The sequence below is a fragment of the Alcanivorax sp. NBRC 102024 genome (genome assembly GCF_001602235.1).
Classification (GTDB): Bacteria; Pseudomonadota; Gammaproteobacteria; order Pseudomonadales; family Alcanivoracaceae; genus Alcanivorax.
On record NZ_BDAS01000001.1, the window covers coordinates 620209 to 677879 of the forward strand.

Annotated in this window: 50 protein-coding genes and 1 other RNA gene (1 of these 51 running past the window's edge); 36 read left to right on the plus strand and 15 right to left on the minus strand. The window is 60.3% G+C overall.

The annotated features are described in order from the left end of the window. Positions 1 to 114: 114 nt before the first annotated feature. Positions 115 to 264: a hypothetical protein gene (locus A0251_RS17340; protein WP_156478221.1), complete on the plus strand. Its 150-nt coding sequence runs from the start codon at positions 115 to 117 to the stop codon at positions 262 to 264. On the opposite strand, the gene A0251_RS02975 is transcribed toward A0251_RS17340, so the two are convergent. The 4 genes from A0251_RS02975 to A0251_RS02990 all read right to left on the minus strand — a co-directional run bounded on the left by A0251_RS02975 (position 245) and on the right by A0251_RS02990 (position 1905). Continuing rightward, positions 245 to 826 carry a 5-formyltetrahydrofolate cyclo-ligase gene (locus A0251_RS02975; protein WP_062815329.1) on the minus strand — a complete coding sequence of 194 codons (582 nt, stop codon included), beginning with the start codon at positions 824 to 826 and terminating at the stop codon, positions 245 to 247. The genes A0251_RS17340 and A0251_RS02975 overlap by 20 nt on opposite strands. Before the next feature lie 59 nt (positions 827 to 885). Next, positions 886 to 1069, minus strand: a non-coding RNA gene (ssrS, locus tag A0251_RS02980) — 6S RNA. A gap of 260 nt (positions 1070 to 1329) precedes the next feature. Continuing rightward, the gene (locus tag A0251_RS02985; protein ID WP_062815330.1) at positions 1330 to 1641 is read right to left on the minus strand and encodes a cell division protein ZapA; all 312 of its coding nucleotides are present in this window, start codon (positions 1639 to 1641) and stop codon (positions 1330 to 1332) included. A gap of 51 nt (positions 1642 to 1692) precedes the next feature. Then, positions 1693 to 1905 carry a TIGR02449 family protein gene (locus A0251_RS02990; RefSeq protein WP_035246082.1) on the minus strand — a complete coding sequence of 71 codons (213 nt, stop codon included), beginning with the start codon at positions 1903 to 1905 and terminating at the stop codon, positions 1693 to 1695. A 249-nt stretch (positions 1906 to 2154) separates the two neighbouring features. Here A0251_RS02990 and A0251_RS02995 point away from each other — a divergent pair, with 249 nt between their 5' ends. The 16 genes from A0251_RS02995 (at position 2155) to gcvPB (ending at position 29071) form a co-directional block, all read left to right on the plus strand. After that, entirely contained in the window at positions 2155 to 2739 is a 585-nt protein-coding gene (locus A0251_RS02995) for a UPF0149 family protein (RefSeq protein WP_062815331.1), read from the plus strand. A gap of 35 nt (positions 2740 to 2774) precedes the next feature. Next, entirely contained in the window at positions 2775 to 4091 is a 1317-nt protein-coding gene (gene pepP, locus A0251_RS03000; protein WP_062815332.1) for a Xaa-Pro aminopeptidase, read from the plus strand. 234 nt (positions 4092 to 4325) lie between these two features. After that, a complete protein-coding gene (locus A0251_RS03005; protein ID WP_062815333.1) occupies positions 4326 to 5498 on the plus strand; it encodes an FAD-dependent monooxygenase in 1173 nt (390 codons plus the stop codon). A 259-nt stretch (positions 5499 to 5757) separates the two neighbouring features. Further along, the gene (locus A0251_RS03010) at positions 5758 to 7011 is read left to right on the plus strand and encodes a UbiH/UbiF/VisC/COQ6 family ubiquinone biosynthesis hydroxylase (RefSeq protein WP_231874141.1); all 1254 of its coding nucleotides are present in this window, start codon (positions 5758 to 5760) and stop codon (positions 7009 to 7011) included. 131 nt (positions 7012 to 7142) lie between these two features. Next, positions 7143 to 8156, plus strand: a complete 1014-nt coding sequence (locus A0251_RS03015; protein WP_197461836.1) for an extracellular solute-binding protein — start codon at positions 7143 to 7145, stop codon at positions 8154 to 8156. A 3-nt stretch (positions 8157 to 8159) separates the two neighbouring features. Next, positions 8160 to 9761 carry an iron ABC transporter permease gene (locus tag A0251_RS03020; protein ID WP_156478222.1) on the plus strand — a complete coding sequence of 534 codons (1602 nt, stop codon included), beginning with the start codon at positions 8160 to 8162 and terminating at the stop codon, positions 9759 to 9761. A gap of 255 nt (positions 9762 to 10016) precedes the next feature. Beyond that, positions 10017 to 11381 (plus strand): OmpP1/FadL family transporter, encoded by a 1365-nt coding sequence (locus tag A0251_RS03025; RefSeq protein WP_062815334.1) that lies wholly within the window; start codon positions 10017 to 10019, stop codon positions 11379 to 11381. A gap of 10 nt (positions 11382 to 11391) precedes the next feature. After that, positions 11392 to 14568 carry an Ig-like domain-containing protein gene (locus tag A0251_RS03030; RefSeq protein ID WP_062815335.1) on the plus strand — a complete coding sequence of 1059 codons (3177 nt, stop codon included), beginning with the start codon at positions 11392 to 11394 and terminating at the stop codon, positions 14566 to 14568. Between the two features lie 318 nt (positions 14569 to 14886). Continuing rightward, entirely contained in the window at positions 14887 to 16242 is a 1356-nt protein-coding gene (locus tag A0251_RS03035) for an outer membrane protein transport protein (protein WP_062815336.1), read from the plus strand. A 12-nt stretch (positions 16243 to 16254) separates the two neighbouring features. Further along, positions 16255 to 19473 carry an Ig-like domain-containing protein gene (locus A0251_RS03040; protein ID WP_062815337.1) on the plus strand — a complete coding sequence of 1073 codons (3219 nt, stop codon included), beginning with the start codon at positions 16255 to 16257 and terminating at the stop codon, positions 19471 to 19473. 345 nt (positions 19474 to 19818) lie between these two features. Continuing rightward, positions 19819 to 21177 (plus strand): OmpP1/FadL family transporter, encoded by a 1359-nt coding sequence (locus A0251_RS03045; RefSeq protein ID WP_062815338.1) that lies wholly within the window; start codon positions 19819 to 19821, stop codon positions 21175 to 21177. A 14-nt stretch (positions 21178 to 21191) separates the two neighbouring features. Beyond that, on the plus strand, positions 21192 to 24143 hold the full coding sequence (locus tag A0251_RS03050) for an Ig-like domain-containing protein (RefSeq protein WP_231866179.1): 2952 nt from the start codon (positions 21192 to 21194) through the stop codon (positions 24141 to 24143). A gap of 210 nt (positions 24144 to 24353) precedes the next feature. Then, positions 24354 to 25433, plus strand: coding sequence for a glycine cleavage system aminomethyltransferase GcvT (gene gcvT, locus A0251_RS03055; RefSeq protein WP_062815339.1), 1080 nt, complete (start codon positions 24354 to 24356; stop codon positions 25431 to 25433). Between the two features lie 250 nt (positions 25434 to 25683). Next, positions 25684 to 26070 carry a glycine cleavage system protein GcvH gene (gene gcvH, locus A0251_RS03060; protein ID WP_062815340.1) on the plus strand — a complete coding sequence of 129 codons (387 nt, stop codon included), beginning with the start codon at positions 25684 to 25686 and terminating at the stop codon, positions 26068 to 26070. 179 nt (positions 26071 to 26249) lie between these two features. After that, on the plus strand, positions 26250 to 27608 hold the full coding sequence (gcvPA, locus tag A0251_RS03065; RefSeq protein WP_062815341.1) for an aminomethyl-transferring glycine dehydrogenase subunit GcvPA: 1359 nt from the start codon (positions 26250 to 26252) through the stop codon (positions 27606 to 27608). Beyond that, on the plus strand, positions 27605 to 29071 hold the full coding sequence (gene gcvPB, locus A0251_RS03070; RefSeq protein ID WP_062815342.1) for an aminomethyl-transferring glycine dehydrogenase subunit GcvPB: 1467 nt from the start codon (positions 27605 to 27607) through the stop codon (positions 29069 to 29071). The genes gcvPA and gcvPB overlap by 4 nt, the downstream gene beginning before the upstream one ends. A gap of 83 nt (positions 29072 to 29154) precedes the next feature. Here the strand turns inward: gcvPB and A0251_RS03075 are convergent, their stop codons facing one another. After that, positions 29155 to 30150, minus strand: a complete 996-nt coding sequence (locus A0251_RS03075) for an integron integrase (protein ID WP_062815343.1) — start codon at positions 30148 to 30150, stop codon at positions 29155 to 29157. Positions 30151 to 30484: 334 nt separating this feature from the next. Here A0251_RS03075 and A0251_RS03080 point away from each other — a divergent pair, with 334 nt between their 5' ends. From A0251_RS03080 to A0251_RS03120, 9 genes are all read left to right on the plus strand, one after another. Next, positions 30485 to 31033, plus strand: a complete 549-nt coding sequence (locus A0251_RS03080; protein WP_062815344.1) for a hypothetical protein — start codon at positions 30485 to 30487, stop codon at positions 31031 to 31033. 12 nt (positions 31034 to 31045) lie between these two features. Beyond that, on the plus strand, positions 31046 to 31411 hold the full coding sequence (locus tag A0251_RS03085; RefSeq protein ID WP_062815345.1) for a hypothetical protein: 366 nt from the start codon (positions 31046 to 31048) through the stop codon (positions 31409 to 31411). A 13-nt stretch (positions 31412 to 31424) separates the two neighbouring features. Then, positions 31425 to 31853 carry a hypothetical protein gene (locus A0251_RS03090; RefSeq protein WP_062815346.1) on the plus strand — a complete coding sequence of 143 codons (429 nt, stop codon included), beginning with the start codon at positions 31425 to 31427 and terminating at the stop codon, positions 31851 to 31853. A 74-nt stretch (positions 31854 to 31927) separates the two neighbouring features. Then, positions 31928 to 32266 (plus strand): hypothetical protein, encoded by a 339-nt coding sequence (locus A0251_RS03095; RefSeq protein WP_156478223.1) that lies wholly within the window; start codon positions 31928 to 31930, stop codon positions 32264 to 32266. 77 nt (positions 32267 to 32343) lie between these two features. Continuing rightward, positions 32344 to 32682 (plus strand): hypothetical protein, encoded by a 339-nt coding sequence (locus A0251_RS03100; RefSeq protein WP_062815348.1) that lies wholly within the window; start codon positions 32344 to 32346, stop codon positions 32680 to 32682. Between the two features lie 450 nt (positions 32683 to 33132). Further along, complete coding sequence (locus tag A0251_RS17345) at positions 33133 to 33456, plus strand: hypothetical protein (RefSeq protein WP_156478224.1); 324 nt, start codon at positions 33133 to 33135, stop codon at positions 33454 to 33456. Between the two features lie 69 nt (positions 33457 to 33525). Then, positions 33526 to 34155 carry a peptidase M15 gene (locus A0251_RS03110; RefSeq protein ID WP_062815350.1) on the plus strand — a complete coding sequence of 210 codons (630 nt, stop codon included), beginning with the start codon at positions 33526 to 33528 and terminating at the stop codon, positions 34153 to 34155. 95 nt (positions 34156 to 34250) lie between these two features. Continuing rightward, positions 34251 to 34688, plus strand: coding sequence for an HIT family protein (locus A0251_RS03115; protein ID WP_062815351.1), 438 nt, complete (start codon positions 34251 to 34253; stop codon positions 34686 to 34688). 441 nt (positions 34689 to 35129) lie between these two features. Continuing rightward, complete coding sequence (locus A0251_RS03120) at positions 35130 to 37184, plus strand: BCCT family transporter (protein ID WP_062815352.1); 2055 nt, start codon at positions 35130 to 35132, stop codon at positions 37182 to 37184. A gap of 72 nt (positions 37185 to 37256) precedes the next feature. Here A0251_RS03120 and A0251_RS03125 read toward each other — a convergent pair whose 3' ends face one another. Genes A0251_RS03125 through A0251_RS03135 form a run of 3 tightly spaced genes read right to left on the minus strand, consistent with a single transcriptional unit; the run spans position 37257 to position 41624 of the window. Continuing rightward, entirely contained in the window at positions 37257 to 37559 is a 303-nt protein-coding gene (locus tag A0251_RS03125; RefSeq protein ID WP_062815353.1) for a hypothetical protein, read from the minus strand. 58 nt (positions 37560 to 37617) lie between these two features. Further along, positions 37618 to 40074 carry a YbcC family protein gene (locus tag A0251_RS03130; RefSeq protein ID WP_062815354.1) on the minus strand — a complete coding sequence of 819 codons (2457 nt, stop codon included), beginning with the start codon at positions 40072 to 40074 and terminating at the stop codon, positions 37618 to 37620. Then, entirely contained in the window at positions 40071 to 41624 is a 1554-nt protein-coding gene (locus A0251_RS03135; protein WP_231874142.1) for an NADH-quinone oxidoreductase subunit L, read from the minus strand. The genes A0251_RS03130 and A0251_RS03135 overlap by 4 nt, the downstream gene beginning before the upstream one ends. Positions 41625 to 41730: 106 nt before the next feature. Between A0251_RS03135 and A0251_RS03140 the strand changes: the two genes are divergently transcribed. Beyond that, on the plus strand, positions 41731 to 42621 hold the full coding sequence (locus A0251_RS03140) for a LysR substrate-binding domain-containing protein (RefSeq protein ID WP_062815355.1): 891 nt from the start codon (positions 41731 to 41733) through the stop codon (positions 42619 to 42621). Between the two features lie 37 nt (positions 42622 to 42658). On the opposite strand, the gene A0251_RS03145 is transcribed toward A0251_RS03140, so the two are convergent. From A0251_RS03145 to A0251_RS03160, 4 genes are read right to left on the minus strand one after another with little or no spacing between them, the layout of a single operon-like run. Further along, entirely contained in the window at positions 42659 to 43393 is a 735-nt protein-coding gene (locus tag A0251_RS03145) for a DUF2894 domain-containing protein (protein ID WP_062815356.1), read from the minus strand. Beyond that, positions 43386 to 44051, minus strand: coding sequence for an OmpA family protein (locus A0251_RS03150; RefSeq protein WP_062815357.1), 666 nt, complete (start codon positions 44049 to 44051; stop codon positions 43386 to 43388). Before A0251_RS03150 ends, A0251_RS03145 begins: the two co-directional genes overlap by 8 nt. Continuing rightward, positions 44051 to 46303, minus strand: a complete 2253-nt coding sequence (locus tag A0251_RS03155; protein ID WP_062815358.1) for a DUF802 domain-containing protein — start codon at positions 46301 to 46303, stop codon at positions 44051 to 44053. Before A0251_RS03155 ends, A0251_RS03150 begins: the two co-directional genes overlap by 1 nt. Further along, complete coding sequence (locus tag A0251_RS03160) at positions 46300 to 47076, minus strand: DUF3348 family protein (protein ID WP_062815359.1); 777 nt, start codon at positions 47074 to 47076, stop codon at positions 46300 to 46302. The genes A0251_RS03155 and A0251_RS03160 overlap by 4 nt, the downstream gene beginning before the upstream one ends. Before the next feature lie 240 nt (positions 47077 to 47316). Between A0251_RS03160 and A0251_RS03165 the strand changes: the two genes are divergently transcribed. The 3 genes from A0251_RS03165 to A0251_RS03175 are packed head-to-tail and all read left to right on the plus strand — an operon-like array spanning position 47317 to position 48439. After that, positions 47317 to 47844, plus strand: coding sequence for a DinB family protein (locus A0251_RS03165; RefSeq protein WP_062815360.1), 528 nt, complete (start codon positions 47317 to 47319; stop codon positions 47842 to 47844). Positions 47845 to 47846: 2 nt separating this feature from the next. Continuing rightward, positions 47847 to 48092, plus strand: a complete 246-nt coding sequence (locus tag A0251_RS03170; protein ID WP_062815361.1) for a Rho-binding antiterminator — start codon at positions 47847 to 47849, stop codon at positions 48090 to 48092. Next, positions 48089 to 48439: a DoxX-like family protein gene (locus A0251_RS03175; protein ID WP_062815362.1), complete on the plus strand. Its 351-nt coding sequence runs from the start codon at positions 48089 to 48091 to the stop codon at positions 48437 to 48439. Before A0251_RS03170 ends, A0251_RS03175 begins: the two co-directional genes overlap by 4 nt. 65 nt (positions 48440 to 48504) lie before the next feature. On the opposite strand, the gene A0251_RS03180 is transcribed toward A0251_RS03175, so the two are convergent. Together A0251_RS03180 and A0251_RS03185 are read right to left on the minus strand one after the other, a co-directional pair. Further along, the gene (locus tag A0251_RS03180) at positions 48505 to 50067 is read right to left on the minus strand and encodes a phospholipase D family protein (protein WP_062815363.1); all 1563 of its coding nucleotides are present in this window, start codon (positions 50065 to 50067) and stop codon (positions 48505 to 48507) included. Between the two features lie 20 nt (positions 50068 to 50087). After that, positions 50088 to 50405 carry a hypothetical protein gene (locus A0251_RS03185; RefSeq protein ID WP_062815364.1) on the minus strand — a complete coding sequence of 106 codons (318 nt, stop codon included), beginning with the start codon at positions 50403 to 50405 and terminating at the stop codon, positions 50088 to 50090. A 201-nt stretch (positions 50406 to 50606) separates the two neighbouring features. Between A0251_RS03185 and A0251_RS03190 the strand changes: the two genes are divergently transcribed. Together A0251_RS03190 and A0251_RS03195 are read left to right on the plus strand one after the other, a co-directional pair. Beyond that, positions 50607 to 50888, plus strand: a complete 282-nt coding sequence (locus A0251_RS03190; RefSeq protein WP_103917106.1) for a hypothetical protein — start codon at positions 50607 to 50609, stop codon at positions 50886 to 50888. A gap of 80 nt (positions 50889 to 50968) precedes the next feature. Beyond that, on the plus strand, positions 50969 to 51472 hold the full coding sequence (locus A0251_RS03195; protein WP_062815366.1) for a GNAT family N-acetyltransferase: 504 nt from the start codon (positions 50969 to 50971) through the stop codon (positions 51470 to 51472). A 10-nt stretch (positions 51473 to 51482) separates the two neighbouring features. Here the strand turns inward: A0251_RS03195 and nhaD are convergent, their stop codons facing one another. Continuing rightward, positions 51483 to 52718 (minus strand): sodium:proton antiporter NhaD, encoded by a 1236-nt coding sequence (gene nhaD, locus A0251_RS03200; RefSeq protein WP_062815367.1) that lies wholly within the window; start codon positions 52716 to 52718, stop codon positions 51483 to 51485. A 255-nt stretch (positions 52719 to 52973) separates the two neighbouring features. Here nhaD and A0251_RS03205 point away from each other — a divergent pair, with 255 nt between their 5' ends. The 4 genes from A0251_RS03205 to A0251_RS03220 all read left to right on the plus strand — a co-directional run. After that, a complete protein-coding gene (locus A0251_RS03205) occupies positions 52974 to 54254 on the plus strand; it encodes an imelysin family protein (protein WP_062815368.1) in 1281 nt (426 codons plus the stop codon). Between the two features lie 120 nt (positions 54255 to 54374). Beyond that, complete coding sequence (locus tag A0251_RS03210; protein WP_062815369.1) at positions 54375 to 55781, plus strand: di-heme oxidoredictase family protein; 1407 nt, start codon at positions 54375 to 54377, stop codon at positions 55779 to 55781. Between the two features lie 28 nt (positions 55782 to 55809). Further along, positions 55810 to 56832 (plus strand): imelysin family protein, encoded by a 1023-nt coding sequence (locus A0251_RS03215; protein WP_062815370.1) that lies wholly within the window; start codon positions 55810 to 55812, stop codon positions 56830 to 56832. A gap of 147 nt (positions 56833 to 56979) precedes the next feature. Then, positions 56980 to 57671: the 5' portion of a DUF1513 domain-containing protein gene (locus A0251_RS03220; protein WP_156478227.1), read on the plus strand. Its footprint extends 415 nt past the window's final position; only the first 692 of its 1107 coding nucleotides appear in the window; it begins with the start codon at positions 56980 to 56982; the stop codon falls past the right edge of the window.

Consider the following 57671-nt stretch of genomic DNA (forward strand, 5'->3'; position numbering starts at 1 on the left):
CAAATTTTGACCCGGTTGGCATTTTACATTTCGTAATAGGTTTAAAGTGACACTCTTGTTACGACTTTTGGGTCACTTTTTATTTTGCTGTACCGTTTTTTGGGGATAGAAACAATGAAAAAGAAGCCGGACGCCCTGGTGCTACTGGCTGTGATATTCGGGTTGGGGGTGCTGATCAGCAGCCTTACCCACGGCGGCAATGAAAACGATTACCAACGTTACGCAGATAGCGCCGGTGTTGTTGTCAGTCACATCCAGCAGTAACCGTCAGATCTACCGGTTGGTCCCACGGGGCCACCGGTAGGGTCCCTTCGCCCACCTTCTGAAAATCATAGCCCACGGCCACCAGCCTGGGTCGCCTCGGTCTGCGTTGCAGATCCGCCAGGGTGCGATCGTAATATCCTCCCCCCATGCCCAGCCGATAGCCGCAAGCGTCAAACGCCACCGCCGGCAACAGAATCACATCCAGTGCCCACAGGGCTCGCCCGCGATAATAGTGTGCCGGTTCAGCGATACCGTAATGGTTGGGGCGCATGGGATGGTGGCGCTGCCAGAGGCGAAACTGCAGATGGCCGTGGCGAATCGGGTCCAGTCGCGGCAGGTAGGTGGTGGCCAGTTGGAAGCGGCTGTGGCCGAGAGCGGGTCGCAGATCCAGTTCGCCGTCGTTGGCCAGATACAGCGCCAGATGGCGGGCGGGACGATGGCCCAATGCCTGATCCAGCCTGGCGCCGAAACGGCGGCTGGCCCGACGGCGTTGCCCCGCAGTCAGAGAGCGGCGTTGTTGTCGATACTGGCGGCGCAGTTGCCGCCGCAAGGCTGCGGTCATGGGCTGGCCGGAATCTGTCCGGAGCGTTGATATCATCGCTCCGGGAGGAAAAAGAAAGGGTGCTTCCCGGTCCGCCGCTGCGGGCTTGACCCTTGAACCGTAGGTTCAAGGTGGAGGCAGCAACCCCACCTTTAGGCTTTCCGCTCAATGGGCGGACATGCACACAGGCAAGGTAATGTTTGCCCCCGGGTATTACATTATCGGCTCGGGGACATGACCCTCTGGCGAACGGGCCAGGAAACACTCGCGTGCAGTATAACAGGGGTGTCGGGGACAGGTCAGGACTTGACAGGAAAGGGATTTCGTAGATTTTTTTGCTTAACGACGAAGCTGCTGTAGGAGCCATGCTTGCATGGCGAACCGAGCCTTGGCGAGGCGATTAATTACCGGCCTGTATTTTCTTTCTGATATTCCTGATCACCCTTCGGGCGATTTCCGCGCAATCGCGGTTCGCCATGCAAGCATGGCTCCTACAGGGGGGTAGAAACGTGGGGGGGAAGAGGCTACAGCTTCCGGCGGGCGTCTTCGAAGGCCTGGATCTCGTCTTCCAGGCGGCTGAGCAGGGCCTGGACCCGGGCTTCGCTCTCGGAGTCCTCGGACACTGCCTTGCGGGCGTTGAGCAGTTCGTGGCTCATGTTCAGCGCCGTCATGATGGCAATGCGTTCCAGGCCGATCACATTGGCGTCACGGACTTCCCGCAATTGCTTGTCCAGATAGCGGGCGGCGGCCAGCAAGTTGTCCTGTTCACCGGACGGGCAGGCGACGCGATACTCCTTGTCCAGTAGATGAATCACCAGGGAGTTTTCGTTAGACATGGCCGAGGGCACCGCATTGGCTGTGGATCAGTGTCAGGCAGGATGCCACGCTCAGGACTCCTGCTCCAGGGATTTCAGACGAGAAATAATGGCTTCGACCTTGTTGCGAGCCACATCGTTTTTTTTCAGCAGCTGTGCCCGTTCCTCCACCAGCTTGGCCTCGCGCTCATGCAAGGACTGGTTTTCCTGACGCAGGCGCGCACTGATGCGCAGCAGGTCATCGACGCGGGCTTCCAGTTGCCGTAGTTGTTGTTCCGTCGTCATGGCAAAATGTACGCTGTTCGCCTAAGGTGTGGGCCTTTCGCGGCCCGGCGTTCCCATGGAGCCAGTGATTGGCCCTCACCCTGCCGGTATTTTCCGGCAATGGCATTCCCACCCGGATTAGAGGTTGTTTCAACTATAGGTGTGGGGTTTGCAAGGGTCAACGAAATTCAATAGTGGTAGCCACTTAGCGCACATTATTCACAGGCTGCCTGAGCATAACCTCCAATTCCCCGAAAAACGGATAGATGCATGTCCAACCTGATCGATTTTGAAGTCCTGGCCCAGGGGCTGGCGGCAGCCGGCGTGGCCCACTCTCCCAGTGAATTGCAAGGCGTGCTGGCGGGGCTGTTGGCCACCGGTCATGGTGGCCAGGACCAGGAAGTGCTTGGTGTGCTGGCGGCCCATGCGGATATTGATGGCGGCTTTGACGGTGCCCTCTCGGCGGCACTGCTTACATTGCGAGATCAGCTTCACGACGGGTTTCAGGGCACTGGGCTGGACCTGGCCCTGTTGCTGCCCGGGGATGAAGAGGAGCTGGGCCTGCGGGTAGCGGCGGTGGCCCAGTGGTGTGAGGGCTTTCTGGTGGGGTTCGGCACCGGGTCTGCCAATACCCACGACAAGGATCTGTCACCGGGCATCCAGGAAGCTCTCTCCGATCTGGCAGCGATCAGCCAGGTGGCGACCCCGGAAAACGACGGCGATGAAGAGGAAGACATGTTCGAGCAGGTGGCCGAGCACTGCCGGATGGCGGCGCTGATGATTTACACTGAGCTGGTCATGCGCCATCAGGGCAAGCCGGCACCGGCACCGCAGACGCCACCGACCCGACACTGATTACGCTGTTCGCGCCGCCATATTAAGGAGAGCTCTTGAGTATCAACCGCCAGGAATTCGCCCGTCGCCGCCAGGAACTGATGGGCATCATGGGGCCCAACAGCATTGCCATCCTGCCGGCGGCCCCGGAACGCACCCGTAACCGGGATGTGGAATACCCCTATCGGCAGAACAGTGACTTCTGGTACCTGACCGGGTTTGGCGAACCGGAGGCGATCATGGTGCTGTTGCCGGGCCGGGAGCACGGCGAGTATGTGCTGTTCTGCCGCGAGCGCGACCGCGCCATGGAAATCTGGAACGGCTACCGGGCCGGCCCCGATGGGGCCGTGACGGATTTTGATGCGGATGATGCGTTCCCCATCGGTGATATCGACGAGATCCTGCCGGGCTTGATCGAGGGCCGTGAGCGGGTCTATTACGACCTGGGTCATGATGCGGAATTCGATCGCCGTCTGATGGGCTGGGTCAACAGTATCCGTGAGCGGGTCCGCTCCGGTGCCCAGCCGCCGGGGGAATTCGTTGCCCTGGCACACCATCTTCACGACATGCGTCTGTTCAAGAGCGCTGCCGAAATCAAGTTGATGCGCCGCGCTGCCAGTATTTCTGCCGGCGCCCATGTGCGCGCCATGCAGACGGTGAAGCCGGGCATGATGGAGTATCAGCTGGAAGCGGAATATATCCACGAATTCATGCGCCACGGCTCGCGTAGCCCGGCTTACCCGAGCATTGTCGGTGGCGGCGCCAACGGTTGCATCCTGCACTACATCGAAAACAGCCAGAAACTGAAAGACGGCGATCTGGTGCTGGTGGATGCCGGTTGCGAGCTGGAACACTATGCCTCGGACATTACCCGTACCTTCCCGGTGAATGGCACATTCAGCAAGCCCCAGCAGGCCCTTTACGAACTGGTTCTGGCCAGTCAGCACGCCGCCATCGCGGCCACCCATCCGGATAATCACTGGAATGTGCCCCACGAAAAAGTGGTGCATATCCTCACCCAGGGGTTGCTGGATCTGGGCCTGCTCAAGGGGGAGTTCAACGAGCTGGTGGAAACCGAAGGCTACCGGCGTTTCTTCATGCATCGCACCGGTCACTGGCTGGGTCTGGATGTGCATGATGTGGGCGACTATCGGGTGCAGGATCAGTGGCGGCAACTGGAGCCGGGAATGGCACTGACCGTGGAACCGGGACTCTATGTGGCGCCGGACGACGACAGCGTGGACGAGCAGTGGCGAGGTATCGGGATCCGCATTGAGGACGATGTGGTGGTAACCCGGGACGGCTGTGATGTGCTGACTCACGAGGTGCCCAAGGAAGTGGCGGATATCGAAGCGGTGATGAAAGGCAGTTAACGGTTAATAGTGAATCGTTAACAGTGAAAACCGGTGCTACGTCGCCGTGTTAGGCCGGATATGGCCGGCAGGCGATCGGCGTTCCAGGGTGGCCTGAAGACAACAATAGCGGGTGGCGAGTCACGAGTTGCGAAAGGCAAAAGCGGTTTTTGGGTTTTCGACACAGGCTTCTCGCAACTCGAGTCTGTTTGGTTCGCGCCTAACGCGGTGTCCTTACACAGAAATGGGGAAACAATGACGCAACAACCTTTGCTGATAGTCGGCGGTGGCATGGCCGGGGCGTTGCTGGCGTTGTTGTTGCGTCATCATGCCGCCGCTGCCGTGACGCTGGTGGAAAATCATCCGTTGACCTTGCCCGATGAACCGCCGCTGACGCCCAGTTTCGATGCCCGCAGCACAGCCCTGTCCGCAGGCACCCTGGAGGTGTTGGATGCGTTGGGATTGGGCGAGGCCATTCGCGAACACGCCGCCCATATCGATACCGTGCATGTCTCGCGCCGCTCCCGGCTCGGCATCACCCGTCTGCGCGCCAGCGAAGAAGGCGTGCCGGCGCTGGGGGCGGTGGTGGAAAACCGCTGGCTGGGGTTTGTGTTGTTGCGGGCCCTGTACGCGGATGCCGCCATTGAGGTGTTGGCCCCGGAACGGCTCAGCGCCATTCGCCGTCTGGACGATGGCTACCAGGCCACCCTGGAAAGCGGTCGCACCCTGACCACGCCGTTATTGATCGCCGCTGATGGTGCCGGGTCACGGACCCGCGAATGGCTGGGGGTCAGTGCCCGGAGCAGCGACACCGGCCACGATGCCATGATTGCCAATCTGTCCCTGGCCAGCGATCACCAGGGCATTGCCTACGAGCGTTTCCTCAACGATGGGCCCTTGGCCCTGTTGCCGCTGCCGGATCGCCGTTTTGCCCTGGTCTGGACCGGCCCCCGTGATCAGGTGGATACCTGGATGGCCATGGAGCCCGAGGCATTGCTTGCCCGGTTGCAGGAGCAATGCCCGGCGGATGCGCCGCGGCTGACCGGTATCGGCGAACGCCAGCGTTACCCGCTGGTGCTGACCCATGCCTGTGCCCAGGCGGTTCCCTATGGGGTGGTGGTGGGCAATGCCGCCCATACCTTGCACCCGGTAGCGGGGCAGGGTTTCAACCTGACCGTGCGCGATCTGGTGCAGTTGGCCAGCACCGTTGGCGCTGCCCCGGCACCGGGTGAATTGTCCCTGTTGCAGCAATACGTGCAACGCCGGGAACAGGACCAGGCCCTGATCAGCCAGGCCTCCCGCTGGGTACCGGAGTTGTTCCGGGTGCAGCAGCCGTTGTTCGCCCACAGCCGGCAGCTGGGGCTGGTGGCCATGGATATCCTGCCCGGTCTGCGCCAGGGTTTTGCGCGCCGCGCCATGGGCTTGTGAAAGCAGTTGAAAGTTCAAAGTTTAAAGTTGAAACGCGAGCGAAACTTGTAGCCACACGATTTGCGTCAACGCCGCGCCGCAAGACCCGTAGAATGCACTGTAACAATGAGGCGCCAAGGTTGGACCTTGCTTTTAATCTTTTCCCTGTCATGTATGGACGCGGGGGAAACGCCGCTCGACTGGCACTAAACGAGCGTCGCGTTTCAACTTTAAACTTTGAACTTTCAACTCAAAGCACCTGAAAACGTGAGGACAAAGCGTGCAACCCAATAGCGTGTCGCCTGCAAGCGAAAAACAACACATCGTCATCGTCGGCGGTGGCATGACCGGGGGCTTGCTGGCGGTGTTGCTGGCGGAGCAGGGGCTGACCGTGACGGTGCTGGATGGTGCGCCGGCGCCAGTGATGCCGACCGGACCGGCCCAGTTGCGGGTGTCCACGCTCACCGAGGCCAGTCACTGGCTGCTGCAGAACAGTGGTGTCTGGGAGTACCTGGACATGAGCCGGGTGCAGCCCTACGACGCCATGCAGGTCTGGGATCAGGATGGCACCGGTGAAGTGTTGTTCCGCGCCCGGGAAGTGGGAGCGCAATCCCTGGGCTGGTTGCTGGAGAACGGCCACCTGGCGGCCGCCCTGTACCGCCGTGCGGCGGACTACCCGAACCTGCATTGGCGCTGTGGGGTGGCCGTTGAAGAGGCGCGCCGTGAAGAGGGGCGCTGGCAGGTCCGTGCGGGCGATGAGCAATGGCAGGCAGACCTGCTGGTGGGTGCCGATGGCGCCCGCTCCCGGGTCCGTGACTGGGCCGGTATCAGTGGTGGCGCCCGTGACAGCGGTCACCATGCGCTGGTGGCGACCATCGCCACTGCCTTGCCCCATAACGCCTGTGCCCGTCAGGTATTCATGGAATCCGGCCCCTTGGCGTTGCTGCCGCTTTACAGTGACCCGCAACAGGGTGAACAGCGGCAGTGTTCCATCGTCTGGTCTGGTTGGCCGGAGCGGATTGCCCGGCTGCGGGAAGCGGCGCCGGCGGATTTTGCGGCCGAACTGCAGGCGGCCACGGGCGAGGCGCTGGGTGAAGTGACCCTGCTCAGCGAGCGGGCGGTGTTTCCCATTCAGGAGCGGCATGCCAGCAGCTATGTGGCAGCCGGGTTGGCACTGGTGGGAGATGCCGCCCATGTAATACATCCGCTGGCCGGCCAGGGCGTGAACCTGGGCCTGCTGGATGCGGCAGTGCTGGCAGAAGAGGTGGAGCGTGCCACACAAAGCGGGCGGTCCTGTGCCGACAGTGCGGCCCTGGCCCGTTACCAGCGTCGTCGCCGTGGCGAGAATCTGCTCATGCAGAACGCCATGCGCGGGTTTCAGCAGTTGTTCGGGCAGCGGGCCCTGCCGGTGCGCTGGTTGCGCAATACCGGCATGCGCTGGGTCAATCAGGCCGGGCCACTCAAGCGTCTGTTTGCCAGCCAGGCCATGGGGCGGGGCGCCGATTTACCGGTTCGGGCGCGGCCCCGGGCTTGAGGGTATTGAACGGTCCGCAGGGGCGCGGCAAATAGTGCCGACAGGCTCTAGAGCTTGGCATAAATTCCTGCCATACTTGCCCTCCCAATTAAGAATCATTCTTGTTTCCTTGTGCATTTATGGAGTCCGCTATGATGCGAGCCATTGCCACTGTGGCTGCCGCCGCTGTCATGCTTACCGGCCTGTGGGCCTGTTCCGAACCCGCCGCTGAAGAAGAGCTGGTGGTCTATACCTCGCGCAATGACCATTTGATCAAGCCGGTATTCGATGCCTACACCGAGGCTACCGGGGTGAAAATCCGCTATATCACTGACAACGCCGCCGCCCTGACCGCCCGTTTGCAGGCGGAGGGTGAGCGTTCCCCCGCGGATATGCTGATCACGGTGGATGCCGGTAACCTGTGGAATGCGGCGGACAAGGGCCTGCTGCAACCCCTGGACTCCCAGGTGCTGGCCGCCAATGTGCCGGCGGAACTGACCGACCCGGAGAACCGCTGGTTCGGTCTGACCGTGCGGGCCCGCACCCTGGTTTATTCCCCCGAGCGCGTTGATCCGTCCGCCCTGTCCAGCTATGAAGCCCTGGCCGACCCGGAGTGGAAGGGGCGTCTTTGTCTGCGCACCTCCAAGAAGGTCTACAACCAGTCCCTGGTAGCAACCATGATCCAGCGTCTGGGCGAGGAAAAAACCGAGGAAATCGTGCGCGGCTGGGTGGCGAATCTGGCCACCGACGTGTTCTCCAACGACACGGCTCTGATGGAAGCCATCGTGGCCGGTCAGTGCGATGTGGGCATAGTAAACACTTACTACTTTGGCCGCATGAAGCAGGATAACCCGCAGCTGCCCCTGTCCCTGTTCTGGGCCAACCAGGATTCCAGCGGCGTGCATGTGAACATCTCCGGCGCGGGCATCACCCGCCATGCGCCGCGGCCGGAAAAGGCCCGCGACCTGCTGGAGTGGATGAGCCAACCGGAAGCCCAGAAACTGCTGGCCGACCGCAATATGGAGTACCCGGTGAATGCGGCCGTGGAGCCCGCCGAAGAGGTGGCTTCCTGGGGGGAATTCCAGTCGGATGATCTCAACGTCAGTGTGGCCGGTGCCTTGCAGGTGGATGCGGTCAAACTGATGGACCGCGCCGGGTACCGCTAACCGGTGCGAACCCGGGGAGCCCTGTCCGCCAGCGGAGCCAGCGTTCTGCTGCTGGCCTTGCTGGTGCTGGTGCCCATTGTGGTCCTGCTGGCCGCCTGGCAGCAGGAGCAGTGGGCCACCTGGCAGCACCTGCTCGACACGGTGCTGTGGCGGCTGGTGGGCAACACCCTGTTCCTGATGGTGGGGGTGTCCGCCGGGGTGCTGCTGCTCGGCGTGTCCCTGGCCTGGTGTGTGGCCACACTGGAATTCCCCGGGCGCCGCTGGCTGCAATGGGCGCTTCTGCTGCCCATGGCCATGCCCGCCTATGTTCTCGCCTTCGTGATGGTGGACTTGCTGGATTACGCCGGCCCCATCCAGACTTTTCTGCGCCAGTGGCTGCCGATGCTGCCCGACTTCAGTGCCCGCCATCCCCTCTGGGTGGTGATCACCCTGTCTCTGGTGCTCTATCCCTATGTCTACATGCTCGCCCGGCTGGCCTTCGAGGCCCAGGGCCGGGCGGTGCTGGAGCAGGCCCGGATCCTGGGGGATACGGCCTCCTCCGCGTTCTTGCGGGTGGCACTGCCCATGGCGCGGCCCGGTATTGCTGCCGGGCTGGCCCTGGCGTTGATGGAAACCCTGGCGGACTTCGGTGCGGTCAGCATCTTCAACTTCGATACATTCACCACGGCCATCTACAAGAGCTGGTACGGCCTGTTCAACCTGCAGGCAGCCGCCCAGCTCGCCTCCCTGCTATTGCTGTTCGTGGTGGTGGCCCTCTGGCTGGAACGGCGCGGCCGCAGCCGTGCCCGCTACAGTGAAATTGGTGGACGGCAGACCCTGCGCAGTCGTCCGCGGCTGGCCTGGGGGGTGACGCTGTTTGCCTTTTCCGTGTTGTTCATGGCCTTCCTGCTGCCGGTCAGCCGCCTGCTCTACTGGGTGATCGACAACGGCCTGATGCAGGTGGATGCCCGTTTCCTCAATCTGATCTGGCGGACCTTCCTGCTCGGGACCATGGCCGCGCTGCTGGTGCTGAGTCTGGCCGGCTGGCTGGCCTGGGTGAAGCGGCATCAGCCATCACGGTCCGTGTCCGTGGCCGTGCGCTTGGCGACGCTGGGCTACGCCTTGCCAGGGTCGGTGCTGGCGGTGGGCATCATGATCAGTTTCAGTGCGGTAGAGGGCTGGCTGGCGGACCTGGGGCTGGGCATCGTGCTGGTCAGTACCCTGGCGGCATTGTTGCTGGCCTATGTGGTACGCTTCATGGCGGTGGGTTTCGGTCCGGTGGAAAACGCCCTCCAGCAGGTGCGTCCCAGCCTGGTGGAGGCGGCCCGTACCCTGGGGGCATCCTCCGCGGAAGTGGGCCGTCGGGTTTATGTGCCGATGATGTTGCCGGGCCTGCTCACCGCGTTGCTGTTGGTGGGCATTGATGTGATGAAGGAAATGCCGGCCACCCTGCTGCTGCGCCCCTTCGGCTGGGACACCCTGGCAGTCCGGATTTACGAGTTGACCGCCGAGGGGGAGTGGCAACGGGCTGCCGCCCCGGCGCTGACCCTGGTGCTGTTGGGGTTGATCCCGGTGATGGTGCTGACCCGTCGACGCGCCGAGCGACTGGATTCCCCCCAGCTCTGATGGTCCTGTCGGCTATTGCATCCTGCAAATGGCCTAACTTCCCCGAAAAAGCTACGAACATCTCCCTAGCTGTTCCGATATCGTAACGTTTCTTTTTGTGTATATATGTAAATTTGGTGACGGTTTAGCCATTTCCCGTGATGTATTCGTGAAGGAAAGTTGGTACGTTAATGCCAACTTTTTGCGCACATAACTGTGTATGCAAATCGAAAATAACAATAGCCCCGGTACGGGCGCGTCTTTTTGGAGAGCTTCATGACAATGCGAAAACTGCTGCCTGCGGTTGTGGCGGGCGTTGGGGTGGTGTGTATCTCGCCGGCCATGGCCAGCATGGGCAACATCGGTACCACCTACGGGGTGTTGCCGTCGGATCTGGCGTCTGCCCAGGCCCTGTCCTTGTTCAACAGCCAGGTCTCCGCCACTTACTACAATCCGGCCTACCTGGCCCAGGATGATCGGGGCGAGCTGACCACCGGGTTATTGCATGCGGACCATGAACTGCGAGCAAGCAGCCTGGGTGGCGCCGCGCCGCTGCCGCGCAGCAGCGATACGCTGCAGGATTCGCCTTCCCAGCACACTCTGCTGGGCATGAAAACCGACCTGTCCTCGCTGACCCGCTTCAATCACCCCCTGTACCTGGGGTTCATGCTGGGAGTGGAGAAGTACGGCGAGGAAATGATGGCGTTCAATTCCCAGACCTCCGTCGAGGGCCAGTACTTCGAATTCGGTCGTCAGCCCCTGTTCCTGAATCTGGGCGGCGGCACGCAGATCTGGCGTGGCCTGGATATGGGCCTGTCCGCCCGCATCACGCTTCACTCGGAAGCGGAGCTGGTGGCCACCTCCACCCTGGGCGGGGTGACCAGCTATGAGACGCTTAACGTGTCAGCCAAACCCTCCATTCGTCCGATCTTCGGCATGAACATGGACTGGGGTGAGAGCTTCTGTGGTGACGGCAACGATTGCTGGTACAGCGGTCTGGAGACTGCCTTCAGTTTCCGGGGTTACTCCAATACCAACACCACGGTGGATTCCACCATCACCATTCCAGGCACTGTGCTGGATCCGGGTATCAATCTGGCCATCAGCACCGTGGATTCCTACCAGCCGAACATCTATGCCGCCGGTCTGGCCTACGGGCGTGATCGTTGGCGGGTGGGCCTGACCGTGGAAATGCAGGAATGGTCTCGGCTGGAAGAAGAGCTGGAAGGCGACACCATCAAGGATCAGGCGGTGCAGTACAAAGGCACCCCCTATGAGCTGAAGTTCAAGGACATCGTGGTGCCCCGGCTGGGTGGCGAATTCCACCTGGATGACACCTACATGGTCACCGGTGGGGTGGCCTTCAGCGAATCGCCGCTGGATTCCGACGGCTCCCTGGAAGTGAACTACCTGGATACCGACAAGTGGATCCTGGGGCTGGGGCTCACTGCCCAGTACAAGTCGGTGCCGGTGCTGGCGTTCCCGGTGCGTCTGGACCTGGCTTACCAGTACCAGAAGCTGGAAACCCGCACCTTTGACCTCTACGACCGCCGCTCGCCGTCCTTCCCGCAACCCTACGAAAGTGTGGACGCAGAAGGGGACGTGCACGTGTTTTCCGGCTCCATCACCCTGAAATTCTAGGAGATCGGTGATGACAACAAGAAATTTATGGCTGGCCGCCGCGGCAGCGACCCTGGCCGCCTGTGGCGGCGATGCCGGAGACACCCCGTCCATTGCCGGTTGGCAGCAGGCGGAAGTGTATTACAGCTATCCCTATGACGGGCAGCAGAACCTGTCACCAAAGACGCCGCTGGTGTTGCGGTTTTCCCACGCCATGGCGGTGGATGCCAGTCACTTTACCCTGCTCGATTGTGGCCAGCTGGGCGACGCCTGTGAGGACACGGGAGATAACCAGGTGGCCCTGGGTGACCCGCAATCGCTGGATGGCGGCATGGGCGTGATGCTGCAGCCGCAGAGCCCGCTTCAGAGCCACAGCCATTATCGCTTGGTGATCGACGGCATCGAAACGGCCCAGGGCAGTCCGGTGTTCCCGGATGGTGGCCTGGATTTCGTCACACGCCTCAGTCATGACGGTCCCCTGTCCACCCGGATGGCCACGCCGGATCTGGCCGTGAGTCAGGTGATCCCGGACGGCAATGCGCTGCCCTTCATGGATTTTTCCACCCTGCGGGTGCGCTTCAATCAGATGCTTGACCCGGGAACCATGCAATATGGCGACACCGACGGTGGAGCTTCCGTGGAACTGGAACACGAGGGTGATACCGTGCCCGCTGCGCTGCTGGTCAAAGGCAATGCGGTGACCATCGATCCTCTGCAGGATCTGACCCCGGGACAGCGGTACACCCTGAAATTCACCCCGTCGGTACGGGGTGTGGATCAGGCCCAGCTCACCGGCGGGTTCGAGCAGAGCTGGACCGCCCGGGATTCCATGCCCCGCGCTACCCTGGTGCAGGAAGCCCTGAGCGCCAGTGAGGACCAGAACGACCCGTGCAATGCTCCGGATGCCCTGGTGGCCAAGCTTACCGGCGCCACCATGAACTGTGTGCCAATCCAGTCCACCCTGCTGGGCGACAAGGATGCGACCATGCAGACCGGCGATGTGTTCGCGGAGCTGGCCTACCTGCCGAATTATCCGCAGGTATCGCCACTGCGGATTCCCCGCAACAGCCTGCTCACCGGCACCAATGTGACCGTCAAGGTGGCGGGGGAAGTGGCGGCGGGCATCGACACCGGCGCCATCGCGGTGACCTTCCTGTCGGATGCGTCCGGTTACCTGTTGCCCAACCCCTACAGTGATGCCCATGAAGCGCCCAAGCAGGTGAAGCTGTACATGGATGTGTCCATGACGGCGGAAAACCCGGAGGCCAACGGCGCCCTCAGCCAGACCCTGCTGCATGTGGAACTCAATGGCATGGCGCTGGTAAAAGAGGGCCGCATGGAAATTGATGCGGTGGGTATCGTGGAGCCGAAAGTCCTGGGCCAGGAAACCGCCTTTGGGCTGCTCAGCTTCCATATGAAGTCCTACGAGGATCAGGAGAACGCGCCGCAACCGGTGCCGGATATGACCGCACCACAATTGCAGTCCATGGTCCCCGCCGTGAACGAGTCGGGCACAGCGCTGAGCGCCCGCCCCGGCGATGCGGTGATCCTCAATTTCGATGAGCCCCTGGATCCGTCCAGCCTCAGCGCCGGCGACACCTTCGGCCTGCAACAGGATGGCAGCCATGTGGCGGTGGACTGGTATCTGGATGGCGCCTCCCTGGTGATGCGTCCGGTTGCTCCGTTGGCATTCGGCGAGAGCTATACCGCCATGGTCAGCTCCCGGGTCACCGACCTGGCCGGCAACCCCGCGGTTCCGGTCAATGCTTCCTTTAATCTGCCTCAGCAAGTGGGGGACCTGGCGCCCCCCATCGTGCTGACCAGCTATCCGGGCTTCCCCTGTGCCGCCGACAAGGCGCACTGGGAAATCGAAGCGGGGAACCATGGTTTCTGCCAGGGCGGCAAGGTGGAAGACGATCGCAATCCGGTGCCCTCGCTGCCGGCAGATCGTGCTATCCGGGTGAATTTCTCCCGGGATATCGACGCGGAATCGGTGGTCTTTGAAAATACCAATGCCTGTGACGTGGGCAGCTTCCGGGTGGAAAAGGTGGAGCTGGACCCGGCCACGGGGCGCCCGCTGCGCTATGACGAAGACGGCAAACGCAAATACCGCTGTGAGGCGGGTGTGACCGGCAAGCTGGAGGTGGGCAATCGTCGCCTGGTCTTTACCCCGTCCCAACCCTGGGAAGAGGGTGCCTATTACCGTTACATCCTGATGAGCGTCAATCAGACATCCGCCCAGCAACCGGATGATTGCCGCAGTGGCGAGGCCATTTGCGCCACCGATGGCAAGCGTCTGCAGACCGCTCTGTTACGGGCCCCGGACAGCGACATGGGTGGACCCGACATGCATCTTCACTTCGTTGCCGGCGCGCCGGTTGCCAGTGTCTTCCAGCCACTCAAGAACCTGCCCACGGCGGACCTGAACGGCAATGGCCATTTTGATGCGGGAGAGCCTGGCTACAACGGCGGTGAGCCCGGTGCCAATACCACGGCACTGATCATTGATGAAAGCAAGGGCGATAACGGCAGCGAAGGAGGCGTCTCCGATCCGGCGCTGGTCTGTGATCTGCCGGAGCAGTGTGGCATTCATGTGGTCGGTGGCCTCAACTCCGAGGTGATCGGCGCCACACAACCCTACGATGATCCGTCGACACCGGACGTTGAAGCCTGGCCGGCTGTCAGGATCGGGCTGTATCCCACCCTGATTCAGGCATCATCGGTGACACTGAAAGTGAAAATCATCGGCCTGTTTGACAGCGACACCCCCACAGAAACCCAGTTCATGCGTATGCGTTACCAGTGTGTGGCCTGGCCGGAAGACGCGGATAATTTCTGTGGTAAAAAGCATCCGGATGGCAGTTTTGTCTATGACGAATGGGAGCGCCAGGGGCTGATCCCCGGCTGGATTGTGCAAACCCCGGAGGGGCCGGAGTTTCGCGCTGATGTGGACCTGTATCTGGACGCGCCCTACATGCACATCCTGCTGGATGGCACCCATAACCAGCACAGCTATCCGCTGACCATGAATCTGGCCGGGCCGGTCACTTTCCTGCCGGACGGGCGCATGGTAATCGAGCAGCTGAACAGCAACGATATCGCTGTAGACGTGAATCTGTCGGTGTTGATCCTTAACCTGAAAATTTATCTGAAAATTCCGGCGGGCGGCGTAAAGCTTCAGTACCTGGGTGAGCCGATCAAGCAGTAACGTCTTCCTTGCCAAGCCATTGCCGGCCTTCGGGCCGGCTTTTTTATGCTCCTCTACCTGTCTGTGACATAGCCGCCCTGGCGACGGCAAACCGAAACCCCCCGGTTACATCGTTTAACAATACCGGTGCTCCCATCAACTTTTCTCAACCATTCCCAACTTTTTGCCAACGGCGCTGGCACTCGCGTTTTGTTTGACTTGTTGCATACACACAGGGGGGAATAGGTGAGAGGCTGCATAGCTTCACGCATTGTTCTCCTGTCGCCTGGGACCTTAACCTGAGGCGAAAACCCTAATAACAAAAGCCGGAGAAGCGCTATGACTACGAAAACCCTCGCCCGTTGGGGAGCTGCTGTCATTGTCAGCACTGCCCTGTCGACCCCTACTTTCGCTGCAATGGGTAACACGGCCAGCACCTATGGTCTGCTACCTGCCGATGTGGGGACCGCCATGGGTCTGTCCATGTTCAATCCCCAGGCATCAGCGCTTTATTACAACCCGGCCTACCTGACCCGCGATCCCCGTGGGGAACTGACGGTGGGTCTGTTGCACGGTGACCAGGAACTGCGTGCCGTCAGCCAGGGCAATCCCAGCGGGGGCGCCCCATCGGTGATTCGTGACGGTGACATACTGAATGACACCCTGTCCCAGCAGCAGGTCATTGCGCTGAAGACCGACCTCACCGATATGACCAAGTTCGAACATCCGATCTACTTCGCGATTATTGCCGGGGTGGAAAAATTCGGTGAGGAAATGCTGGCATTTGACTCCAGCACCAGCATGGAAGGCCAGTTCTTCAATTACGGCCGACAGCCATTATTCCTGAACCTTGGTGGAGGCCTCGAACTGGCCAACGGTATTACCACCGGGGCCTCCGCACACATCTCCCTGCGTTCTGAGGCTACCCTGATCGCCAGCGCCAACCTGGCCGGTGAAACCCAGCGCGAAGAGCTGACCGTGTCTGCCAAGCCGGTGATTCGTCCGGTGCTGTCCATGAATCTGGAATGGGACAAGGTGTTCTGCGGCAAGGAAGACTGCGGCATCTGGACCGGTCTTGAGACCGCTTTTGCTTTCCGCGGGCACACCGAGGCCCGCACCGCGGTGGAATCCAATCTGACCATTCCCGGTACCGTTATTGATCCGGGTATTACTGTGTTGATCGATACCATCGATTCCTATCAGCCGGATATCTTCAGTGCCGGTCTGCTGTATCACTTCACCGACAACTTCCGCGCTGCCGTTACCGTAGAACAGCAGAACTGGAGTGACCTGGAAGATGAGCTGGCCCGCGACACGGTCAAGGACCAGGCCTTCGCCGAGTTCAAGGACATTGTGGTTCCCCGTATCGGTGCCGAGTGGACGGTGAACGATCACCTGATTCTGTCCGGCGGTGTGGCGTATCAGGAAAGCCCGCTGGAAAGCATCCAGACCCCGGACGTGAACTACCTGGACAGTGACAAATTGATTGTCGGCGTGGGCTCATCCCTGATTATCCAGAACCCGCCCGTCCTCGCTTATCCGCTGCGCCTTGATTTCGGTTACCAGTTCCAGAAACTGGAAGAGCGGGATTTCGAGCTGACCACCAACCGTCCCGGTGTGGCGAACCCCTATGAAGTGGTAACCGCTGATGGCGATGTCCATGTGTTTTCCGGCGCTATCACGGTGAAGTTCTAACGGAGGTGTTCCATGAAAAAGAATAATATCGCCCTGACAGCACTGACCGCCCTTGCGGTGGCAGGCTGTGGCGGGGACAAGGACAGGGTGAGTTTCGATACACCCACCTTCAACGCACGCAACCTGCACTACACCTACCCGCTGGATGACCAGAACCAGGTGGCACCGCGTGCCATTGTGGCCTTACAGTTCAGCCATACCGTATCGGCCACGGCAGATAATTTCGTGTTCCAGGATGCGGATGGCGCGGATGTGGCCTTCACCCTGGAATCCGTGGCAGATGGCCGGGGTGTGGTGCTGACGCCTGTGGATGCACTGTCTCCGGCAACGGATTACACGGTGGTCATGAATGGCGTCACCGTGCTCGGTGAAACCACCACTTTCAAGGACGGCGAGCTCAATTTCACTACCCGCGCCGCTCTGGAAGGACCGCTGGATACCCAGCAGACCGCCGCCAGCTTTGAAGTGGAGTCCATCTTCCCGGATGACGACCAGTTCGAAAGCATGGATTTCTCCAGTTTCCGGCTGCGCACCACCAAGCCCATTGATGCGTCCACCGCAGTTTATGGTGACACCGTCAGCCTGATGAGCAACGGCGAACTGGTGCCGGCACAACTGCTGGTTGGCCGTACCGCGATTACCGTGGACCCGCTGGAAGACATGACCCCCGGCCAGACCTATGAGCTGGGTGTCAACGGCGTGCTCAGCCAGTCCGGCGAAACCATTGCCGGCTTTACGCATTCCACCGTGCCCCAGGACACCACCTCTCCCACCACCGGTGAGCGGGCGGTACTGGTGACCAATGCACCGCCGGCGGATGATTCCCTTGGCTGTCTGGATGAAGGGGTGATCACCTCCGAACTGACCGGTCAGCCGATCAACTGCGTGCCGGTGATTGGTACCCTGCTGCAGGACAAGACCGTATCCAAGCAGTCCGGTGACGTGTATGCGGAGCTGGCGTTTACCCCCAACTTCCCGGATGTCACCCCGCTGCGGGTCAGGAAGGGCGGCATTCTTACCGGTGATGCGCTGGAAGTCTTTATTGGCGGTGAAGTGCCGGTGGGCTTTGATTCCGGGGAAGTGACGGTACAGATCATTTCCGATGCTACCGGTTATCTGTTCCCCAACCCCAATGCGGAAAGCGACGATGCACCCAAGCAGCTGCGGTTGATGATGGATGTGGCGACCTCCACCTCCGACGCCCGCGCCAATGGGGCCTTTACGCAGAACCTGATGCATCTGGAACTGGTGGGCACCGGCCTGATTGAAGACGGCCAGCTCAACACCGATGCCATCACTGTGGTGGAGCCGCGGGTACTGGGCGTGGAAAACAGCTACGGCGTTCTCAGCTTCCGCATGGAGTCCTATCTGGATCAGGAAAATGCACCGGTCCAGCCGATTGATTCCGTGAATCCCATCGTTCCCGTTCTGAATGGGGATAACGGTCCGGAATTGTCCTGGCAGCCGGGCAATGTGGCAGATCGCATGGAACCGGGGGAGCCCATTGTCATTCACTTCAGCGAAGCGCTGGAGCCGCAAAGCATTGATGCGGGCACCACATTGATGCTCACCAAAGGTGGTGTTGCCGAGCCGTTCAGCTGGGAACTCAGCGGGAATGCGCTGGTGATTACCCCTGACAGCCCGGTGGAGTACGGGGTCGAATATGTGGTGACCACCACCCCGGAAATCACCGACTTGGCCGGCAACCCGCTGCAGATGCTGGATTCCCTGGAAGGGGATAATTCCCTGGATTTCACCCTGCCGGAATACGTGGTGGATGACGGTGGCGAGGATGTGCGTCGTGGGCCGTTTGCGTCCACCGTTTACCCGGGCTTCCCCTGTGCCAGCAGCACGGCCAGTCAGGCGGAAATTGACGCCGGTACCCAGGGCGTGTGTGTGTCTTCCAGCCCGGAAGCGGATCAGGTGGTGATTGACCAGCTGCCCATCGTGGGGTTGCCTGCGAATCGTCCGATCAAGGTGCGTTTCTCCCAGAACATGGACCCGAGCACCCTGGTGCTGGGCGATACCGTGATGGTGCAAGCGGACGACAACGGTTCCTGGGTTGATGTGGACGGTGAGCTCACCGTGGAAACCCGTGGCTTCACCTTTACCCCGAACCAGCCCTGGGACGAGACCGGTGCGACCCTCTACCGCTACGTGATGGCGGGTAACGGTGGCGGCACCGGCTGTGCCGGTATTTGCTCCGCTGATGGCCTGCCGCTGCAAACGGCTCCCCTGCTCGGTGGCGGACTGAAAGAGGGTGGCCCGGATATGGAAATTCTGTTCCGGGGTGAAGCCGCTGCGGACACCATCTTCCAGGAACTGGCCAACCTGCCCAGCGCGGATGTGAACAACAACTTCCAGATCGACAGCAACGAACCGGTTCTCACCGGCGACACCCTGGATCCGGCAGATACGCCTGCCAATGCCACCTTCATCGTGCCCCGTGGCACTGGTGGTGAAGGGCTGGTGGCCTATGCCAACACAGGCTGTGGTTTTGATAATCCGGCTGACGGCACGCCCACCCAGTGTGACAGCGACAAGATCATGTACGTGACCGGGTTGCTGAATACCGAGATCCTGGATTTCGATGCCGAGAATCAGGGTGTGCCGGTGGTGATCTACCCCACCACGGTGGCGCTCACCAATCTGGATGCCACGGCGGTAATCGGCCTGCGGTTGACCTCGGACGATGAAACAGGCGGCCTGCTTGGCGCGATTCCGGTGCTCGGTGATATTGCCCAGGACATCGTGGATGGTTTGCTGGGTGCCACTGGACTCGGGGATCTGATCGAAGCCGTGGGTCTGGATAACATCGGCCTGGCACCGATTCCCACCTCCACCGGCCCCAACATCATGCGCGTGCGTTACGAGCCGGAGGATCCCAATGATCCCAACAGCCCGCGCACGGTACCGCCGGTAGGCTTTATCGTGGATACACCGGATGGCCCGGTCTTCCGTATCCCGTTCGATCTGCTGTTCGATGCGCCGGCCCTGAGCCTGCCGCTGGGTCTTGAGCACAACGTGAAGAGCCTGCCCATCGACAATGTGCAGCTGGAAGGTCCGCTGGACTTCCTGCCCGATGGCCGCCTGTTCATCGCTCTGCAGAATCAGGAACCGCTGGATGTGGATCTGGAAATCACCCTGGCTGGCTTCGATGGCGGCAAGGTGCTGCTGCAGATTCCGCCGGGTGGCATCAACCTGAGCTACCAGAGTGCGTCCATTCAGTGATCGCTCTGCAAGCGTTCCTGGCAACGTGAAAAACGCCCCGGCTTGTCCGGGGCGTTTTTTTTGTAGTCCCTGAAGCCGATCCCTCGAGCCGTTGGTACCTTGCTGGCAAGGCGAAGTCGGACCCGGAGCGGCGCGGTACCGAACTTTCTGGGACATTCGTGCCTGACGCAACGCTACTTTTCACTGCCAATTGCATCACTTTTTCCAACAATTTTACGAATATGTGTCGCGAATGACGCGGATTACCGCTTTCTTCCTATGTGAATGCCTGTGGACTCCTGATTAGGGTGTGATCCCCCTGTCGCTACCCCCCCGCGACACAGAAAAAGAAATCAGGAGTGCACAATGTCTGTTTCATTCAAGGGACGCGCTGCCGTCGTTGCCGGTGGTCTGCTGATGCAGTCTGTTGCCCTGGGCAGCATGGGTAACATCGGTACCACCTACGGCGTGTTGCCTTTCGATCTGGCCACCGCTCAGGCCCTGAGCCTGTTCAACAGCCAGACCTCAGCCACCTATTACAACCCGGCCTATCTGGCCAAGGATTCGCGCGGCGAACTCACCGCCGGTTTCATGCACGCGGACCATGAGCTGCGCGCCAACAGCCTGGGCGGCGCGGATGCGCCGGTACGGAACGGTGATGTGATTCAGGACTCTCCCTCCCAGCATGTGCTGATCGGCATGAAGACCGATCTCACCTCGCTGACCCAATACGATCATCCGCTCTATCTGGGCCTGATGCTGGGCGTGGAAAAATACGGTGAGGAAATGCTCGCCTTCGAATCCCAGACCTCCCAGCAAGGGCAGTACTTCGAGTATGGCCGTCAGCCCCTGTTTCTGAATCTGGGCGGCGCCACCCAGCTGTGGCGGGGGATCGACGTGGGTGCCACCGCCCGGATTACCCTGCATGCCGAAGCCGACCTGGCCGCCACCACGGACCTGGCCGGTAACACCCGCTACGAAAAACTGGAAGTGTCCGCCAAGCCCGCCATCCGGCCGATCTTCGGCATCAACATGGATTGGGGCGAGACCTTCTGCGCCGAAGGCGACGACTGTTGGTTCAATGGTCTGGAAACCGCGCTGGCCTATCGTGGCTATTCCAATACCAAGACGGAAGTGAACGCCAATGCGGTGATCCCCGGGGTAATTTCCAGCCCGGGCCTGATGCTGGCTATCAACACCCTGGATTCCTACCAGCCCAATATCCTCAGCGGCGGCATGCACTACCAGGCCGGTCGCTGGCGCACCGGCGTCAGTGTGGAATGGCAGGAGTGGTCCGCCCTGGAAGAGGAGTTCGAGCGCGACACCATCAAGGACCAGACCGTTAACGGTGACGTGGGCCAGCTTCGCTTCAAGGATGTGGTGATCCCGCGAGTAGGCACGGAATACCGCCTCAACGATACCTTTACCCTGCGGGGCGGGCTGGCGTTCAGCGAGTCGCCGCTGGATTCCGATGCCTCCGTGGACGTGAACTATCTGGATACCGACAAGTGGATTGTGGGCCTGGGCGCCTCCGCTGAATTCAAGGAGCCCTGGTTGCTGGCCTACCCGGTACGCCTGGATGTGGGCTACCAATACCAGAAGCTGGAAGCCCGGGAGTTCGATATCTATGACACCCAGTCCGCCGCCTTTCCGCAGCCCAGCGAACGGGTGGAAGCGGACGGTGACGTCCATGTCTTCAGTGGTTCCCTGACCCTGAAATTCTGAGTGCGGAGGCAAGCATGATGTTGCGCATATTTTCCCTGATTGCCGCCGCGTCCCTGTTGGCCGCCTGCGGCGGCGGTGGCAGTGAGCAAACGGTGGATTACAGTGCCCGCAAAAAAGGGCAGGTGTACTACAGCTATCCCGCAGACGCACAGACCGGCGTATCGGTCCATGCGCCGGTGGTGGTGCAGTTTTCCGAGCCGCCCGCCCTGGACGATCAGGATGTGAGCCTGATCGGGCCGGACGGTCCGGTGGATGTGGTGCTGTCCCGGGCTGACCAGGAGCGGTCCCTGGTGATTACCCCCCAGGCGCCGTTGGCGTTCAACAGTGACTACCGGCTGGAACTGGCAGGCATGACTCTGGCCGGCTTCAGTGACGGCGAGCTGGCTTTCACCACCGCCAGTGCCGGCAAGGGGCCGGCCAGCGAGCAGCAGCAGGCCCAGGCGTTTACGGTCACGCGGGTTGCGCCATCCGGTGATCAGGCGCAACCGCTGATGGATTTTTCCACCCTGCACCTGCAGTTTAGTCAGCCGCTGGATGCGGCCACCGTGGATTACGGCACCACCGTGAGACTGGAAGCGAGTGGTGGCGCCCTGGTTGAGGCCACGGCCCTGGCCGGCGGTAACCGTCTCAGCGTGGACCCGGCCGCCGACCTGCAACCGGGCCAGCCCTATACACTGGTGCTGGATGCGGCCCTGAGTAGCCGTTTTGGCACTGCCCTGAGCGGCGACACCGAGTTTGCGGTGAACCCGCAGGACTCCGAGCCCCGCGAAACCCTGGCCCTGGAAGCCATGGCGGCCGATCCGGTCAAAGGCTGCAACGAGGATGGTGTGACGCTGTCGCCGCTGTCCGGTGCGCCGATCAACTGTGTCCCGCTGATTGCCCGCCTGCTGGGTAACACCACGGTATCGAAACTGTCCGGTGATGTGTTTGCCGACCTGGCGTTTATCCCCAACTTTCCGGATGCCTCGCCGCTGCGAATTCGCAAGGGATCGCTGCTGTCCGGTGAGCCGCTGGAGGTATTGATCGGCGGCCAGCTGCCCGCCGGGTTTGATTCCGGCGAGGTGACCGTCAGCTTCCTGTCCGATGCCACCGGCTATCTGTTGCCGGCCCCTTACAGCGAACAGCCGGAAGCGCCACGCCGCATCATGCTGACTCTGGACCTGGCTTTTTCCACTGCCGACTCCCGCGCCAATGGCGCCTTTACCCAGAGTCTGGTGCAGGTGGAACTGGTGGGCCGCGCCATCGTGGAAGAAGGGCGCATGATCATCGACGCCCTGGGTGTGGTGGAGCCGGAAGTGCTCGGTATCGAAACCGCCTTTGGCGTGCTCAGCTTTCACATGGAGTCCTACCAGGATCAGGAAAACGCCCCCGAGCCCCCGGTGGATATCACCGGCCCCAGTCTGCAAAGCTGGCAACCCGGTGATTATGCCGACCGTTTCCGTCCCGGCGATCCGATCGTGCTCAACCTGAGCGAGACCCCGGACCAGGACAGCATTGAAGCCGGCGTCAGTGTGATGCTCACCGACCAGGGTGCGCCGGTGCCGTTCCAGTGGGCCCTGGATGGGGCCTCGCTGATTCTCACCCCGGAACAGCCATTGGCATTCGGCACCGAGTATCAGGTCACGCTCACCGACGGCGTGGAAGACCTGTACGGTAACCCGGCCACACCGGAAACCCTGCTGTTCAGCATGCCCGACTACAGCCCGGATGCGCCGCGAACCCCTTATGCCGCCACCGTGTACCCGGGTTTTGCCTGCGCGGTGAACCCGCCGAGCCGGGACCTGGGCAACGGTATCCAGGGTCAGTGCGCCAGCGCTTTCCAGAATCAGGCCGGCGATCTGTTGCCAGTGGTCGAGATGCCCGCCAACCGCCCCATTGAGGTCCAGTTTTCCCAGGATATGGATACCACCAGCATGGTGCTCGGTGAGGCCTGCGGGGAGGGCAGTGTCCGGGTGGAGAAGATTGATGCCGGCGGCAACTGTCTGGAAACGGTGCCGGCCTATCTGTCGCGCAATAGCCGCAGCCTGACGGTGATGCCCGCGCAGCCCTGGGAAGAGGGCGTCTTGTACCAGTACGTCCTCGGCTCCCACGCCAGCACCGGCTGCGGCCAGGGGGTGATCTGCTCATTGGCCGGTATGCCTTTGCAGACCGCCCAGTTGCTGGCCCCGGCCGCCAATGAGGGCGGTCCGGACATGGCCATCGCCTTCACCGGCGCCCCGGCCACGGGCAATGTGTTCCTGCCGCTGCGCAACCTGCCCAAGGCGGATGTGAATGCCAACTTCGAGTTGGACGCGGATGAACAGAAAGCGGTGGAAGACCCGCCGGGCAGCGGCGAGTACCCCACGCCCACCAATGCGGCCTCCCTGTTTGTCACCGACACTGGCGGCCTGGCCACCGGCGCCAACGTGGGCTGCCCACTGAACCAGAGCTGTCCCGAAGAAAAGTTCACCTACCTGAACGGTGGCATCAACGTGGATATCCTCGGCTGGAACGAGGACGAGCAGGCAGTGGAAGTGCTGCTCTACCCGCCGGTGCTGATGACCACCAACAGCAGTGTCTATGCGCAGATTCTCGGCCTGGTGGAGCCGGAAGTGCCCACCGAGCCGCTGGTGATGCGGGCCCGTTATGCGGATGACGGCAATGGTAATCGTACCGAACCGGTGCGCGGCTATATCCGTCACGACGGCAATTCACTGACCTTTGAGACCACCCTGGATCTATTCCTGGATGCCCCGGAAATGGAAGCGCCGCTGGGGCTGCCGCACAACCTGCACAGCCTGGAGCTCAACGATCTGCAGCTGAGAGGTCCGTTGACGTTCCTGCCCGACGGGCGCCTGGTGATTGGCCTGCTCAGCCTCAATGCCCAGAACATTGATGTCAGCATTGGCGGCGGCGCGGCCACCATCGACCTGCAGATTCCTGCTGGCGGTGTCAACCTGACCTACCAGAGCGGGTCCATCAAGTAACCGCCGTCCCCGCAGTCGAATGGCTGCTCCCACATTTCAGCCCGGTGCTGGACTGTGGGAGCGGTCGTCTGCTTGCCCTGCGGGTGCGGCCGCTTTTTCTCTCCGAATCAGATCAGACATCCGGCCAATCCGCCCCTGTCCATGCCGCCAGCCTATGCCCCCCGGCCTCGGGCCGATATAATTGCCCCTCATTTGAATAGTGGTGTTTATATGGGTCATCGCACAGCTCTGTACGACGCGCACCTGGCGGCCGGCGGCAAGATGGTCGACTTTGGCGGCTGGGACATGCCGATCAACTATGGCTCCCAGATCGAGGAGCACCACGCGGTGCGCCAGCACGCCGGCGTATTCGACGTCTCCCATATGACCGTGGTGGATATTGCCGGGGCCGGTGCGCGGGACTTTCTGCGCCACCTGCTGGCCAACGACGTGGACCGCGTCACCCCGGGCCGTGCCCTGTACAGTGCCATGCTCAATGACAGCGGCGGCGTCATCGATGACCTGATCGCCTACAAGCGGGACAATGACTACCGTCTGGTGGTAAATTGCGCCACCCGCGAGACCGACCTGGCGTGGATGGAAAAACACGCGGGCGGATTTGCCGTGGATATCCGCGAGCGGGCCGACCTGGCCATGCTTGCCATCCAGGGCCCCCAGGCCCGCAGCCTGGTGGCCGGTCTGCTCAGCGGTGCCCGTGCCGAGGCCGTGAATACCCTGAAAGTGTTCGGGTTTGCCGAAGACGGCGAGTGGATGATCGCCCGCACCGGCTATACCGGGGAAGACGGCGTGGAAATCATGCTGCCCGGCAATGACGCGGTCACACTGTGGGGGCAGTTGCTGGACGCGGGTGTTGCGCCCATCGGCCTGGGCGCCCGGGATACCCTGCGTCTGGAAGCCGGCATGAACCTGTACGGCAACGACATGGACGAGAGCATCACCCCGTGGGAAGCCAACATGGGGTGGACGCTGGTCCTCAACGACCGGGATTTCGTCGGTCGCCAGCCGCTGCTCAACCAGCAACAAAATGGCCACGGAGAGCTCGTTGGCCTGGTGCTGGAAGGCAAGGGCGTACTGCGTGCCCACCAGCAGGTGTTGTTGCCCAATGGCGAGCAAGGCGAAATTACCAGCGGTACGTTTTCACCCACCCTGGGCAAATCCATCGCCCTGGCCCGGCTGCCCGCTGGCGCCACCGGCAAGGTGGACGTGGAAATCCGCAACAAGCGCCAACCTGCCCAGGTGGTCAAACCGCCTTTCGTGCGCAACGGCCAGGCGGTTTACAAAGCGCTTTAACGTGCACGCTATTCGCTGCCATGCATCACGCGTGCTGCGAAACCGTGTTGCAGCAGCGCGGAAATGCCGAAGGCAACAAGCGGCGGTGCCGCTCAAGATGAAAAGGTGACAAGACAGGCTGTAGGAGCGTCGCTGGCGGTGCGATTCAATGCGTTGACTATCGCGCCGCCAGCGACGCTCCTACGGAACAACTTTCAGCGTGCAGGCGTAAAGCGTGCCGCAAGCAAGCGACTCTCAACAGGAGACAACAATGAGCGAGATTCCAGCCGAGCTGCGTTATGCCGCCAGCCACGAATGGGCCAAGAACGACGACGGCGTGGTCACTGTCGGCATCACCGAGCACGCCCAGGACGCCATGGGCGACCTGGTGTATGTAGAGCTGCCGGAAGTGGGCCAGGTCGTGGCCGCCGGTGACGAAGCCGGTGTGGTGGAGTCCGTGAAGGCCGCCTCCGACATTTACGCGCCCGTGGCCGGTGAGGTCATCGAGATCAACGAGGCACTGGAAGACGAGCCGGAACTGGTCAACAACGCCCCCTATGAAGGTGGCTGGCTGTTCAAGATCCAGATGAGCGAAGAAACCGATCTGGACAACCTGCTCACCGCCGACCAGTACCAGGCGCAGATCGAGAGCGAATAATCGCGTAGCGATTATTCGCAGCGGCAAGCTACAAGCCACAAGCTGCAAGCTGCAAGCTAAACCCCAAAACAGGTTTTCCTTGCAGCTTGAAGCTTGCAGCTTGCAGCTTGTAGCTAGTCTTCACCGCCAGTTAAGCGCTGTGGACTCAAAGCCAACACCCAACCTATCCAGGTACCCCAATGCCGTATATCCCCCATACCCCCGATGACGTGCGCGCCATGCTCGACGCCATCGGCGCCGACAGCATCGAAGACCTGTTCGATGAAATCCCCGCGCACCTGAAAGCCGCCGGCAAGCTCGACGCTCTGCCCGATGGCCTCAGTGAAATGGAAGTGACCCGGCTGATGAACGAGCGCGCGGCCATGGACGCCGGTGCGGTGAGTTTTATCGGTGCCGGTGCCTACCAGCACCACATCCCGGCGGCGGTATGGGAGATTGCTACTCGCGGTGAGTTCTACACCGCCTACACGCCTTACCAGGCGGAAGCGAGCCAGGGCACCCTGCAGGTGATCTATGAATTCCAGACCCTGATGACCCGGCTCACCGCCATGGACGTGAGTAACGCCTCCGTCTACGACGGCGCCTCCGGCCTGGCTGAAGCGGTGCTGATGAGCCTGCGCGCCAACCGCAAGAGCAAGTCCCGCAAGGTGCTGGTGCCGGCGGCCCTGAACCCGCGCTACACCAGCGCCACCAAGGCCATCGTGGAAAACCAGGATGTGGCCCTGGAAACCGTGCCCTTCTGCCAGGAAAAAGGGCAGACCCTGATCGACGCCCTCAAGCCCCACGAAGGCGAAGACTTTGCCGCACTGGTGATCAGTCAGCCCAACTATTTCGGCAGCCTGGAAGAGGTGGATGCACTCACCGACTGGGCCCATGCCAACGGCATGCTGGTGATCGCGGTGGTGAATCCCACTGCCATGGCGTTGATAACTCCGCCCGGCGAATGGGGCGAGCAGGGTGCCGATATCGTGGTTGGCGAAGGCCAGCCCCTGGGCGTGCCGCTGTCCTCCGGTGGTCCCTACTTCGGCTTCATGTGCTGCAAACAGAAGCACGTGCGCCAGATGCCGGGCCGCATCATCGGCCGCACCGTGGACATGGAAGGCAAGCAGGGCTTTACCCTGACCCTGCAGGCCCGCGAACAGCACATCCGCCGTTCCAAGGCCACCAGTAACATCTGTACCAACCAGGGCCTGGCCATGACCGCCGCTACAATCTACACCTCTCTGCTGGGACCGGACGGCCTCACTAACGTGGCCGCCCACTGCCACGCCAATACCCAGGCGCTGGCCGACAAGCTCACCGCCATCGACGGTGTGGAACGCGCCTTTACTGCGCCCACCTTCCACGAAGTGGTGCTCACCCTGCCGAAACCGGCGGACGAAGTGCTGGCGGCCCTGGCCGAGAAGGACGTGCTGGGTGGCGTCAGCCTGGCGAAAGACTATGGCATGAGTAACGCCATCCTGGTGAACGCCACCGAAGTCCATAGTGAAGGCGATCTTGATTTGTTTGCCGTTGCTCTTAAGGAGGTGCTGGCATGAGCGAGACACAACTGATTTTCCAACTGTCTCACCCGGGTCGTAGTGCCACCTCCCAGGCGCCCAAAGCCCTCAGCGACGATAAGCTGTCGGCGATTCCCGCGCACCTGCGTCGCAAGCAGAAGCCGGGCCTGCCGGAAGTGTCGGAAATGCAGGTGGTGCGTCACTACACCAACCTGTCCAGCAAGAACTTCGCCATCGACAAGCAGTTCTATCCGCTGGGCTCCTGCACCATGAAGTACAACCCCCGCGGTGCCAACCGTGCCGCCATGCTGCCGGGCTTCCTCAACCGTCACCCGCTGGCGCCGGAAAGCCACAGCCAGGGTTTCCTCAGCTGCATGTTCGAGCTGCAGAACTTCCTCAAGGAAGTGACCGGCATGAAGGGCGTGTCTCTCGCCCCCATGGCCGGCGCCCAGGGCGAATTCGCCGGCGTGGCCATGATCCGCGCCTACCACGATGCTCGCGGTGATGAAGGCCGTACCGAGATCCTGATCCCGGAAGCCGCCCACGGCACCAACCCGGCCACCGCGGTCATGTGTGGCTACAAGGTGCGCGAAGTGCCCGTCGGCAAAGATGGCGACGTGGACCTGGAAGCGTTGAAAGCCGCCTGCGGTCCGCAGACTGCCGGTCTGATGATGACCAACCCCAGCACCTGCGGCGTATTCGAGCGGCAGATCGAAGCCATCTCCAAAGCCGTCCACGAAGCCGGCGGTCTGCTCTACTACGATGGCGCCAACCTGAACGCCATCCTGGGCAAGGTACGTCCCGGTGACATGGGTTTCGACGTGATCCACATGAACCTGCACAAGACCTTCGCCACTCCCCACGGTGGGGGCGGTCCCGGTGCCGGCCCGGTGGGCGTGTCTGAGCGCCTGCTGCCCTACCTGCCCACCCCCATGGCGGGCCAGCGCGATGACGGCAGCTACCACTGGATCGACACCGATACCCTGGATACCAGCATCGGCCACCTGAGTGCCTTCATGGGCAACGCCGGTGTGCTGCTGCGCGCCTACTTCTACGCCCGCTCCCTGGGTCGCGAAGGCATGATCCGCGTGGGCGAATTCTCCACCCTGGCCGCCAACTACCTGCTCAAGCGACTGGAAGCCGTGGGCTGCACCGCCGCCTACCCGGATCGCCGCGCCAGCCACGAGTTCATTCTCACTTTTGCCAAAGAAGCGAAAGAGCTGGGTGTCACCGCCATGGATATCGCCAAGCGTCTGCTGGACTACAATCAGCACGCGCCGACCACCTACTTCCCGCTGCTGGTGCCGGAGTGCTTCCTGATCGAGCCCACCGAAACCGAAAGCAAGGAAGCCCTGGACGCGTTCGTGGATGCCATGGCCGCCATCCTCGAAGAAGCGCGCACCGAACCGGATAGGGTCAAGGAAGCCCCCTTCACCCAGCCGGTGCGTCGTCTGGATGACGTAAAGGCAGCCAGAGAACTGGACCTGACCTGGACAGACTGATATCGGGTCACAACAACCGTAGGAGCCATGCTCGCATGGCGAACAAGAACCCGGCGAATGCCGGGTTCTTTTTTATTCCCCTCTCACCCCCGATCCAACGGACTGATCACACCCAGCCCACCCCGATTCATCACATGCAGATACCGCTCGGTGGTCGACACATCGCTGTGCCCCAGCAGCTCCTGCACTGTGCAGATGTCATAGCCCTGCTCAAGCATGCGTGTCGCAAAGGAGTGTCGAAACGTATGTGGCCCGGCATGCTTGTGAATCCTGGTCGCCTCCATGGCAGCTCGCACCGCCCGGCGCACGCGATCCGGGTGAATATGGTGACGGCGAATGATGCCGGTCTGCGGATCAATCGCGGGCTTGTCACCAGGAAAGATGAATTGCCACTTTAGGCTGTACCCGGCGTTGGGGAACTTGCGGCCAAGGGCATAGGGCATCCAGACGGGGCCAACACCATTGGCCCGATCCTGATCGTGCAGGCTGGCAGCAAGAGCGATCTGCCGGTTGAGTCTGCCCTCAAGACCACGGGGAAGCACGGTTACCCTGTCGCGCTTGCCTTTCCCTTCCCGAACAATCAGCTGTTGCATGGAAAAATCCAGGTCTTTGACTCTGAGCCGTAATACCTCGCTGATCCGCAAGCCGCTGCCATACATCAGTTGGCTAATCAGCCTGACCGGGTCATCAAGCTGCTCAATGATGGCTAACGCTTCATCGTGAGAGAAAACAGCAGGCGGCCGCTTAAAGCGTCTGCCGAAGCGCAGATTGAGCGTGCCTAGCTCCCGTTTGCGGAACTTGTTGTAGAAGCAGGCGAGGCTGTTCAGAGCTACCCGTTGAGTGCTGTCTGTGCAGCTGCGTGTCACGGACAGGTGATTAAGAAAGGCTTCCACTTCGGCAGGACCCATTTCATCAGGGTGTCGTTTGCCATGAAAACGGATGTATTGAACCACCCAATGCATATAGGTCTTCTCTGTAGCATAGCGGTAGTTGTTTTGCCGGAGATAAAACCGGAACTGATCAAGCAACCGGACTGGCTTCCCTGGCAGTGGCCTGGGGATATCAGGAGGTGCGTCCATGCTTTCTCCATTGCTGTCTTTTTGAACAGTATTTTATATGGGCTCCCGTTTTTCAACAGCACGCAAGTTGAATATGTAGGATATGGCTTACAGATTTTTGTAAGTTGCTGAGATAAAGTGAATTTTAAGATTTGTCGATGCAAGAAAAGTCCGAATAAAATTTCCCGTTCAACACGCAAGTGCAAGAAAAGGCTGCTGAGAATGATTCCTGGCTTGCGGCTAAAACATTGGCTGCCTTGGTTTTTCGAGTAGATTCAGGGAAGAATGGACCCGGGGATATATTGCAAAGTGATATATCGCATCTGCAATTGAATACGCTGTTAGAGTTGTAAATATGAGTGCTGAAGAAATACTTTGGGGTGTGATTGCGGGTGCTTATGTGGCTCTTTTTTATTATCGACGCCATGAAGAGAGAGATTCAGAGGGCAATTTTTTTGCTTTCTTTCGAGGCCCCCGCTGGCTTTCTCCTACCCTTCTTTCCCTGTTTGTCTATTCGATGTATAGCGCGCTTTTTACATATTCGCATGTTGATGCATTAAGTAAAGCCGCAATGCTGGGGGTAGGTGCTGTTCTTGCTTTGGTTCCTGCTATCTATTTTTGGTTTAGGCGCGTGACGTTGAAAGGTGATGTGATTGAGGCAGTTGGCCCATTCAATGGAATAAAACGAATATATTTAGATGATGTGGTAGGAGTAAGGTCTGATTTGGAAACGAGGGGTAGCCGTTGGACTCCTGGAAGCGGTACTGAGGTATATAGTGCTGAAAGAAAGATTCAGATTGAGGGTTTTCTGTCAGGTTACAAACCTCTGGCGCAGGAGATAGTGGATGCATTCAATGCTAAAAACTCTAACAAGAAGATGCACGGCGACAAGCGCGTGATCTAGGCGTTATATGCCATGAAGACAAAACTGATTTTCATAGTATTGTTGGGACTGCTTTCTTCGTCGGCGATTTCTTCAGGCGCCTGGGGCCCGGACCTTATTGAGTTCGACCTTGAAGGCGGTACGAAGAAAGAAGCGATGTTGTGGGTATCAGGATTTTCCTATAGCACCACCGAAATACTGCGAGGCGCGGGCTGCCTTAAAGGGCAACTCTATGTGAAGAGCAAGGAGCTTATTGGGGCCTTAAACAGAGCCTTCTCAGGGCAGAAAGTTACATCAGAGGCTGCTGCAGCCGAACTGGGCAGCTATATCCGGTCCCAGTACGCCTGCGCAGCATATAACAAGAAACTGCAGCCGACCGCTGACGCGCCGGCTGAGTAAAGCGTTAAGTGATATGAAAATCATCCAGGTAGTGGTGTTAATAGCAATCTGCGGTGCCGTGAATGCCGGGGGCTCCCATCAGCCAATTAAAATCCTTCAATTTTCCACCTATGAAGATGGCCGCTACTTGCTCGTGGTTAAGCCTCAGTTCCGAGCGGACTCTGACTATCAAGACCCTTATATGAATGGATGCCCAGTATTTAGCATTATTGGAGAGTATGAGGGTAAGGGGATGTTTGAGTCTGGCTATATTCCGGCCAAGAAAAAGCATTATGAAGCGCTTGAGTATTTGAGGTCTCAGGTTTTCATGCTGCTGGGCTGGATGGGACAGGGTTTCAGAGTCCTGAATCCCGATGACCCGTGTTTGGTAAGTAGCAGGGCACTGGAACTGGTGGAAATAGAGGGCGATAAGGCCGTTTTGTCTTGGTATGTGGGCACTTAACAAGAAACTGCAGCGGATCAAATTTCGCTGCACTCAATTAGTCCGCTGAGTTTGGCGTTATGTTTGGAGGGAGTTTGAAAGTAACTGATATTGCTGTTTCTGCGGTCGTGGCTCTAATTCTAGCTTTCCCGTCAGCTATTCTGTTTAGCTTCGCTCCGGTTTATTCTGATACCGTGCTAGTTCCGAATATGCCTCTGGAGCAATATCGCTCGCTTAGCGAGGATGAAGCTATGGAATTTAATTCGGCTCCTGGCGGCTTGCGTGAAATCGGTGGTATCGAGAAGGTTGTGTATATGCTGAGAGCTCAGCCACTTTTGTATGTAAAGAAGTCGGCAGCAATGTTCGTGGCCTTTTTTTTAAGTGCAATCGTGAGTTTGTTTCTATTAAACAAGCTAAAAAAACATAACAAGTAGCGGCAGTTCGCCCCTTCGGGGCCGGACGCTCGTCCCTTGCGCCGCTGCGCAAGACGCTATGAGCTTATGGGGTGGGGATGGAGCAGGTTGAAATTTATCTTGTCTACGCTGGCCAGGCAGCCATCGTTGCGAGCACGGTTTGGTTGATAGCTACCGGGAGAGTTGCTGTGGGTACGCTTCTCTTGGTTGGTTTCGTTTTAATGGGGCAGTATGGATACGTGGCACCAAATATGCCGAGCGATTTAGGTGCTTGTTGGGCGACAGGAAAGTCTCATTACGAGTGTTTGCCGTTTTGGTTTAAGTTCTCTGCGCATCTTTCGAAGCTAGGTATGTTCGTCACTGCAATTGGTGTTTTCATGATCAGCAAGTCGGGTGCTAATAATAAGAAGATGCACGGCGACAAGCGCGTGATCTAAGCGTTATGTGTATTGCCATGAATAAACCGGCTCTACGAATACTTGGGACATTAGTAGCTCTTTTTCTAATGGTAATGGCGGTCTCATATTTGAAGCTGGGCACGCCTTGGGGGGTTGTGTTGGTTTTCCTTGGTGCCACGATTGGGCCATACATGGGTGTGCTTTATCCATTCCCTGTGGTCTTGAAGGCTGTCTATATTTTGGGGCTTGCCTCATGCTTGGCAGGCTTCCTGCTGGGGGTCAAGTTCCGAAGTAATCTATTAGGCCAGGCTGCAGCCGTTTGCAGCATTGTGGGTTGGGTTGTGCTGGGTATTGTGGGTTTAGGTACTGGCACATGAGTCAAACACATAACAAGAAAGAGAACTACGCGCCTAACTCCGGACTGCTTGCACTACGCTTCGCTGCGTTCCAGCATCGGGTTACTTGGGCGTTATGTAGATGGTGATAGCCATGAATCGTTATTGCTTTATCTTGCTCATGGTTGCTAGCCCTCTCATACATTCAGAGAGCAAACCAGTCGCAATCATTGAAGTAACTCCATGGGCTTATGTCTTAAACGGGAACCGTAGTGAGTATCTGCCAGGTTTAACTCAAGAAGCGCAGTCTTTGCCTGTAGGTAAGTGGGTGGTTTATACCGCTCCTTGTATTGATAAGAAAAGAACTAAATGGGCAGAGAATATGGCGGCAAAGCACTCACGAATGGATTATGAAGTTATTGAGCGAGATAGAGATTTTTGTGAAAGCTATAATTCACATAACAAGTTGCGCCAGTAAAGCCCCTTCGGGGCCGGACGCTCGTTCCTCGCGCCGCTGCGCTAGACGTTATGTTTCAGGGAGCGAAGTTTGCGATCACCTCAATCCGTTAAGGCGCTTGAAGATCTGGGTCGAGTGCGTTTGTCTGATTCATTTTTCATGAGGGATTTCTTGTACTCGGAAATATCCCAAATCGAATGCATTCCAAACGTTCCAGAATATCCTGAAATAGCAATTGAGGCGGGGCGTGGCCTGTGCCTAAACGTTCTCGAGCCCATTCAGGATGCTTTGGGGCGCATTTCAATCAGGTCTGGATATCGCTCTCCAGCTGTCAATGCAAAAGGTGCAGAGAACAAAAATCAATACAATTGCTCAAGCAATGAATCGAATTATGCTCACCATATTTGGGATTATAAGGATAAGAATGGGGAGATTGGCGCGACGGCTTGTATCGTGGTGAATTCGTTTGTTGACTACTACGAGAAAACAGGTGATTGGCAGGCACTTGCGTGGTGGATTCATGACAATGTTCCTGCATACTCATCAATGTATTTCTTCCCCAAGCTTGCCGCAGTCAATATTCGCTGGAGTCAAACGCCTGAGAAGTGCATCAAAAGCCACATCCCTCCGAAAGGTATTCTTACAAAGCCCGGGAAGGAAAATCACAATGGAAAGCATGAGTCGTTCTATTTGGATTTCCTGCGTAGCGTCAGAACATAACCCGTGCAGGCACAGCGAAGCCCATTACATTGTGCCTTCGGCTCCATTCCGTGGGCGCGCTTGCTGCAAGCGTTATATTTCTCTGAGGTGGTCAAATGAGCCACTGCCCATTTTGCCAAATAATCGAAGGTAATCTTGAGGCCAGCGTTATCTACGAAGATGATGTCTGTTTAGCGATAGTGCCTTTGCATGCACCCTATCCCGAATCGGCGGTAGTGTTCCCAAAGGAGCACATTGACCACTTCACCGACTTACCCAAAGATCTTGCAAATCATGTTATGGGTGTTGGCTTTGAGATCGGTAAAAAGATAATGAGTATGTACAGTCCTGGTCGTGTTGGCATGGGGGTTCACGGCTATGGGGTTGCGCACGCCCATTTCAATGTTTTCCCGCAAAACCACCCTTACGATGTCGTATTCAGAAAAATGGCCTATGTCAAAGAAGGCGAAGTAAGGTTTGGTTTCAAGAATCTGCCCGTTCCATCAAGAGAAAAAATGGACGAAATTGCGGCCACACTCAAGATCGAAAAATAACGGTTTTTTGGGGCCCGTTACTGCCTGGGTGTCCACCTTTTTCCTCTGCCTTGGCCCTGATAAACAACAGCCTCGATGCTACTGAAAAACTCACTCCATACCGCGGTCATTTCCTGCGCTCACCTTTCCGGATCAGACTTCGTCTGTCCTGCGCTTCGCTTTTGACGCGGAAGTTTCTGTCTGGATGCCGCATGGCTTCGCCGGTGAAGATGCCGGATTGAGCTCGACTTGCTGTTGTCCTCCCTGCCTTTTCTGGTACGTTGTTATCAGTGCAACCGTCGGCAATGTGAAAATTTCATGAATGCCATTCCTGGTCCGGGGCAGTGCTAACAGGATTTAAAAATTACTGGCGTTCATTTTTGTTAGCATTGGGCGGTTACTTTTTTTGGAGGGGCCTTGCCGGTCTTTCTGTGGCTAACCCTGTCATCAAGGATGAGTATTATGACGGACAAAAGCACGCTACGTTCCTCTACCATTCTGTTTCCGGTTTTCATTCCCGCCGTTGTGGTGTCCTTTCTTCTCATTGTGGGAACCATCAGTGACCCGGAACGGGCAGGTGAGGCCTTTAGCGCGGCGCAAGCGTGGATTACCGCCAATTTCGGCTGGTTCTATATGTTGGCGGTGGCGCTGTTTCTGATTTTTATTGTCGGCGTGGCCATGACCCGCTGGGGCAATATCAAACTGGGACCAGATCACGGTGAAGCGGAGTATTCGTTCCCGGAATGGTTCGCCATGTTGTTCTCGGCAGGCTATGGCATTGCGCTGCTGTTCTTCGGGGTGGCAGAGCCGGTGCTGCATTATGCGGAGCCGCCGGCGGGTGCTGCGCAGACCGTGGATGCGGCCAAGCAGGCCATGCAGATTGCCTTCTTCCACTGGGGGTTTCATATCTGGGCGATTTACGGCCTGGTGGGCCTGGTGATGGCGTACTTCGCGTTTCGTCATGGTTTGCCCCTGTCCATGCGCTCGGCGTTCTACCCGCTCATTGGGGAACGTATTTACGGACCTATCGGCCATGCCATCGATGTGTTCGCGATTCTCGGCACTATGTTCGGTATCGCGACTACCCTGGGTTTGTCCGCGGCGCAGATCAATGCGGGGCTGAATTATCTGTGGGGTGTGCCGGTGGCCACCTGGGTGCAGATCACGGCGATTGCCATTGTCACCGCCCTGGCCACTGTCTCTGTGGTGGCGGGCATGGACAAGGGCGTGAAGCGCCTGTCCATTCTGAATATGGTCCTGGCCGTGGCGTTGATGGCTTTTGTCTTCGTGGTGGGCCCGACGATTCATATTCTGGAAAGTTTCCTGCAGAACACCGGCAGCTACCTGAGTGGCATTGTCGAGCGGACCTTCAACCTGCAGGCCTACACCCACAGCGACTGGATCGGTAACTGGACCCTGTTTATCTTCGGCTGGACCATCGCCTGGGCGCCTTTTGTGGGGCTGTTTATTGCCAAGATCAGCCGTGGCCGCACCATCCGCGAGTTTGTGGTGGGGGTGATGCTGGTGCCGTCCCTGTTTACCTTCCTGTGGTTCTCCGTGTTCGGGGATACGGCGTTGAACATGATCATGAATGAAGGGGTGACTACCCTGGTCGGCGATGTGCAGACCGACAAGGCGGTGGCGCTGTTCAAGCTGTTTGATGAGTTGCCGCTGTCCACCTTGATTTCCTTCCTGGCGGTCCTGTTGATTGTCACCTTCTTCGTGACGTCATCCGACTCCGGTTCGCTGGTGGTGGATTCCCTGGCCTCCGGTGGCGTGCTCAATACCCCGGCCTGGCAGCGGGTCTTCTGGGCGGTGCTGGAAGGGACCATTGCGTCGGTGTTGTTGCTGGCTGGTGGTTTGCAGGCGTTGCAGACCATGACCATTGCCAGCGCCTTGCCCTTTGCCATCATCATTATCCTGGCTGCCGTGGGCATGTGGCGGGCGCTGGTAATTGAAGGGCATCGCGAAACCAGCTTGCAAATGCACATGGCCACGCGCCGTCACCTGACCGGTTCCCAGTGGCGCCATCGTCTGAAAGGCATGATGGACTTCCCTGGCCGCGACAATGTGGAAGGTTTCATTCGCGGTAAAGCCATGCAAAGCATGGAAAAGGTGGTCAAGGAAATGAAAGAAGCGGGTTGGGATGCCCGGGTGCTGTTTGATGACAACCTGATTCGCGCGGAACTGCAGGTAAACCGTGAAGGTCATGTGGGCTTTGTCTATGACATCCGCCTGGTCAGCCAGCCGGTGCCCGGCTTCGTGACCGCCGGTGGCGCGTCCACGGTGATGAAAGAGGAAAACTACTACCGGGCAGAGGTATTCCTGCGTCGAGGCGGTCGCTCCTATGATGTGTTCGGCTATGACGAGGATGACATCATTCGCGACATCCTGGACCAGTTCGAAAACTACCTGCACTTCCTGGATCTCACCCCCGGCAAGTTGCCCTGGGAAATGGGGGAGCACGATGACCTGCTCCATCCGCCGGAGGATGATGAGGGAAAAACGGAAAAGTAGGGCGGCTGGCCGGCTGTCTCACTTAACACGGTGCCCCTGTTGGGGCACCGTTCTTGCCTGACAAGGCAGGCATCATGAGGCTGCGGCATTCTCCAGCATTGTGATGTCGATGCTGCAATGGATGGCAAGCCGTGCGCCCTTGGCTTCGGATTCTTCGATCAGGGCGGCCAGCGCTTCCTTGGTCTGCATCAACTCCTCAATGCGCCTGGAAACCACGGGATTATCAGCGCCCAGGCGTTCGTTTCCGCTCCATCTCTCCAGTTGATGAAACTGGATTTTGTTGTTTATCAACGCCATCAGGATGGTCTTGGCATCATCGGCGGAGAACTCGCCGCTGATGAGTTTATGACTGGACTGTGGGGTGTGGCTCGACATGATTCTCTCTCCCGTTGGTCAAGGCATTGAATGATCGCGTTACGCTGGATAGCCGGGATTACCAGGCTATCCAGCGGTTCTGTTGGTACTCCTCTACCTGTTCACCCTGGACGCGGAACAGATAGAGCCATTGGTGGTTGACCAGCTGGCGCACGACTTCGTGTTTCTCGATCACCTGGGCAATCATTTCCCGGGGGGCCTCGATGAACACGCTCAGCCGCACAGGGGTGTGCTGCCAGTGTTCGCCGTCATGCACGGACTGGATCGGCAGGCCGATGCGCAGGTCGCCGCCGTTGCCTTCAAAGACGCCCAGTTTCCCGCCCACCACGTTGTGCAGGGTCTTGTTACCGCTGCCGAAGCGCAGGTTGTCGACGGTGGAGGCGAAGTACTGCATGTTGATCCAGTTCGCCACCACCATGGGGGCGGTCATGATCTGCTCAAGCCGTTCTCCGTCTGGATCACTGCGGTAATCGTAGTCATGCAGAAAACTGCGACCCTGCAGGTCCAGGCCCCGTGTCCGTGACCGTGGTGCGATCATCATGGCGGCGTTGTTGGCCAGGGCCCACTCCGGCCGGGTCTGCGACCAGTCATTGGCCCTGTGACGCAGTGCCCGGGACAGGGCATCGGGCTTGTCCTGCAGGTGGGCCAGGCCCAGTCTCGTGGCCTTTTCGGCACTGGCGCCGCATTGTGCCCGGCGCAGGTGCTGCTGGATGGACGCCAGAGCGTCGCGGTGGCTTTCCGGTAGCCGGGCCAGATCAAACAGGGTGACTTCCTCGGTGAGGGTGTTGTGCAGGCCGGCCAGGAAATGGGTGCTGTCGGGAATCGCAATGCCCGCATCCTGCATCCGTTCCCGCACGGCCGGATCGTTGAGCAGGTTGGCCAATGTCCGCGCATTCACATCGCCGCTTTGCCCACAGCAGGCGCCGCAATCCAGTGCCGCCTGATGCGGGTTGTTGCGGGTCTGGCTGCCATGGCCGAGCAGCAGCACCAGGGGGGCAAAGCCGTAGGTCAGCCCCATGCCGGTGAGGATCCGGCAAGCGAGTTCGGCCTGCTGCTGCGTATCGCCCGCGGTGGCGCTGTCCAGCCGGGGGCTGAGTGCATCAGCGTCCTTGCTGGACAGACCGTTCCGGGTCTCCGCCACCAAGGGGGCCTGGCTGGGCAGGGTCTGCTTGATCAGCTTGAACAGGTAGCCCAGCCCCAGCGATTCCACCAGCACAAAGCCGGACAGGGGCATGGCCTTGAAGCGGCTCCAGCTGTGGTGGTTGCGCAGGTGGGATTGCCGCTTGCGGGTGATGGCCTGGTCCCGGCTGTCGCTGCCGCTGGTGTCGGTGACGGTCATGGCCGGGCTCAGCAAGCCGGGTAACTGGGGCCGCTGCAGATCAGTACCCAGAGGCTCATAGCGGATGGGCAGGCCGAAAAAGCCGGCAAAACCCAGGGTGTGAATATGCGGGGACTGGGCTTCCAGGTGACGCCGTAACACTTCCGAGCGCACATCAATGCAGAAGGCCGCCTGCACCTGGGGCAGGGCAGGGTCCGTGTTGCCATGGTGCGCGGTCAGATTGCGAATCAGGGAGCGCTGGTAATGGATTTCCTGGGCCCGTTGCCAGATCAGTGTGGCGGGGATCGTGTCTACCTGGCGCAGATGGGCAGACCAGGCGCCTTGCCACTGTGTCCACGGGGCGTCCGGGGCGCGGCTGCCCCCATCGATCAGGCACTCCCAGCTGAGCCGGATGGCGAGGAGATGGATCAGGGTGTCGTCTTCCTCGCCGGCCAGTTGCGCCTCCCAATTCCGGTAGGCGCACCAGGCGGCCCAACCGCTGATCCGCGCCAGCACGGCCTGCAGGTAGTGGCAGATATCCTCGCGGGGAATCCCCAACTGCCGGATGGCCTGACGAATTTGCTCCCGGGGTTGTGTGGCCAGCTGGCTGGCCCTTGCCGACAGTTGCGGCGCCTTCATCAGCATGGCGATGCCGTGATCCGTGCCCACGGAGTTGCGCCACTGCGGGTAGAGCGGCGCCGACTGGCTGGGGCGCCACTGTGACTGATGGTGATCGAAGTAGGCGGCACAGAACTGGGAGATCTGGTGGGTGATGGTGTCACACCAGGCCGGTTCGGACTGCAGATCCCTGTGTTTGTCCAGGGTATCCGACAGCAAGGGGGCCGGCGTCAGCGGCGCGGCCGGGGTCTCCAGGGCGTCCAGCAGCGCCTCAACAGATTCGCCCGGCGCCAGTTCATCCCGGGCCTGCGCCAGGGCGTCAGCATCAATGTCACCGGCCTGCCAAGCGTCCCAATAGTCGCTGGCATCCAGGGCCATGGGGCTGCCGGCCAGCCGGGCCAGTTGCGTGGCGGTTTGCATAAAGGACAGATCCCGGTGCCCCCAGTACGGATTCACGGCGATCATCCGGTCCAGCGGCCAGGTAGGAGCGATCCGCGATACGGTGGTCTGGATGGCGGCCTCGATGTCTGCCTCAAGGCCATCATCGTGAACCTGATCTGCCAGGGCCTGTGTGCTCATGCCGGTTCTCCGTTGTCTGAGGCAAAACGATGGACCCGGGTCTGGGCCTGGGCCGGTTTCAGCTTGACGGGCCAGACCTGAAAGGTGACCCGGGTGAAGAGTTCATCCAGATAAAAACCGTGGTACGCCCAGGGATAGAGGGTAGTGGCGAGCTTGCCGTCGGGGTATTTCTGCAGCCAGAACTGCAGCCCGTAAAGGCCGGAGAAGCACAGGATAATGGCCACGGTTTGCAGCAGACCGACCGGACTGCTGTGAGGCGCAATGGCCGCAAACAGCACATGCCAGCCCAGGTAAAGCTGGGTGAGCAACAGCACCATGAAGGCGCCGCGGGCCATCAGGCCGGCACGCCACCCCTGCTCGCCGCTGAGGAGCGGGCCCAGCCCCAGGGCGACGATGACCAGCGCGGCAACCGGCACCGACAGCGCCGGGAAAACGCTCTGCCAGCCCCACAGCGATGCGCCAACCAGGGCACCACTGAGCAAGCCGGAGGTCAGGTAATGACCGGACCAGCCACGGTCGGCCCCAGCGGTGAAGTACGCCTGTTGCCGAACCATGGCCACGGTTTCGCCGGCGCTGAGAAAGGCATGGGCCTTGTACAGGGAGTGGGCCAGCAGATGCAGCAGGGCCAGCTCATACAGGCCCAGGCCGATTTCCAGCAGCATGAAACCCATCTGGGCACAGGTCGACCAGGCCAGCCGCACCTTGATGCTGACACGGGTCATCATCACCAGGCTGGCCAGCACGGCGGTGGTAGTACCGGCCAGGACCAGAATCCCTTGTGCGATGGCCGCCTGATTGAGCAGGTCCGCCAGGCGGATCAGGATGAAGCCGCCGATATTGACGATACCGGCATGCAGCAGGGCGGAGACCGGTGTGGGGGCCTCCATGACCTGGATGAGCCAGCCGTGCAGCGGCAGCTGTGCGGTTTTCAGGATTACCGCCAGCACGATCATCACGGCGGCCAACTGCAGTGAAAGGGGCAGGGCTGCCTGTGTCGCCAGAAACTGGCGCAGTTCATCGAGCTGCAGTGTGCCGCTGGCGTGATAAATCAGCGCCAGAGCCGCGAACAGGCAGAGTTCGGCAAGACGGCTGACCAGGAATTTCTTGTGGGCCACGATCTGGGCCGTTTTGCGTTCGCGGTAATGGGTCAGCAGGAAATGCATCCCGATACTGGTGCCGGACCAGGCCAGGGTGATCACCAGCAGGTGCTGGCTAGCCAGCAGCACACCGACACAGGCGATGGTGAACAACATGGCACGGATGAAACGCTGCTGCTGGCGCTCCCCTGTCAGGTAGCGGCACGAGAAATGGATGATGACCCAGCCCAGCAATGCCACCAGCGTGGCCGTGACCAGCCCGAGCGTATCGATGCCAGGGTTTCCCTCGAAGCTCCCGAATACGGCAATGATGGCGCCGCCAACACAGGCCAGCAGGCCCAGGCGTCCGGTGCTACGGGCGATGGCCCAATGGTGTCGGGATTGTGCCAATACCAGCAGCCAGCCGAGCGTATAAACGGCAGGAAGTAGCCATGCATTCATGTAAGCCAGCACGCTGGAACTCCTTTGCTAGATGGGCGACGGGCGAATCTTGTGCAAAGGCAGATGTTTTGTAAAATAGATAATTCATCTTGAATTGTTCACATTTAGAGAATGATTAATGAGAGACCTGAACTTCCACCACCTCTACTACTTCTGGATGGTGGCCAAAGAGGGGCACCTGACGCGGGTGGCGAAGCAACTGCATGTCTCCCAGTCCGCCCTGTCCTCGCAGATTCGACAGTTGCAGGACCAGCTGGGCCATGAGCTGTTCACCCGGGAAGGCCGGGTACTCAAGCTCACCGAAATCGGCCATGTGGTGCTGGAATATGCGGAAAGTATCTTCAACCTGGGCAGTGAGCTGCTGTCGCTCACGGAAAGCGGGGATTTTCTGCAACTGCGCAGGTTACGTGTGGGCTCCGTGGCGACCCTGTCGCGGAATTTCCAGGAAAACTTCCTGCGCCCCATCATCAGTGAGCCGGAAATCCGGCTGGAGATACGCTCTGCGACCCTGGAAGAACTGCTTGAGCTGCTTCGCATGCACAAGCTTGATGTGATTCTCTCTAACCGCGCTGTAGTGTCGGATTCGTCGGCAACCCTGCAGTGTCAGAAAATTGCGGAACAACGGGTCTGTATTGTCGGCCCGCCCGGTGCGGCGGCAAGGAAGTTCCAGTTCCCGCAGGATCTGGCCTCAGCCAGATTGTTATTGCCGGGCCCGAGTAGCGAAATCAGAAGCCAGTTCGATCTGCTGATGGGGCAGCTGGGGGTCAAGGTGGATGTGGGGGCCGAGGTGGATGATATGGCGATGTTGCGGCTGCTGGCGCGGGATTCCGGGGCGCTTGCCCTGGTGCCGGAAGTGGTTGTGCAGGATGAGCTGCATAACGGCACCCTGGAAACCTACTGGGTGCTGGAGGATATCGTGGAGCATTTCTATGCGATCACGGCCGAGCGCCATTTTGAGTTGCTGCCCTTGAAAGCCTTGCTGGAAAAATCCCGTGGCGATGTCGCCTGACCGTTTTCTCTGCAAGTGTCCCGTGACCGGGGAAAACTCAAGTCGAACGCCGCTGCTTGGCCAGTTTCTCCAGCCACATCAGCGTGTCCACCTGGGTGACCAGATGATCCAGGTAGGCCGGGGAAAGATCGCGCAGGGTTTCCAGGGCGCGGCTGACCAGGCGATGGGAATTGAGCGGGCCGGCGTCGCTGGGGGTCTGGTGAATGGCCTGCTCGATGCGCTGACGCTTCCGCTGGCTGTGCTGTTTGGCGCGCACCTGGCGCAGGGCTTTCAGTTCCCGGGGGCGGCCGTCCGTCACCGGTGCGCTGGGCGTTTCCACCCCGTGGCTGGCCAGCACGCGCTGTTCCTGCTGTCGTAACAGGGCAATGACCGGGTCGCTGTCCGGCTCTTCCTCTTGGGCGTCCTGGCTGCTTGTATAGCTTTCCTGCAGGGCCGTGAAAGCCGATGGGGCCTGTGAGGTTTGACGGCTGCGAAGATGCCGCAGCAGGGCTTTCAGATCGCCTTGTTCCCGCAGAGCCGCAAAGCTGTCGGTCAGCCCATGCTCTGCCAGCTGCGCATCCAGCTGGGCCCCTTCGCGCTGAAAGTCCTCCTGAAAACCTGTCAGTGACGCGCGCAACCGCGCAAGCGGCGAGGGGCTCACCCGTGCCAGTTTCGCCAGGCGTTCGCTCTGGGCTTCCAGATAGCGGAAGCGGGCCGGGGCATAGCGGTGGGCGCCCTGTTCGCGCAGGGCCGCCAGCTGCTGGTGAATGGCACTGAGTGCGGTATCAGCCATTGCTGTCGGTTCCCTGTGCCTGTTGCTGGGCGGTCCGGGCCGCGGCGCCCTGGCGGGGCACGGTGGTTAACTCCACGCGACGGTTCTGGGCCCGGGTGGTATCGCTGTCGTTGGGCACCACCGGCTGGTGGGGGCCGAAGGCGGCGGCGAACACCTGGTCGGCGGGCATACCCTGGTTAATCAGGGTGCGCGTGACCGTGAGTGCCCGCTGGGCGGACAGGCCCCAGTTATCCTGGTAACGGCGGTTGCCGCGCTGGATCGGCAGGTCATCGGTGAAGCCGCTGACCATCAACAATTCATCGTGCTGATCCAGAAAGACCTGCAACGGTTTGGCCAGATCGCGCAGCAACTCCTCCCCCTCGGGTTGGAGCTGGTCCGAGTTGAGCTGGAACAGCACGCTGCCACTGATACCGATACGGCCGTCGCGGAAGGTGACCCGGCCACTGGCCAGGGGATCGGCCAGGGCCTCTTCCAGGGCCTGGCGGCGCTGCTCCTCGGCCACCCGCCGGGCCTTTTCCTCTTCCAGGGACTGGCTCAGTTCCAGCTGGATACCGATGACCCACACCAGCACCAGCACCAGAATGCCCACCAGGGCGGCCATCAGATCGGAAAAGATGGCCCAGACCGGCGAGCTGTCGCTGTCGTGAAGATCGTCCATCAGTTGACCTCGCTGGCCGGGCGTTCTTCGCTCTGGGCCACATTCTTGCCGGCGCCGTTGAGTGTGCCCAGGGCATCAATCACTTCCTTCTGGGACGCCATGCTCAGTTCAATCACCTCACGGGCCTGCTCCACGTAGTAGTTGAGCTGTTCATCGGCCCGGGCAGAGGATTGCTCCAGGCGGCTTTCCACCTGTTGCAGGTTATCCAGCAGCTTGTCGTTGGCCTCGCTGAATACCTGCACGGCGGTGGCAAAGGCATCACTGAGGCTGGCCACCTCGGCGGCGCTGCCGGACACATCACCGGCCACCTGGTCGAGCTGTTCGCTCTGGGCGCTGACCTGCTGGGCGAAGGTGTCGCTGACCTGGGTGAGGGTGTCGCTGGCGGCGGTGATCAGGGTTTCGATGGCCTCGCGCTGGGCGCCGGCGGCATCGCGCTGGCCGCTGAGCAGGGTGTCCAGCTCGGCCATGATGCGGCGGCGCTCTTCCAGCAGCTCGTTGTCCCGTTCGCTGCTGCGGGTCATCTCTTCGCGCAGGCGGCTGATCACTTCTGCGGCGGCCTTCGGGGTCTCCGAGGCGGTCTCGATCAGTCGGGTCATGGGCGCTTCCAGGGCGGTGCCCAGGCGACCCAGGTGTTCGCTGACGGTGCCTTCCAGTTGTGCCAGACGCTCGCTGGCGGCCTCACTGCGGCCCGCTTCCGCATCCCGCAGGGCAACAAGCTCCTCGCGCACGGTGGCCACCAGGGTATCAATACCGGATTTCTGGCCGTCCAGCAGGCCCGCGGCGCTGGTCTGGAACTGCTGGTTGTGCTCGCTCAGGGCGCTGCGCAGTTCGCTGACCAGGGTGGCGCCGGATGCCTGCTGGGCGTCGATGCCGTCGCGCCACTGGGCGGCGGCTTGCTCGCTGACCGCCCGGAACTGGCCGGTGATGGCGGTGAGCTGTTCTTCGCTGGTGCGGGCCAGCTGCTGCTGGGTGTCGCGCACTTCCTGCAGCAGGCTGTGGCCGGTGTCTTTCTGCTCAGCCAGGCCTTGCTGCCATTGTTGCAGGGCTTGCTCACTGGCACTGCGGAACTGCTCGGCAATGGCCGCCAGTTGCTGCTCGCTGGCGTTGCCCAGTTCCGCCTGGGTGCTGCGAACCTGCTCCAGCAGCTGGCTGCTGTTGTCACGGAACTGGTCGTGGTGGGCGGCCAGGGAGGTGCTGATATCGCTGACCAGGCGGGCGCTGGTCTGCTGATGCTGATCGAGGCCCTGCTGCCAGTGTTGGGCGGAGGCTTCGGTGGTCTCGCGGAAGCGCTCGGTGAGGGTGGCGAGCTGCTTCTCGGTAATCGCGTTGAGCCGTTCGTGGGTGCCCTGTACCTGCTGGCTGAGGCCGGCCAGGGATTGCTCCATGATCGGCTGGATGTTTTCCACCGCCAGGCGGCTGCTGTCCGCCAGGGTTTCCTTGAGGGACTGGCTGACCGACTCCGCCAGGGTGCGGTACTGGTCGGTGAGGGTGTGATGAAAATCCTGCTGGTTACGGGTCAGGGAGTCGCTGAGCTGTTCGCCCATCTGTTCCATGCGCCCGGTGAGCCCCTGCAGGGCACTGACCAGTTCCGGGAAGATGCGTGACTGGTCCTGCAGAGCGCTATAGGCGGACTGGCGCTGGTGATCCAGGGAGAAGGCATGCAGCTCCAGATCCACACGGTCGTCCAGCTTGCGGGACACGGCCATGCGGTCCCGGCGGCTCAGGGCGGCGCTGAGACCGAGCATGGCGGAGGCGGCCACACCGGCAATAGAGGTGCCGAAGGCCAGACTGAGCCCGGCGATGGGGGCGGCCAAGGCGCTGCGGATGGCGGTCAGTTCACTGCTGCCGTCCAGGGCGGTGGCGGCCCCTTGCAGGGTGACGATCATGCCCACGAAGGTACCCAGCAGGCCGAGCATGACCAGCAGGCCGGTCAGGTAGGGAGTGAGCTGGGGGCCGGGCAGCGGCGCCGGGTGGCCGTCGATGCGACGCTGCACCGCGTGGCGCAGGCTGCCGGGCAGGGCCTTGAGCCAGTGGTTCAGGCCGTCGCGGCTGTCGGGCAGATCCTCCAGTTGCCGGTCCAGGGTGGCGGTGGTGCGGCGAAAGCGCAGCAGCTCGGCAAAGCCCAGGGTGTAGGCGGCGGCGATGATCAGGGTCACGGTCAGGGCCACCGGGTTACTCAGAAAGGTGGCGGCGATCCAGACCACGGCGATGGCGCCGAGCAGAAAGGGGACAGCAAAAAGAAAGCGTCTCATACGGTCTTGCTTACCTCGTTATTGATGGACTGGGCGTCCGTCGCGCCAGCGGCGAGGGCATCCAGCAGGCCGAGTACCGGTTCCTGGCGGGCATCCAGCTCGGCGAGTAACAACAGTTGCAGTTCGCGCCGGAACTGGCCCAGCCAGCCTTGCGGGCTGAGCCAGTCCTGGGCGGAGTGAAAGGGATCACGGGTATCCCACAGGGTGCGATAACGTTTTTCCAGGAAGCCGGGCAGGGCGCCAAAACAGTGACGGACATAGCCGGCCATGCTTTGTTCAAACACCGCGTCCAGTTCCGCCAGCCGGGCCATGGCGTCACTGTGGCCGCCAAGCAGCCGGCGGGCCCGCTGGCGCAGGTTGCTGAGCCCGGCGATCATCTGCCGCTGGTGGGCCTGGTAGAAGCGTTCGTAGGCGCCGAAGGTGGGGCGCTTGTCGGCCGGGGCATCGTCCCTGAGCGGTGGCAGCGGAATCACCGAGGCGGCCTTTTCCCCGGCGAAACTGCGGCTCAGATGGGCCAGCAGGGTGTCGCGGGTTTTCAGTAGGTCCGCCTGCAGTCGCTCGGTGGCGTCCGGTCTGGCGTCGAACGGGCCCTTGGGGCGGTACTGGTTGGCCCCGTCCAGGGCGATGGCATCGGACAGATCGAACAGTCGCCCCAGACGCTCGGCAAAATCCCCATGGCTGGCCCGGGCGGCCTTGCGGTCCAGCTGGGTCAGCAGCGCCACCAGGCGGCTGCCGGCGGGACCGGATTGGGAGGATGTGTGCGTCCTATGCATACTCTTGGTTATCCATGCTGCAGGGTATACGCGAGCGAGCCGGCCATTCTAATCGGGAAAGGGCGGGGATGATAATGCGTCTGTCGGTTGCGCGCTCTTGGCGGCAGCGGGGACAGGGTGGTGAAATGGGTTCAGAAGGCGTTGACGGTGTTTCTGGAAACCGGGTCCGGGATTGAGCGGACTCGGGCTGGTAGTGGGTGGCGTACTGGGCGTACTGGAGGAAGCGAGATTGTGAGCGAGATGGGGAATCTGACCTTGATGGCGGACTATAACCGCTGGATGAACGAGCAGCTCTATGCCCTGGCAGCGCCCTTGGGTGAGGTGGCATTACGTGAGGATCGCGGTGCCTTTTTCAGCTCCCTGTTCGGGACGTTCAGCCACATTCTGGTGGCGGATATCATCTGGCTGAAGCGGTTTGCCCGGCATCCGGGGTGCGGTGCTGGCCTGGCATCGCTGGATAGGGTTGCCTGGCCGGAGGCCCTGGACGCTCAGCCCTGCGCGGATTTTGCGGCGCTCCGGGAGCGACGCGGCGAACTGGATGCGCTGATTGCCGGCTGGGTACCGGGGCTGACCCCGGCGGACCTGGATCAGGCACTGGCCTACACGAATATGAAGGGGGAGCCGGGGCATCGCCGTTTTGGCAGCCTGCTGCTGCATTTTTTCAATCACCAGACGCATCACCGGGGGCAGATCACCACGCTGCTGAGCCAGGCCGGGGTAGTGGTCGGGGTGACGGATCTGCTGGTGCGGATCCCGGATCAGGATTAGCCATGCTGCATTGCGATGATCACGATTACCTGGAAATTGCCTGTACGTTTCGTCTGCCGGTCCGGCTGGTGTTGAAGGAGGGAGGCAGCCTGGAAGGTGTTGCCCGGGATACCGGTTATACCCCTGACAGGCAGGAGTGTCTGTTGCTGGAGGTGGACGGTGAGCGTCAGCCTGTGATCATGGCGCAGATCAAAACGCTGATTGCCCTGCAGGATAATCCGCATTTTTCTGTGGTGGAGCTGGGATGACCCTGTCGCTTTGCCGGTTTGCCCTGGCATTCATCTGGATCTATCAGGGCATTGTTCCAAAATGGCTGGGGCCTCACGACGATGAGCTGGCCATGAACCAGGTGTTGGGTGCCAGCCACGAACAGGCGGTGTGGATTGCCTATGGCGGCGGGGCACTGGAGGTAGGGTTGGGTCTGGCAATACTGGTGTGGTGGCGCCGCCGCTGGCCGTATCAGTTGTCGGCACTGGGTATCGGCCTGTTGTCCGTGTTCGTATTGTGGCTGGCGCCGCAGTTTCTGTTGGCAGCGTTCAATGCGGCGATTCTGGCGTTGTCGATGATCGCGCTGGTGGAACTAAGACGTTCTTGAAAAGGCGTGTCTGGTTGTGGAAAGGAGGCAGAAGGCCGTCGCTGATTCTGCGGCCTTTCGCCCACCTAAATCTGCGACTCGATGGGTAGCAGTGACAGCAACCAGACGCGAAAGCGTTGCCAGCCGGAGGTTTCCGGATCGCGGTCCAGGGTGATGGGAATGCCGTCATCGGTGGCCTGCCATTGCAGCTGCTGTTCTTCATCCAGCGACAGTTGCCAGGCGGAATCGCTGGCCACCCAGCGATCAAACAGGTCGCTGAGTTGCTGATTGAGAGACGGGCTCTCAATCAGCAGACCCACCTCGGTATTCTGTATCAGCGAGCGGCCATCCAGATTCACCGAGCCAATGAAGCTGCGGTCATCATCAATCACCAGTGTCTTGGCATGAAGGCTGGCGCGGGACTCACCATGAAACCAGCGCATGCGCTGGGGCTGTCCGGCTTCCGCGCGCAATTCCCACAGTTCCACACCATGTTCCAGTAACGGCCGCCGATAGCGGGAATAGCCGCTGTGCACGATGGCCACATCCGTGGTGCTGAGGGAGTTGGTCAGGATACGCACGTCCACCCCGTCCGCCTCCTTGTCGGCAAACAGGGCCACCCCCCGTTTGCCCGGCACAAAATAGGCCGAGCTGATCAGCAGGCGGTTACTGGCGCTGTTGAGGATTCGCTTGAGGTCGTTCAGCAGGTACTGGTCGCGGGGGATGTCGGCTTGCGGGAGCACCTTTTCCGGAGGATCGGCATACAAGGTCGCCAGCCCCCAATCCAGCGGGATCTGACCGGCAATCAGTTGCCGGCCCAGGCTGGAGCCGCGCAGGGCATCGACAAACTCGCTGTCCTGCTGCTCCGCCAGAAAACCGCGCAGAAATTCCCGCAGCGCCTCCAGTGACATGTCCGCGTCGTCCGCATCCAGCACCCGGTCCACGGTCAGGGTGGCCCGGCTGTTCCAGTAGTCATCGAAACTTTGGGTGCCATCGCGCACGATGGGGCCGGCGGCGAGGACATCCACGTCCTGAAAATCCACCAGGGTATTGGAAAAATATTCATCGGCCAGGTTGCGCCCGCCGGCAATCATCACCAGCGAGTCGGCCAGCATCAGCTTGTTGTGCATGCGGTGATTGGAGCGGCTGAAGGTGGCGGCCATTTCCATCAACCGCAGTGGGCCCTGTCGTGTCTTGACCGGGTTGAACAGGCGGATCTCGATGTTGGGGTGGCTATGCAGTATCGCAACCAGGGGGTTGTCCACCCGCGTGCCCAGATCATCGACCAGTAATCGCACCCTCACTCCCCGGTCCGCCGCTTCCAGTAACCGGCTGATGATGATTTTCCCGGTGGTGTCGTTACTGAAAATGTAATACTGCAAATCCAGTGAGGTCTGGGCCTGCTCAATCATGGCGACGCGGGCCACAAAGGCAGAGAGGCCATCATCGAGCAGATAGAAACCGGATTGCGCATCGCTCTCCCGGTCTTTCAACGCTGCCTGTCCGGCGTCTGTCAGCGGGGTGTGGGCCGGTGGGGTCAGGGAATAGCTGGCCGTGCGCTCGCCGGGATCAAAACTGGCGCAGCCCTGGGCGAAGAGGACACTGAGAATCAGGGCTGCCCAAAAGGGAACGGGGTTACCATGGAACATGCGCGTGGCCCTGTTGCTTGCTAGTCGTCTTGATCGTGCTTGTCATCCATGTTCCGGGATGCCGTGCGGGCATCTTCCAGGGCGGCAAACTGTTCCGAAATCAGTGAGCCTACTTCCTGATTGACCTTGCGGATGGTGTCGTACACCAGGCCGATGGTCTTGCGTTGTTTTTCTTTCAGGCTGCCGGCCTGTTCTTCAAACAGGCCCAGTTTTTCCAGCGCGTCAAAGGGGAGCCCGGCGATGTGCTGGTGCACCTCTTCCACGGTGGTAGCGCCGTCCTCGATGGCTTCCTGAATCATGTCCTTGAGCAGTTCTGCTCGTTCAACGGTTTTCTTCATTTCCTGAGTGACCTGTTGATGAAATCATTCATTGCAATGTAACGGAAACCCCCGGCTACAGCCACAATTGCGGGTTGTGACTGACCGATTGTCAGACGTAATAAACGGTTACAGGGCATTGCCTTGACCACCGTCGAGAAATGGGGCCAATCTGGACACGGATTCATCGCAATCATGCAGAGACTTCCAAGGAGCCACACCATGGAAAATGCCAAGCAGATGCTTGCCGACATCAAGGGCAAGCTGGATGAACTGGAAACGGAGCTGGAGCAATTGGAGGCTCGGGGCGTGGGCGCCAACGGCGATGCGGGTATCGAAGCGGAACGTCACCAGTTGGCGTTGCAGGATGTGCTCACGGATTTGCAGCAGCGCATTGATGAGTACCATGAGCTGGCTGACATGGATGCTGATGGCCAGGGCAACTGGCAGCAGCTGGACCGTGATCTGAAGGATCTGAATAACGATCTGTATGGCGCCAACTGACTGTCGACCAGGCGCATCCGCCATGTTGGCTCTGTCATGACCAGGGTGGCGCCACTTTTCTCTCTTGCCCGGTGTTTGCAATGACCGGGCTGAGTCTCCGTGCGGAAACCCCGGCGGATATTCCTGCCATTACCGCGTTGATCAACGCGGCCTTTGCCAATGTGACGCACAGCGATCAGCGCGAAGCCCAGATCGTTGATCTGCTACGCCAAGAGGATGCCCTGGTGGTGTCGTTGGTCGCCGAGCGCGATGGCGACCTTCTGGGTCATGTGGCGGCATCCCCGGTGACACTGTCCGACGGTAGTCGTCGCTGGTTCGGCATTGGCCCGGTGTCGGTTCTTCCGGACTGTCAGGGAGAAGGGATCGGCTCGGCACTGATGCAGGCGGCCATCGCGGCGTTGCGAGAGCAGGGGGCCGCCGGCTGTGTGTTACTGGGGGACCCGTCCTGGTATCTGCGCTTCGGCTTTGTGGCCACACCGTTGCTGCGCCTGCCCGGGGTACCGGCGGAATATTTCCAGGCGTTGCTGCTGGACGGGAACTGGCCGGATGCCCGGGTGCATTACCATCCGGCGTTTGCCGGCTGATTTCCCGGGGTTACCTGACCAGCAGTTGTCCCAGCCCCAGCACGGCAATGAAACCGATGCTGTAGGCCACCAGCAAATACAGGAAATAGCGCAGATAGCTGACAAAGGTCAGTACTTCCACCTTGCTCATGGCGATCACCCCGGCGGCGGAGCCGATGATCAGCAGAGAGCCGCCCACGCCCACCGAGTAGGTCAGCGACAACCATTCCGGCAAGGTCATCTCGATACCGGAATTAAGCAGTGCTGCGGTGAGCGGCACGTTATCGAACAGGGCGGAGGCGATTCCCACCAGGAAGTTGGCGGCCACCGGCGGCATAAGATCATACAGGGCCGGGAAGTAGGCCAGCATGCCCAGTTCCTTGAGCATGCCCACCAGCAGCAAGACCCCGAGAAAGAACAGCAGGGTGTCGAATTCGATCTTGCGGATATATTCCAGTACCGGTTCATCCTTGTTCAGGAACTGCACCACCAGGAACATCAGCGACAGACCAAACAGGAAGCACAGTACCGGCGGAATGCCGAACGCCACATTGGCGCCAATGGTGCCGAGGATGGTGGCAAAGAACAGCACGGCAATGACCTTGTCACCCCGGTCGATCGTGCTTTCCTGTTTCTGAATCACGACCTCACCGTTGAGCCCCAGTGACAGCATGCCGGCCAGCACGGCCACAGCGCCGGCCGCGGGCAGGCTCAGCAGTAGCAGATCGGGGATTTCCACCTTGTCGGCCAGGAAGATCATCAGCGTAGTGACATCGCCGGTGATCAGGGCGGTGCCCCCGGCATTCACGGAGAACACCACCAGCACCACATAGCGCAGCAGCTTTTCCGCCGGCAGCTTCAGGTTCATCAATACCGCAATACACACCAGGGTGGCGGTGATGTTGTCGGCCAGGGACGAAAACAGGAAAGCGAACAGGCCGGTGAGCAGCATCAACTTGCGTTCACTGATATGGGTAGGCAGCAGACGGTTGACGATACTGTCGATGATGCCCTTGCCGGACAGATAGGCCACAAAGGTCATGGCGGCCATCAGGAACAGCCACAGGGTGGCAATATCCAGCAGATTCTCGTCCAGCCTTTCCATCAGGGCTTCGTGGCTCAGGTGCGCTGGCGGAGCGATGAAAAACAGTAACCAGGCCAGGGAGCCAAAGAATAATGTGGTCTTGGCCTTGTCGATGTGGACCATGTCTTCGACGACAATGGACAGAAAACCCAGTGCAACCAAAATCAGTAAAACGGTGCTCATGACGGCTATCTCGCAGGACAGGAGGTGGCGGGCGGCGGTATTCTAGGCCTTTTGTGAACCGGGTTCATCATCCAATTCCGTGTTTATCCACTGTGAACGCATCCAGGATGCAAAAAAATCCCCATGAAATGACAAAATTGCCGCCTTGCCCCTTTAAATTAATGAGAATAATTCGCATTATTGTGAGCGGATATTTCCGGCATCCCCGTGATGGGTGCCTTTTCACTTGCCGTTTCACGATTTTAGAGGAATTCCATGCTGTCCCGTGTCTCTACCGGGGGCCTGTTGCTGGCCTCTCTGCTGCTCGCTGCCTGCAGTGATGAACCTGCTGCCACTTCGACACCGGCCTACGACGAGGCCCGTGCCCGGCTGGTGATCGACCACTACGCCGACATGGCGTTGGCGGCCTACAGCGATGCACTGAGCGAGGCCCGCGAGCTGCGTGAGCACATCGATACCCTGCTGGCGCAGCCCAGTGAAGAGACCCTGGCCGCTGCCCGTCAGGCCTGGCGTGATGCCCGGGTGCCCTATATGCAGACCGAGGTATTCCGGTTTGGCAATTCGGTGGTGGACGAATGGGAGGGCCAGGTCAATGCCTGGCCGCTGGATGAAGGCCTGATCGATTACGTGGCCGACGATTACCAGGCGGTGATGGGTAACCCGGGTGCCCGCGCCAATATCATTGCCAGCCAGTCGTTGAAAATCGGCGAACAGCAAATGGACCTGAGTGAACTGACCCCGGAGCTGCTCGCCAGTCTGAATGAGCTGGGTGGTTCGGAAGCCAACGTGGCCACCGGCTATCATGCCATCGAGTTTTTGCTCTGGGGGCAGGACTTGAATGGCACCGGCCCGGATGCGGGTGAGCGTCCTGCTACGGATTTTGCCACCGGCGACAGTGCCACCGGCGGACACAACGCCCGTCGCCGTCAGTATCTTGAGGTGGTTACCGATCTGTTGATTGCGGATCTGGAAGCCATGGTGGCTGAGTGGCAACCGGAACAGGATAACTACCGGGCCGAATTGGCGGCGGGCAGTGTGGAAGACGGTCTGCGCAAGATGCTGTTCGGCATGGGCAGCCTGTCCCTGGGTGAGTTGGCCGGCGAACGCATGAAGGTGGCATTGGCCGCCCATTCGCCGGAAGACGAACATGATTGTTTCAGCGACAACACCCACTTTTCCCATTTTTACAACGGCAAGGGAATCGAGAATGTCTACCTGGGTGAGTACCAGCGGGTGAACGGCGAGACCCTCAGTGGCCCGTCGCTGAGTGAGCTGGTTGCCGCCAGCGAGCCCCAATTGGACCAGGCATTGAAGACGGACCTGGATGCCAGTGAAGCGGCCTTGCAGACCTTGGTGGACAGTGCCACCAAGGGTGTCCACTTTGATCAGTTGATCGCCCCGGGCAATGCCGAAGGTGCCGCCACTGTTAACCATGCCATCGATGCCCTGGTGGTACAGACCGCCAGTATCGAGAAAGCGGCTCTGGTACTGGGTATCCAGGCCCTGAACCCGGACACCGCAAACCACAGTTTCTGAAAACGATTCTTTTTCGGATCTGGTAACATAGCGCCGCCTCCGGGCGGCGCCGTGGAACCCAATGGGCCGTTGCGTCGTTACCGAAGTCCCGCACTATCCAGATAGAAGGATGCCTGTAACTTGCGATATCTCTTGCTGACCCTGACCCTGGCCCTGGCCACCCTGCTGGCTGGCTGCGATCAGGGCCCGACGTTCACGGAAGCGGAGCCCGGTGAGCACCTGTCTGCCGGTGAAGGCACGGTGACCAAGACGGACCAGAATGCGTTTTCCCTGCCATTGGCCAACCTGCCGCCGTCCCGTCGGCTGGATTTCAGTGTCGGCAATAGTTTTTTCCGTAATCCCTGGGTGATCGCGCCGGCTTCCACGGATGCCCGGGATGGGCTGGGCCCCCTGTTCAATACCAATGCCTGCCAGAATTGCCACATCAAGGATGGCCGTGGTCACCCGCCGGCAGCCGACGCCAAACAGGCGGTATCCATGCTGGTCAGGCTGTCGGTGCCCGCCGCTGCCGATGACGATCTGACCCGCAGTGGTCTGGTACCTGAGCCCAACTATGGTGGCCAGTTCCAGGATGCGGCGATCCCCGGTGTGGAGCCGGAAGGACGGGTGCGGGTCACCTACGAATTCGAGACGGTCACCTTTGCCGATGGCCACCAGGTGGAACTGCGCAAGCCGCGTCTGGACTTTTCCAACCTGGCTTATGGCGACATGCATCCTGCTACTCTCTTTTCGGCAAGGATTGCACCACCCGTGATCGGGCTCGGATTTCTGGAGGCGATACCGGAAGCGGATCTGTTGGCCTATGCCGATCCCGATGACGAGGATGGCGATGGCATCAGTGGTCGTGCCAATCGGGTATGGGATCGCGCTGCGGGTACCACGGCCATGGGCCGCTTCGGCTGGAAAGCCGGTCAGCCCAGCCTGCGTCAGCAGAATGCGGAAGCCTTTGCCAACGATATGGGGCTGAACAGTCATCTGGTGCCCACGGATTCCTGCGCTCCCAGCCAGGCCGACTGTCTGGCCATGCCTAACGGCGGAGAGGTAGAGGTCAGCGACAGCATCATGGACAGCGTGCTGTTCTATACCCGCAATCTGGCCGTACCGGCCCGCCGCAATGTGGATGACCCCCAGGTCCTCAAAGGCAAGTCGTTATTCCACCAGGCCAATTGCCAGGGCTGCCATGTGCCCAGCTTCACCACCGGCAACGATGCTGCGGAACCGGAATTGGCCAACCAGACTGTCCGCCCCTATACCGATCTGTTGCTCCACGACATGGGGCCGGGTCTGGCGGATGGCCGTCCTGAGTTCCTGGCTAACGGTCAGGAGTGGCGCACACCGCCGCTGTGGGGCATTGGTCTCACTGAAGCGGTGAATGGCCATACCCAGTTCCTTCACGATGGTCGTGCCCGCAATCTGATGGAAGCGATTCTCTGGCACGATGGCGAGGCCGCCGCTTCCCGGGACAAGGTGCTTACCTTCGATGCCGAGCAGCGTGCGGCCCTGCTGGCCTTCCTGAATTCCCTGTAGCCCATTTGCTGTGATGCCGAGGTTTTCCATGCAACGCCTTATTCTGCTGATCACCACCCTGGCGCTGGCCGCCTGCAGCGATCCCCGTCAGGAGGTCACGGCGCAGCTGGCGGACCAGGTGTTGCTGCCGGCGCACCAGCAATGGCTCCGCAGCAATGAGGCGTTGCTGGAAACGACCCGGGCTGGCTGTGCCGGCGAACTGGCGTTGGCAGAGATCGAGCAAGCTTTCCACCAGACCCAGTCCGCCTGGTCCCGTCTGCAACCGTTGATGGTGGGCCCGTTGTCCGAAGGCAATCGCAGCTGGCAAGTCCAGTTCTGGCCGGACAAGCGCAATATGGTGGCCCGCCAGACCGAGTCCCTGCTGGATGAAGCGCCAGAGCTGGATCAGCAACAGCTGGATGACGCCAGTGTGGTAGTGCAGGGGCTTACCGCTTTCGAATATGTGCTCTTCGATGAGCAGGTTGCTATCCGCGAGAGTCGGGATCGCTACTGCCCGTTGCTTGTGGGCATTGCTTGCCATCAGCAGGCCCTGTCTGCGGAAGTGGTTACCCTGTGGCAGCAGCCGGAGGGAATGCTTGAGCAGCTTACGACGTTCCCCAATGGGCGCTATGCCAATGCGGATGAGGCGCTGGGTGGCATCCTCCGTGTGCAGATTACGGCGGTGGATACCCTGAAGAAGAAGCTGGGGACACCGATGGGGCGACTCAACCGCGGGGTGCCGCAGCCCTACCAGGCGGAAGCCTGGCGCAGCCGTCGTTCCACAGAGAACCTGATTGTCTCTCTGCAAGGGGCGCAAGCGGTGTGGGAACGGGTCCGCGCCCTGGTCGGGGATGCGCAGCTGGTGGCTGACATTGATGAGGCCTACCAGCGGGTTCACGATCAACTGGATGCCCTGCCGGCGCCCCTGATGGAGATCGTGCAGGACCCGGACAGCCAGGCGCAGCTGCAGTCGCTGTATCAGGACCTGGATACGCTGGAAACGCTGCAGCAAAGCGACCTGGCCCGGGACCTGGGTATTCAGCTCGGTTTCAATGCCAACGACGGCGATTGAAAGCAGGAGCGAGTTGAAAGTTCAACGTTAAAAGGCGCGGGATAGCCGTTTTGACCATTAAAGGTCGTGCCCGCGATTCACTGCGTGCGTGACTTCGCTGCGCCGGATTCCTTCAGCGGGGTTTGGCTAGCTTTGTGGAGAGACGTTATGCCACTGACACGACGACAGTTGCTGGGCTCCGGTGCGGCAGTGGCTGCTGTGGCCGCCCTCGGTGGCTGGACGCTCTGGTCCGGACGCGGTCAATCACCGCTGCTGTTGTCTGCCCGTAATGATGCGGCCGGAAAACATTACGCGGTGGGTTACTTTCTCGATGGCCAGCGGGCCTTCGCCACGCCTGTCGCAGAGCGCTGCCACGACATCTGTCGCCACCCCTTGCTGCCCCTTGCCCTGTTTGTTGGCCGCCGCCCGTCCCGGGAAAGTTATCTGGTGGACCTGCGTGGCGGTACTCTGCTACAGACCCTGCGCAGTCAGCCGGACCGCCACTTCTACGGCCATGGAGTGTTCCACCACAGTGGTCAGTGGCTCTACACCACGGAGAACGATACGGCCGAGCCGGGGCGGGGAGTGCTGGGGCGTTATCGTCTGGAAAACGGCAAGCAGTTGATCCATGACGGCGAGGTCTCCACCCATGGCGTTGGCCCGCATCAGCTGGCCTGGCTGCCGGACGGTGAATCCCTGGTCATCGGCAATGGCGGTATACGGACGGAAGGGGGCAGCCGTGAGGAAATGAACCTGGACGCCATGGCGCCGAGTCTGGTGATCATGGATCGCCACGGTGAAAGGCTCAGCAAGGAAACCCTGCCGCAACAGCAGAACAGTATTCGCCATCTGGCCGTGGC

What these genes read in the sequence shown, in the direction of transcription:
- A0251_RS17340 (WP_156478221.1), top strand. Translation starts at nt 115, where the DNA reads ATGAAAAAGAAGCCGGACGCCCTGGTGCTACTGGCTGTGATATTCGGG.
- A0251_RS02975 (WP_062815329.1), bottom strand. Translation starts at nt 826, where the DNA reads ATGACCGCAGCCTTGCGGCGGCAACTGCGCCGCCAGTATCGACAACAA.
- A0251_RS02985 (WP_062815330.1), bottom strand. Translation starts at nt 1,641, where the DNA reads ATGTCTAACGAAAACTCCCTGGTGATTCATCTACTGGACAAGGAGTAT.
- A0251_RS02990 (WP_035246082.1), bottom strand. Translation starts at nt 1,905, where the DNA reads ATGACGACGGAACAACAACTACGGCAACTGGAAGCCCGCGTCGATGAC.
- A0251_RS02995 (WP_062815331.1), top strand. Translation starts at nt 2,155, where the DNA reads ATGTCCAACCTGATCGATTTTGAAGTCCTGGCCCAGGGGCTGGCGGCA.
- A0251_RS03005 (WP_062815333.1), top strand. Translation starts at nt 4,326, where the DNA reads ATGACGCAACAACCTTTGCTGATAGTCGGCGGTGGCATGGCCGGGGCG.
- A0251_RS03015 (WP_197461836.1), top strand. Translation starts at nt 7,143, where the DNA reads ATGATGCGAGCCATTGCCACTGTGGCTGCCGCCGCTGTCATGCTTACC.
- A0251_RS03025 (WP_062815334.1), top strand. Translation starts at nt 10,017, where the DNA reads ATGACAATGCGAAAACTGCTGCCTGCGGTTGTGGCGGGCGTTGGGGTG.
- A0251_RS03030 (WP_062815335.1), top strand. Translation starts at nt 11,392, where the DNA reads ATGACAACAAGAAATTTATGGCTGGCCGCCGCGGCAGCGACCCTGGCC.
- A0251_RS03035 (WP_062815336.1), top strand. Translation starts at nt 14,887, where the DNA reads ATGACTACGAAAACCCTCGCCCGTTGGGGAGCTGCTGTCATTGTCAGC.
- A0251_RS03040 (WP_062815337.1), top strand. Translation starts at nt 16,255, where the DNA reads ATGAAAAAGAATAATATCGCCCTGACAGCACTGACCGCCCTTGCGGTG.
- A0251_RS03045 (WP_062815338.1), top strand. Translation starts at nt 19,819, where the DNA reads ATGTCTGTTTCATTCAAGGGACGCGCTGCCGTCGTTGCCGGTGGTCTG.
- A0251_RS03050 (WP_231866179.1), top strand. Translation starts at nt 21,192, where the DNA reads ATGATGTTGCGCATATTTTCCCTGATTGCCGCCGCGTCCCTGTTGGCC.
- gcvT (WP_062815339.1), top strand. Translation starts at nt 24,354, where the DNA reads ATGGGTCATCGCACAGCTCTGTACGACGCGCACCTGGCGGCCGGCGGC.
- gcvH (WP_062815340.1), top strand. Translation starts at nt 25,684, where the DNA reads ATGAGCGAGATTCCAGCCGAGCTGCGTTATGCCGCCAGCCACGAATGG.
- gcvPA (WP_062815341.1), top strand. Translation starts at nt 26,250, where the DNA reads ATGCCGTATATCCCCCATACCCCCGATGACGTGCGCGCCATGCTCGAC.
- gcvPB (WP_062815342.1), top strand. Translation starts at nt 27,605, where the DNA reads ATGAGCGAGACACAACTGATTTTCCAACTGTCTCACCCGGGTCGTAGT.
- A0251_RS03075 (WP_062815343.1), bottom strand. Translation starts at nt 30,150, where the DNA reads ATGGACGCACCTCCTGATATCCCCAGGCCACTGCCAGGGAAGCCAGTC.
- A0251_RS03080 (WP_062815344.1), top strand. Translation starts at nt 30,485, where the DNA reads ATGAGTGCTGAAGAAATACTTTGGGGTGTGATTGCGGGTGCTTATGTG.
- A0251_RS03085 (WP_062815345.1), top strand. Translation starts at nt 31,046, where the DNA reads ATGAAGACAAAACTGATTTTCATAGTATTGTTGGGACTGCTTTCTTCG.
- A0251_RS03090 (WP_062815346.1), top strand. Translation starts at nt 31,425, where the DNA reads ATGAAAATCATCCAGGTAGTGGTGTTAATAGCAATCTGCGGTGCCGTG.
- A0251_RS03100 (WP_062815348.1), top strand. Translation starts at nt 32,344, where the DNA reads ATGGAGCAGGTTGAAATTTATCTTGTCTACGCTGGCCAGGCAGCCATC.
- A0251_RS17345 (WP_156478224.1), top strand. Translation starts at nt 33,133, where the DNA reads ATGAATCGTTATTGCTTTATCTTGCTCATGGTTGCTAGCCCTCTCATA.
- A0251_RS03115 (WP_062815351.1), top strand. Translation starts at nt 34,251, where the DNA reads ATGAGCCACTGCCCATTTTGCCAAATAATCGAAGGTAATCTTGAGGCC.
- A0251_RS03120 (WP_062815352.1), top strand. Translation starts at nt 35,130, where the DNA reads ATGACGGACAAAAGCACGCTACGTTCCTCTACCATTCTGTTTCCGGTT.
- A0251_RS03125 (WP_062815353.1), bottom strand. Translation starts at nt 37,559, where the DNA reads ATGTCGAGCCACACCCCACAGTCCAGTCATAAACTCATCAGCGGCGAG.
- A0251_RS03130 (WP_062815354.1), bottom strand. Translation starts at nt 40,074, where the DNA reads ATGAGCACACAGGCCCTGGCAGATCAGGTTCACGATGATGGCCTTGAG.
- A0251_RS03140 (WP_062815355.1), top strand. Translation starts at nt 41,731, where the DNA reads ATGAGAGACCTGAACTTCCACCACCTCTACTACTTCTGGATGGTGGCC.
- A0251_RS03145 (WP_062815356.1), bottom strand. Translation starts at nt 43,393, where the DNA reads ATGGCTGATACCGCACTCAGTGCCATTCACCAGCAGCTGGCGGCCCTG.
- A0251_RS03150 (WP_062815357.1), bottom strand. Translation starts at nt 44,051, where the DNA reads ATGGACGATCTTCACGACAGCGACAGCTCGCCGGTCTGGGCCATCTTT.
- A0251_RS03155 (WP_062815358.1), bottom strand. Translation starts at nt 46,303, where the DNA reads ATGAGACGCTTTCTTTTTGCTGTCCCCTTTCTGCTCGGCGCCATCGCC.
- A0251_RS03160 (WP_062815359.1), bottom strand. Translation starts at nt 47,076, where the DNA reads ATGCATAGGACGCACACATCCTCCCAATCCGGTCCCGCCGGCAGCCGC.
- A0251_RS03165 (WP_062815360.1), top strand. Translation starts at nt 47,317, where the DNA reads ATGGGGAATCTGACCTTGATGGCGGACTATAACCGCTGGATGAACGAG.
- A0251_RS03170 (WP_062815361.1), top strand. Translation starts at nt 47,847, where the DNA reads ATGCTGCATTGCGATGATCACGATTACCTGGAAATTGCCTGTACGTTT.
- A0251_RS03175 (WP_062815362.1), top strand. Translation starts at nt 48,089, where the DNA reads ATGACCCTGTCGCTTTGCCGGTTTGCCCTGGCATTCATCTGGATCTAT.
- A0251_RS03180 (WP_062815363.1), bottom strand. Translation starts at nt 50,067, where the DNA reads ATGTTCCATGGTAACCCCGTTCCCTTTTGGGCAGCCCTGATTCTCAGT.
- A0251_RS03185 (WP_062815364.1), bottom strand. Translation starts at nt 50,405, where the DNA reads ATGAAGAAAACCGTTGAACGAGCAGAACTGCTCAAGGACATGATTCAG.
- A0251_RS03190 (WP_103917106.1), top strand. Translation starts at nt 50,607, where the DNA reads ATGGAAAATGCCAAGCAGATGCTTGCCGACATCAAGGGCAAGCTGGAT.
- A0251_RS03195 (WP_062815366.1), top strand. Translation starts at nt 50,969, where the DNA reads ATGACCGGGCTGAGTCTCCGTGCGGAAACCCCGGCGGATATTCCTGCC.
- nhaD (WP_062815367.1), bottom strand. Translation starts at nt 52,718, where the DNA reads ATGAGCACCGTTTTACTGATTTTGGTTGCACTGGGTTTTCTGTCCATT.
- A0251_RS03205 (WP_062815368.1), top strand. Translation starts at nt 52,974, where the DNA reads ATGCTGTCCCGTGTCTCTACCGGGGGCCTGTTGCTGGCCTCTCTGCTG.
- A0251_RS03215 (WP_062815370.1), top strand. Translation starts at nt 55,810, where the DNA reads ATGCAACGCCTTATTCTGCTGATCACCACCCTGGCGCTGGCCGCCTGC.